Here is a 57,671-nt window from a genome sequence, read left to right as displayed (position 1 = left end):
CACGAGGATTAAGCCATGATCGCCCGTATCGTAACCTGGGCGGTCGAGAAGCGCTGGCTAGTCCTGCTCCTCACCGTCATCGTCGCCGCCATCGGCGCCTTTTCCCTCTACCGGCTACCGATCGACGCGGTGCCGGACATCACCAACAATCAGGTCCAGATCAACGTCCGCGCGCCTGCCCTCTCGCCCGAGCTGGTCGAGAAGCAGGTGTCGTTTCCAATCGAAACCGCGCTCGCCGGCACCCCCGGCCTGGAATATACGCGCTCGTTGAGCCGCAACGGCTTCGCGCAGATCACGGCGGTCTTTTCGGACGCGACGGACATCTATTTCGCCCGCCAGCAGGTGGGCGAGCGTCTGCGGGGCGTGCAAGAGAATCTGCCCGACGGCGTGAACCCTGAAATGGGTCCGATCGCGACAGGCCTGGGCGAGGTGTACATGTACACCGTTCGTCTCGATCATCGCGAGGACGACAAGCACAAGCCCGGTGAACCGGGCCAACAGCCCGATGGCAGCTACATCACGCCAGAGGGCGAGCGACTGACGACCGAAGAGGACAAGGCGACCTACCTGCGCACCGCGCAGGACTGGATCGTGACGCCGCTTCTGAAGACCACACCGGGCCTCGCCGGTGTCGACTCGATTGGCGGTTACGCCAAGCAGTTCCTCGTCGTGCCCGACGTGCAGAAGCTGGCCTCGCTCGGCATCACGCTGACGGACCTGGGAAATGCGCTGGAGCGCAATAACACCAGCGTCGGCGGTGGCTTCGTCAATCGCAATGGCGAAGGTCTGGCTGTTCGCTCGGATGCGCTCGTTCGTAATGCCAGCGAGTTGGCCAGGACCGTGATCGCGACACGTAACGGCGTGCCGATCACGGTCGAACAAGTTGCGACTGTGAAGACGGGTCAGGCGATCCGCATGGGTTCGGCATCGGAGAACGGTACCGAAGTCGTCGTCGGCACGGCGATCATGCGGATCGGCGAGAACAGCCGCATCGTGTCGACCGCGGTCGCTGAGAAACTGAAGACGATCAACGCTTCGCTGCCTCCTGACGTCGTAATTCAGCCGGTGCTGAACCGCACCGAGCTGGTCAATTCGACGATCAAGACGGTCGCGAAAAACCTGTCCGAAGGCGCGGTGCTGGTCATCGTCGTGCTCTTCCTGCTGCTCGGCAACTTCCGTGCGGCCCTGATCGCGGCGTTGGTCATCCCGATCACCATGATGCTGACAGGCTTTGGTATGCTGCGCGCTGGGGTCTCGGCCAATCTGATGAGCCTTGGGGCTTTGGACTTCGGTCTGATCGTCGACGGCGCCGTCATCATTGTCGAAAACGCGCTGCGCCGGCTTGCCGAGCAACAGCATCATGAAGGCCGATTGCTCAGCGTCAAGGAACGGCTCGCGACCGTGGCAGCCGCTGCGCGTGAGATGATCCGTCCCTCTGTGTACGGGCAGGCAATCATCATCCTCGTCTACGTACCGCTGCTCACGCTGACCGGCGTGGAGGGTAAAACGTTCGGACCGATGGCGCTGACCGTCATCATCGCGCTCGCCTTCGCCTTCATCCTCTCTCTCACCTTCGTGCCGGCGATGATTGCGATCTGGCTGTCGAAGAAGGTCGAGGAGAAGGACGGCCGCATCATCACGTGGCTGAAGAAGCGCTACGAACCCGGTCTCGACCGGGCCATGAAGCGCCCGACGCTGACGATCGGTGCGGGTGTGGGAAGCCTTGTGGTGGCGGCGCTTGCTTTCACTACGCTCGGCTCGGTGTTCCTGCCGCAGCTCGACGAAGGCGATTTGCTGATCCAGTCGCTCCGCATTCCGGCAACGTCGGTCCAGCAGAGCCAGGCGATGCAGGTGCCGATCGAGCGGATGATGTCGAAGCAGCCGGAGGTGCAATTCGTCTATTCCAAGACGGGCACCGCCGAGCTGGCGGCCGACCCGATGCCGCCGAACGCGACCGACATGTTCGTCATCCTGAAGCCGCGCAAGGATTGGCCGGATCCTGAGCTTCCCAAGGAGGAGCTGGTCAGCCGGATCGAGGGTAATCTCGCGAAGATTCCGGGAAATGCCTACGAGATCACCCAGCCCATCCAGATGCGCTTCAACGAGCTGATCGCCGGCGTGCGCGGCGACATCGCGGTGAAGGTGTTCGGGGACGACTTCAACCAGATGAACCGGACGGCCGAGCAAATCGCGGCGGTGCTGCGCAGAACGCAAGGCGCAGCGGACGTGAAGGTGGAGCAGACGACCGGTCTTCCCATGCTCGACATTCGCGTCAACCGCGACGCGATGGCGCGGTTGGGCGTTACGGCTCAGGATGTGCAGGACACCGTGACTGCGACGATCGGCGGGCGAACATCGGGCCAGATCTTCGAGGGCGACCGTCGCTTCCCCGTGGTGATCCGCCTGTCGGAGGCGCAGCGTGCCGACATCGGCCTGCTCCAACAGGTGCAGGTGCCGGTGGCAGGCGGCGGCTATGTACCGCTGTCCAGCGTCGCCGAGATCAAGGTGGTCGATGGTCCGAACCAGATCAGCCGCGAGAACGGCAAGCGGCGCGTGGTGGTGCAAGCCAACGTGCGTGGCCGCGACGTCGGATCCGTCGTGGCGGATGCGCAGGCGGCGATCGGCAGCCAACTCCGGCTGCCTGCCGGCACCTATCTCGAATGGGGCGGCCAGTTCGAGAACCTCCAATCGGCAAGCGAACGGCTGAAGCTGGTCATTCCGGCTTGCTTCATTTTGATCCTGCTGCTCCTCTACGGGGCGTTGGGATCGGTCCGCGACGCCGCGATCGTGTTCACCGGCGTGCCTTTCGCGCTGGTGGGCGGCGTCCTGTTGCTGTTCCTGCGGGGCATGGACTTCTCGATCTCGGCGGCAGTGGGCTTCATCGCCCTCTCGGGCATCGCGGTCCTCAACGGCCTCGTCATGGTCAGCTCGATCCAAGATCTGATCCGATCAGGGATGAGCCGCGAGGAAGCCGCGCATGTTGGCGCGATGCAGCGTCTGCGACCCGTCATCATGACCGCGCTAGTCGCCAGCCTCGGCTTCGTGCCGATGGCGCTGGGCGAAGGCGCCGGCGCAGAGGTTCAAAAGCCTTTGGCGACGGTCGTCATCGGCGGTCTGATCTCGGCGACGCTTCTTACGCTGTTCGTGCTGCCGACACTCTATGCCCGGTTCGGGCAGAAAGTGATCGAGAAACCCGAGCACTACAATGAGGAGCATGAAGGGGACGACCACGGTCAGACCTTCGTGAACAACTTGGCCTGATGGATGGGCGGGGCGATCCGCGATCGCCCCGCCCATCTCTGGGAGATGGGGATATGCCTCGCACCATAACCAGCTCGATGCTTCACGGCGGGCCACTGCGCATCTGGTCGGCACTCACCGATCCGGATCATCGCCGGGCGTGGAGTCCGCTCGTATTTCTCGATGATCCGTCCCGGCTCGGCGACACAGAATGCACCTTTGCGATCCAGGGCATCACCCGGCCAATTCGGACGCCAGCACGGATTGATCGATTCGATAAACCGCACGCCTTCGCTTGGTCCTGCGGCATCCCCTATCTGTTCACGCTCGAAGAGCGGTACGAGCTGGCGGGGGACGATGGCGGCACCAGGCTAACGCATAGCTGCACGCTGCGCGGGGCGCTCTCCCTGCCGTTCGCGGCGATGATGTTGCGCCGCCTGCGATCCCTGATGGTCGAATCTGACGATCGCCTCGCAACCTATCTCCGCTGGCGGGTAGGTCAGCCTGCCCGGGCTATCAATCGTCAGCGCGTCCCCTTCCGCTGCAGGAGGAAGGCGCGATGATGATGCACTGTAAGCGGGTGCTGCCCGCCGTCATCCTCGTTGTCGGGCTCGCGGCGTGCTCGGAAAGAAAGCCGCCAGCCCCGCCAACGGAGCAGCAGATCCATTCGTCCGACAGCGCCGTGGCGACCGGGGAAATGGGGCGGCATAGATATCGCTGTTCCGACGGGGAACCGCTGTTCGTCGATTACAAGGACAACGGCCTGCAGATCGATTTGCGGCGCTCCAACGGGGGACCGCCGATGATGCTGACCGCGCCAGCGCAGGGCCTGCAATATGTCGGCGAAACAGCCACCGCGACCTTCAAGGGGTCGCAGCTCACCATCGTGGAAGGCGACGGCCGTACCCGGATCTGCGAGCAGGAAGGCACGCGATGAACTGCCCTGCCTTCGAACGCCACAGGGCGCTTCGTCGGAAGAGACCGATGTCTGACACGTCGATTTCAAATGTGACAACCTTGTGCGGCCTGAATCGGGCCGGTCTGGCGATCGCGCGCCTCGGCGTCGTTCTCGTCTCCGGGGCGGTTATAGGGGCGTGTAATCCAGCGCCGACCCAGCCTACCGAGCCGGCGCATGAAAAGCATCTGACGTCGAAACTAATCGCGCAGCGCATCATGTACTGCGACGACGGCACACGCGCCGATGTCGACTTCATCGATGACGGCTTGAAAATGGCCGTCACCTGGCTGCCGAAGGGCAGGACCGAGATCCTGCGCGCGCAGCGAACCGGTGACGAGTTTCGCGGCGACCATTCGCGGGCTGTCGTGGCGGGCGGATCGATCGCGTTCACGCGACGCGGGAAGATCCGCGTCTGCCACCGAACCCCGGAGGAGTCCTAGGAAATGCAGGCACTGCTCTATACGCTTGCGCCTGTGCTGGCGGTCGTGCTCGGCGCGATTGTCGCGAGCCGCACCAAGTTGAAACCTGGCCTCGTGGCGGGCCTACAGCATCTCGCTGCCGGCGTCGTGTTCGCGGCGGCAGCGACCGAAATCCTGCCGCAGGTCAAGCATGAGGCATCGCCCAGCGCGACGTTGATCGGCGGGGCGGCGGGCGTCGCGACCATGCTGGGGCTCAAGGCTCTTGAGGCCCGCTTCAAGGGGCCGATGGCGCTACTCGCCGCGATCGGCATCGACATTCTGGTCGACGGCCTGGTGCTCGGCCTCGCTTTCGTGGCGGGCGAGAAGGCAGGTCTCCTGCTGACGATCGCGCTCACTCTGGAAGTGTTATTTCTGGGACTGACGCTGACCGACGAGCTGGCGGAAACCTATCGCTCGCGCTTGCGCATCATCGTGATCGTCTCGGCATTGGCCCTGCTGCTGCCGATCGGCGCGCTCGCTGCCGTGCCGGTCGCCGCGCTGTCGCCGGTGATGATCGCCGGCTTCCTCAGCTTCGGGCTGATGGCGCTGCTCTACCTCGTCACGGAGGAGTTGCTGGTCGAGGCGCACGAGAAACCCGACACCCCGCTCATCAGCTCGATGTTTTTCGTCGGCTTCCTGGCCCTGCTGACACTTGAGGAGATGATGGGATGATCCCGGGCAACGACAACAATGGCGGGCAGGAGCGCCGCACACTGTGGATCGTCCTGCTGCTGAACGCGGCGATCGCTGCGGGCTTCTTCGTTTCCGGCTTCTTCGCGGACTCGAGCGCGCTGATCGCCAACGGCGTCGACAACCTGTCCGATACGGCTGTGTATGCGCTGAGCCTTGTGGCGCTCACCCGGGGCCAGACATGGAAGACACGCGCCGCGGTCGCTTCGGGCGTCATGCTGCTGATCTTCGCGGGCGGCATCTTGATCGATGTCGGACGGCGCTACGTGCAGGGCAGCGAGCCCATCGGACCTACCATGATGGTCATGTCCGCGATCGCCGGCGTCGTGAATTACCTCTGCCTGCGGCTGCTCCAGCGCCTCAAGGATCCGGACGTCAATCTCCGGGCCGCAACCACCTTCAGCTTCAACGACTTCATTTCCAACGGCGGCATCCTGATCGCCGGCGTGCTGGTGCTGTGGTTGGGTACCAATTGGCCGGACCTGCTGGTCGGCTTCGCCACCGCCATCATCGCCATCAAGGGCGGTGTCGAAATCCTGCGCGACGCGCGCGCCGAAACCAAGAAAAGCGAAAGGAGGTCGTCATGAACGACAAGCTCGAACTCGACATTCCAGTGTTGTTGCCGGACCTTCCTGACGCGGCCGATGCCTGCCTGGACCGTCTCGTATCAACCCTGTCAAAGCGCGAAGGTGTCGAGCGGGCGCATGTGATCTGTCTCGACGGCAACACGCCAGCGGCGCTGTGCATCCATTTCGATGCCGCCAAGCTGCCGCTGCCACGGTTGCGCGAAATGGTGCGCGCCGCAGGTGCCGAAATCACCGAGCGCTACGGCCATGCGATCTGGCAGGTGACGGGGATCAACCACGAACGTCGGGCGCGCACGGTCAGCGATGCGCTGTGCGCCTTGCCCGGCGTGGTCCAGGCAAGCGCCAGCACCAGCGGGTCTGTCCGGGTCGAATATGATCGCCGCGAAACCACCGAAGAGGAGGTGCGCGCTGCGCTTCGCAAGCTGAAGGTGAGGGTGGGCAAGCGGGTCGCTGCCGATGAACATGCCGGCCACGACCACGGCCCCGGGGGCCACGGCGCGGGCGAAGAGAAGCACGGCCCCGGCGATGGCCACGACCATAGCCACGCCGAATTTCTCGGCCCCAATACCGAGCTGATCTTCGCGCTCGCCTGTGGCGCGCTGCTGGGGATCGGCTACGCGATCGAGAGGCTGGTCGCTGGCGCGCCCGAATGGCTGCCGACCGCCTGCTATATCGCAGCCTATTTCTTCGGCGGATTCTTCACGCTGCGCGAGGCGATCGACAACCTCCGGATGAAGAAGTTCGAGATCGACACGCTGATGTTGGTCGCTGCGGCCGGCGCCGCTGCGCTGGGCGCATGGGCCGAAGGTGCGCTGCTGCTGTTCCTGTTCAGCCTCGGCCATGCGCTTGAGCATTATGCAATGGGCCGCGCCAAGAAGGCGATCGAGGCGCTGGCGAAGCTCGCGCCCGAAACCGCGACCGTGCGACGCGGCGGGCAGACCAGCGAAATCCCGGTCGAGCAGATGGTCGTCGGGGACATTGCCATCGTCCGCCCGAACGAGCGCCTGCCTGCCGACGGCTTCGTCATCAAGGGCACCAGCGCGATCAACCAGGCCCCGGTCACGGGTGAAAGCATCCCGGTCGACAAGGTGCCGGTCGCAGATGCCGCAGCGGCACGCGCCAAGCCCGATGCAGTCGACGCGGAAAGCCGGGTTTTTGCTGGTACGATCAACGGCGGCGGCGCGATCGAGATCGAGGTGACACGCCGTTCCAATGAAAGCGCGCTTGCCAAGGTCGTGAAGATGGTGAGCGAAGCGGAGACGCAGAAGTCGCCGACGCAGCGCTTCACCGACCGGTTCGAACGGATCTTCGTGCCCGCCGTCCTGGTCCTGTCAGTGCTCCTGCTGTTCGCATGGGTGGTCGTCGACGAGCCGTTCCGCGACAGCTTCTATCGCGCGATGGCGGTGCTGGTGGCGGCAAGCCCGTGCGCGCTCGCGATCGCAACGCCGAGCGCGGTCCTGTCGGGCGTTGCCCGTGCAGCGCGGGGCGGCGTGCTCGTGAAGGGCGGTGCACCGCTCGAAAACCTCGGGTCGCTCAAAGCGATCGCTTTCGACAAGACGGGCACGCTGACCGAAGGTCGTCCGCGCATCACTGATGTCGTGCCCGTCGATGGCGCCGATGAAGGCGAGTTGCTGGCGCTGGCTGTCGCCGTCGAAGCGTTGAGCGACCATCCCCTGGCCCAAGCGATCGTCAAGGACGGCCGCGAACGTCTGAACGATCGTGCCGTGCCGACTGCCGGCGACCTCAAGAGCCTGACCGGTCGGGGCGTCACCGCGAGCGTGGATGGCGAGACGGTGTGGATCGGCAAGGCCGAGATGTTCGGAAGTGAGGGCATTCCGGCGCTGGGGCAGGGCGCGCAGGACGCAATCGCGAAGCTGCGCGAGAACGGCCGCACGACAATGGTGGTCCGCAAGGGGGACCGCGACCTGGGCGCGATCGGCCTGATGGACACGCCTCGCGAAGCTGCCAAGACCGCGTTGCGTCGGCTGCACGAGATGGGCGTGTCGCGGATGATAATGATCTCCGGCGATCACCAGAAAGTCGCCGAAGCGATCGCCGACGAAGTCGGGATCGACGAAGCGTGGGGCGACCTCATGCCCGAAGACAAGGTTGCCGCGATCAAGAAGCTCGCCGGCGAAGACAAGGTCGCGATGGTGGGCGACGGCGTGAACGATGCGCCGGCGATGGCAAGCGCCACGGTCGGCATCGCGATGGGCGCGGCGGGGTCGGACGTTGCGCTGGAGACAGCCGACGTGGCGCTGATGGCCGACGATCTGGCGCACCTGCCATTCGCAGTCGGTCTTAGCCGCCATACCCGTGGAATCATCCGGCAGAACGTCTTCGTCAGCCTGGGTGTCGTCGCCTTCCTGGTGCCTGCTACCATCCTCGGCCTCGGCATTGGGCCAGCGGTGGCGGTTCATGAGGGATCGACGCTGCTCGTCGTCATCAATGCGCTCAGGCTGCTCGCCTACCGCGATCCGGCAGGGAAGGCGGCATGAAGTGGCTGATCGCCTTCGACCTCGACGGCACGCTTGCCGAGAGCAAGCGGCCGTTATCGGAGGATATGGCCGCAATCCTCGCCCGATTGCTCGCCATCACGGATGTGGCGGTGATCTCGGGCGGGGACTGGCCGCAGTTCGAAAAGCAGATCGCCTCGCGCCTTCCTGCCGGCGTCGCGCTCGACCGTCTCTGGTTGATGCCGACCACAGGCACGAAACTCTATCGGTTCATCAATGGCGCTTGGCGCGCGGTCTATGCCGAACTGTTCGACGACGCGGAGAAGGCGAAGATCCGCACGGCCTTCGATCAGGCGCTGACCGATGCCGGTCTCGCCGACGAACGTATCTGGGGCGAACGGATCGAGGACCGGGGCAGCCAGATCACCTTTTCGGGCCTGGGGCAGGCAGCGCCGCTGAAGGAAAAGGAAGCGTGGGATCCTGACCGAAAGAAGAGGACCGCGTTGCAGGCCACGTTGCGCGCGAAGCTGCCGGAGCTCTCGATCAATCTCGGTGGCACGACATCGATCGACGTGACCAGAGCAGGGATCGACAAGGGCTATGGCCTGAAGCGCCTGAGTGCCGAGAGCGGTGTCCCGCTCGACGGGATGCTGTTCATTGGGGATGCGTTATTCCCCGGTGGGAATGACTATCCCGCTGCTGAAATCGGCCTCGACACAGTGAGGGTGCGCGACGTCGCGGAAACCACCGCCGTCGTGACCGCCATCATCGCGTGTCTGCACCGATAGGATCAAGATACATGGTCGGCTCCATCGCGGAATGCCGCATTGTCAAAGCTCTGGCTTCTGTCGCTTAGGGCAGCGCTTCCTAAAACGAAAAGAAGGCAATGTGCGCGTCTCCGCGAACAAAGCCTCCAGCGATCAATCTAAGAGATTCCGCCGCGCTTCTCAATCGTAGGGGGCGTTTGCGGGAGGGGGCGGAATCCTACGCTAAGGATTTGGGCCAGCGATATTCCCCGGTTAGATTGATGTGTTCCCATCCCAACGGCGAGACGTGGGCGAGTAGATCAGGCGCGATATGGGTACCGCTGGCGGCCCGGGTATTGACGACCTCGCCGAGCTTCATGGTGTTCCAGAATATGATGATGGCGGCGAGCAGGTTCATTCCGGCGATGCGATAGTGCTGGCCTTCGCCGGATCGATCCCGGATTTCACCTCGGCGGTGGAAGCTGATGGCGCGCTTTAGGGCGTGGTGGGCCTCACCCTTGTTGAGGCCGATCTGAGCCTGGCGCTGGAGGCCGGCATCAAGAATCCAGTCGATCATGAACAGGGTTCGCTCGATGCGGCCCACCTCTCGCAATGCGAGGGCCAGCTCATTCTGGCGCGGGTAAGAGGCGAGCTTGCGAAGAATCTGGCTGGGGGCGACGATCCCCGCTGCGATCGTCGCCATGATGCGCAGGATGTCGGGCCAGTTGCGCTCGATGAGCGGTTCATTGATCTTACCTCCGACCAGCGCTCGCACATTGGCCGGCGTCGCGTTGGGCGTGAAGGCATAGAGTCTTTTCTGAGGGAGATCGCGGATACGGGGGGCGAACCTGTAGCCGAGCAAGGCGCAGGCGGCGAACACATGATCGGTGAAGCCGCCCGTGTCGGCAAAATGCTGGCGAACGCGGCGGCCCGCGTCATTCATGAGCAGCCCGTCCAGGATATAGGGAGCCTCGCTGACCGTTGCCGGGATCACCTGGGTTGCGAACGGCGCATATTGATCGGACACATGGCTGTATCCCTTGAGGCCCGGGACGTTGCCATATTTCGCGTTGATCAGATTCATCGCCTCGCCCTGCTCGGTAGCAAGGAAGAACTGCCCGTCGCTGGATGCCGATTGCCCTTGTCCCCAGAAGGCGGCCATGGGCAGGGCGGCGTGGGCCTCCACGATCATGGCGAGCGCCCGATCATAGGCGCTGCCTTCGACATGCCAGCGCGCGATCCGCAGCAATTCCCAGAAGCTGTGCGTGTTGGTCGCCGCCGCCATCTTGCGCAAACCGAGATTGACGCCTTCCGCCAGCAACACGTTCATCAGGCCGATCCGGTCGCTGCAGGGCGCGCCGGTGCGCAGATGCGTGAACGCCTCGGAAAATCCGGTTCGCTCATCGACTTCCAGCAACAGATCGGTGATCCTCGCGGGCGGGAGCTGTTGATAGAGATCGAGCACGAGATCCTCGGCCCCTTCGGGCGTGTCGGCCCTCAGCTTGTCGATGTGCAGCTTGCCGTTCTCGATGATGCCGCCTGGGATCGTGCCGGTTCGCGCCGCGCGGCCAAACTCCTTCAGCCGTGTATCCAGTCGAGCCCTGCGCTCGGCCAGCCATTCGCCGGGTCGCAGCGGCACGGCGAGCCGCGCGGTCTGCTCTATCGCCTGTGGCGGGACCAGAAGCTGCTTGAGGTCGCCATAGCGGCGCGATCCCGCCAACCATATGTCACCGGACCGGAAGGCGTCGCGGATGTGGAACAGCACCGCGATTTCCCAAAGCCGGTGGTCGCCGCTGGGCTCAGCGCAAAGATGACGATGCCATTTCGAGTTGGGACGTAGAAAATCCACCGGCGGATCGACCTTGATCCCGTTACGCAGCATCGCAACGGCCGCCAGAAGAGGCGTGGCGATCGGCGCCGCCTGCATGTCGAGCAGGCGCAGCATCCTGGGCGCGTAGAGGCGGAAACGGTGATAGCCGTCCAGCACACGGCTGAGCGGGTCGGCCGCGAGCACGTTGGTCAGCGCGGAGGCCGTGGCGACAAGGGTTCTGAACCGTTCCCAGCCAGGCCCGGTGGCGATTATCCCGTCCAGGGCCGTGCCATCGTCCTGCGCTCCAAGCAAAGCACCACCGATTTCGGCAAAGGACTTCAGCGTGTCCCGAACGGCCGCCTTTTCGTCGGCGATCCTGGTGTTGCAAAGGCGTTCGGAGGCCCGATAGAGACGGCCTACGATGCGATCGTGGGTCTCCACGATGACATCGGCCAGCGATGACCGCCATTCCAGGGTGCAGACAGCGAGGATCGCAAGCCGCCTGTCTTCGGGCAGATCACGCATGCCGTCGGCGTAATAGCGCTCGCCCTGCCGGCGAAGCCGGGTCACACGATGCGCCGGCACGCCGTCCAGCAAATCCGCCGGAAGATCGAACCTTTGAAGATATTCCAGTCGATCCATCAGCCGGTTAGCGGCTGCTGAATTTGCGCCAACCTCGAACTGTCGCAGCCATACGAAGCGCGTGACGCGACCATCCACCGTATCCTCCAACAGGTGAGCCAAATTCTCGCTCAGGGTTGGCGTGATGCGATGGGCGATAAGATCCTCGATCCGGCGCTCGGCCTCAACCAGCGCATCGGCGCAAAGGCGCTCGATCGTCGAGGAGCCGGGAAGGATCGTGCGGGTGCGGCGACACTCCGCAACGAAGCGACGGGCAAGATCCTCATTCGATGTCGCCGCCTCGGCTTCCCGAGCGATCCATTCGCGCAAATCCCGTGCGCCCCGCCCCGAAAAGGAGCGATAGCCGTAGATTCGGCGAAGGTCCGCCAGATGCTCGTGCCGGGTCTCCTCGCGCGCGGCATAGAGGAGTAGATCGTCGCTGGTCAGGCCGAGCTGGGCCGCGATGAAATCCGATACCTGCGCCGGGATCAACTCGCCAGGAGCGAGCACCCGGCCCGGGTAGCGCAGGACGCACAGTTGCAGCGCGAAGCCAAAACGATTGTGGGCGCGCCGGCGCTGGCGGATATGCCCGAGATCCTCATCGCTGAGGGTATAGTGCCGCAGCAGCTCACCTTGATCGACCGGCAAGTGAAGCAGCGCCTCGCGCTGTCGATCGGTCAGGGTCACGCGACGCGGCATACATGCTCCTTATTCTTTCCGAGCTACGGTTTGAGATAGCTTGATTGAGATGCTGGTTAAGATACACAATAGCCCAATCTTATGTGCTCATGTTCGTCACCGCCTCAAACCTTCGTTTGTGATCCATGCTGATCGGCTACGCCCGCGTGTCCAAAGCCGACGGCTCGCAGTCGCTCGACCTGCAGCACGATGCCCTTCGCGCTGCCGGTGTCGAGCCAGGCAATATCTATGATGATCGTGCATCCGGTAGCCGTGATGATCGCCCCGGTCTTGCCGCCTGCCTGAAATCGTTGCGCGACGGCGATGTCCTCATCGTTTGGAAGCTCGACCGGCTCGGCCGAACGCTCACCCACCTGGTCAGCACGGTGCAGAATCTGTCGGATCGCGGTATCGGTCTGCGGGTGCTCACCGGCAAGGGCGCGCAGATCGACACCACGACGCCATCGGGCCGGATGGTGTTCGGCATTTTTGCCACACTGGCGGAGTTTGAGCGGGATATGATCCGCGAGCGCACCATGGCTGGCCTGGCCGCTGCCCGCGCGCGGGGACGCAAGGGTGGCCGCAAGTTCGCCCTCTCCAAGGCCCAGGTGCGGCTCGCTCAGGCTGCTATGGCCCAACGCGACACGTCCGTTTCCGACCTCTGCAAGGAACTCGGGATCGAGCGCGTCACTCTCTACCGCTATGTCGGTCCCAACGGGGAACTCCGGGATTACGGTCAGCGCGTGCTTGCTGCCAAAACGCGATGATGATGACGGGAGCCCCGATCAAACTTACCCAAGCGGACGCCGCAGACGTTGCAGACCTGTACAACCGTTGCAGCGACTATTTCCTGTTGCAGGACGGGGCCGCGCCCACGCTGGACGATGCTCGCGAGCTTTTCTCCGATGTGCCGCCCGAAAAGAGCGCCCACAATCAAGCTGTCCTGGGATGGAAGGGGCCTGGCGGCCTATATGCAATCGCGGCCATCCTCCGCGATTATCCGCGTGATGGCACATGGTATCTCGGCTTCATGATCGTAGATGCCGCACAGCGTGGTCGTGGCGTCGGACGCTCAATTTACTCGACGGTCGAAAGCTGGGCCGCTGCGAGAGGTGCCACAGAGATTCGGTTGGCCGTGCTGGAAGCGAATGAAGCGGCAGAGCGATTTTGGCGTTCTCTCGGCTTCATTGAGTATCGGCGCGTTGGGCCAGACACCTTCAAAATGCGTAGCCATCGCCGGATAGAACTGAGCCGTCGCCTTTCTGGCGCGACCGTAGAAGGCAGCAACAAGTAAGATCTCGCGCCGGCTATCTGGGCGAGCTTGGCGTAGGATTCCGCCCCCTCCCGCAAACGCCCCCTATTACGGCGCCAACGATATCCGCTTCGAGGAGCGTGACAAGCCCGCGCTCATCGAAACCACCGACGTCCTCGTCCGCATGGTGAAAACGACCATCTGCGGGACCGACCTCGGCATCTGGAAGGGCAAGAACCCCGAGATCGAGCAGACGCAGATCGAGCGAAGCGGCGCGTTCAACGGCCGCATCCTGGGCCATGAAGGCATCGGGGTGATCGAGGATGTCGGCTCGGCAGTGAAGAACTTCAGCAAGGGCGACAAGGTCATCCTTTCCTGCGTCAGCCGCTGCGGCACCTGCGAGAATTGCCAGAAGCAACTCTATGCCCATTGCCGCAACGGCGGCGGCTGGATCTTCGGCTATATGATCGACGGGACGCAGGCGGAATATGTCCGCGTCCCCTTCGCCGACAATTCGCTCTACCTGCTTCCGCCCGAACTCGACGAGGATGTCGCCGTGATGCTCTCGGACGCCCTGCCGACGGCGCATGAGATCGGCGTGCAGAATGGTGACATCAAGCCCGGCGACACGGTGGCCATCATCGGCTCCGGGCCGGTGGGCATGGGCTGCCTGCTGACCGCGCAGCTTTATTCGCCGTCGCGGATCATCCTGGTCGATCTCGACGATAATCGCCTCGCGCTGGCGCGCGATCTGGGTGCAACCGACACGATCAACTCGGGCGCGGAGGATGCCGCGAGCAAGATCCTCGAACTCACCGAAGGGCGGGGCGTGGACTGCGCGATCGAAGCGGTCGGCGCCGAGGCGACCTGGAACATTTGCCAGCAAGTGGTGAAAGAGGGCGGCCATCTCGCCAATGTCGGCGTCCACGGTCATCCGGTCACGTTCGCGCTCGACAAGCTGTGGATCAGGAACCTCACCATCACGACGGGCCTGGTCAACGCCAACACCACCGCGATGCTGCTCAAGACCTGCTGTGCGGGCAAGTTCCCGATGGAAAAGCTGGTGACGCACCACTTCGCCTTCTCCGAACTGCCGAAGGCTTATGATGTGTTCAAGAACTCGGCTGCCGAAAAGGCGATGAAGGTCGTCATCGACTTCTGAGCCTTGGCGTCCGGGCACTCCGCTGATGGAGGACCTTCATCGGCGGAGACCAGGGCAGTCGCCGAATTGCGAACCTGCGTCCAGCCTTTCAATATCGAAATCTATTGGAAACCGCTTCCGCTGCTGCCGTAACCCACTGCTGAGGCAAAGATCGAGAACAGCCGACCGGCAGCGCCCGTCGGCTACCGCTTCCGCCGGGTCCATATCTGTGAGCGGCAGCCGATCCGGCCAACGAGACATCCCGCGCCGCGCACATGGTCGTCGTCGATCACGCTGATTGTGCCGGAAAAGGTCTTGCCGATATCGGGCACGAACACACGGCCGCGCCACACACCGGGCCGTTCCTGAACGAACCCGCGGAACAGAGCGGAGCCGATCAGCGGATCGGTGCCGCCACGGCGCGCATCCGCCTTCGCCTTGTCATTGGCCCAGATAACAACCCCGCACATCTCGCTGCCGCACGGTTCCACCCGCACATGCACGGAGCCTTGCGGATTGGACCAGGTTCCGAACGAAGTGCCGGTTGCCGAGAGGCTGGCTGGCATGGTCGCAATGAAAAGCGCGGCGGCGATGCCGAGAGCGATCCTCAACCGGAACTGTTGGCCTGGAACCTTCGTCATGTGCTTCTCCTGTGGCGGAGACGGCGCTTTGCTATCGAACCAGTGCGACTCCGACCCGGACACGCCTTACCTTGCGATCATAATCGAGCAGATTCTCGCCATAGCCCGCAAAGCTCTGGGCGAACAGATAGAAGTCCGGTCCTCCCCCGAGGAGGCGTGGCAGCGGATAGGACAGGTCCGCCGCGACCGCCCCCTTGCCGCTATCGAGATTGAGGCGCCCATTGGCCGACAGCCGAAGGCCGGCGGGATCACCCAGTTCCACGAACAAGGCGCCATTGCCCCGATAGCGGGCAATGTCGGGGTTGTCCGACTTGTCCCCGATGAAGAGCGACAGGCGGGGCGCCACCGTCAGGCGATAATTCCCGCCGAGCGGAAAGGCCGCCATGGGTGCGATATAGAATGTGTTGAAACTGCGCGAATCCGGGCCGTCGCGACCGTTGGATTCGTGACGCAGGCCGGCCTGTGCGCTCAGCGCTACGCCGCTCGCCAGCGTGGCCGAAGGGGTGAGGTAGAAGAGCTCCGGCTGAAAATCGATATTCCGGAAGGGCGACGATTTCGCGCTGACGTCCCAGAACATGCGCTGCGTGTAGGCGAAGTGCAGCCCATCGCGCCAGCTGTGCGGCAGGCCGTCAGCCTGCCGGGATCCGAAGAGCTGATATTTGAAGCTGATCTGGATCCGTGCTTCGCTATCGGTGCCGGGACCATAGACCGCATAGATTGGTTCATAGGCCGAGAGATTGGAGAGGAAGCTGTTGCCGACACTACGGTCGGCGGGAGACGGCGCGGCCTGCGGCATCTGCGGCGCCTCGGCCATAGCCGCGGTTTCCATCGCGACAGGCCCGGTCGTTTCGGAAGAGGGACGAAGCGCGATCGCAACGCCGCGGCCGCTCCAGGCCGGAATCGAGAGGATCGCGTGATCGAAGTCGGCGCTTGGCGCAAGCCTCGCCCGGTAGCTCGCAGGCGCAAAACCAGCAGCCGGAACAGAAAGGCTTGCGCCTGTCCCGGGCGCGCGCTCGAGCCAGACAGAACGGGATTCGCCGTGCGTTTCGATGCGGGCCTCGATCCTGTCGGGCAACGTCACGATCTGCGCCTGCTCGTCGCCGTTCAATATGCGCAGTTCGACACACAATCTGCCATCGGCATCGATTTGTCCCACATCGCTGATGAGAATATCGGGCGCGGCCTCGGCCCGTGCAGGACAGAGCGCCAGCACAGCGAGAAGCGTGCTGAAAATATAGGCAGCGTTACGCCCTGGCCGCATGGAGCGCTGCCCGCTGGCGCTCCGGCGCAATGTTCTCGTCAGCTTCAACGCCGGTCCGCCTCTTGGCTGTTCGAGGTCGCCGTTCGCAACCGTCCTATCAAGACAATGAGTCATAATGCGTTAATCTGCCTGAACCGCATGACCCTACCGAAAAAGAGCCCTTGAACCGGCGTAAAACCCTCGCCGGTTGACAGACGCAGCCGGCTCACCTTCCTTGAGACCCGAATGTTTTCAGACGGTCAGCATCGACGGTTCTGAGGTCAAGGAAGCAGCGGACAGCGCGGACAAGCTCGACATCAAGGATATGGGTGTCTGGGGGAGCGTTCTTGCCGCTTGTCCGGGCGACGCTGTGCATTGCGAGGCTTCGTATCGCCTCGAGCCTGGGGTTGGCGAGCGGAGGCAAGGTATCGGGTTCGAAGACAAAGCGCACCAGCGCCGAGAAGCGGCCAGTCGGTTCGGATGGACGGATTCTCCGTCCGTTCACTCCGTCCATGATGCCAAGGAGGGCCGCGCTTTCTTCAAGCGGGGTCAGGTCGACCGGAAAACTTCCGCCCGGACTATCCCCGGGCCATAGGCCCAAGGCTTCGCCACAGCGCCGAGTGCCGCTGCCGGCCAGAGACGCTGATGACCCGGCCAGATCGAGAACAGCGAAATCCCTATCCTGTCTCAAGAAAGAAGGGCCTGCCAGCCCGGCCCGGCGAGGGGGGTAAGGGAGGGATCGCCGGGATCGGGGGCGTTGGGCTGGCAGGCAGGCAGCCGCAAGCGGCGCAGGGCCATATCGGTCCCCCACGGGCTTATGGCTGCCATGACGGGGCGCGGGCGAGGTCGAGAGGCTGCCGCGCAATCGGAGAGATTTTGGTGCAGGCTCGAACGCAGGGGCGTCGCGCCGGCCATGGTCAATGCGCTCCGCTCGTGTCGATCGGCCCCTTGGGTTTCGGCACGAACCAGATGAGCAGGGCCGCGATGACGAAGACAAAGGCTACCTGCGCGAAGACATCGAGGGTGGCGAGCATCACGCTTTGGGATTCGACGAGATGCGTGAGCGACGCGGTCGCGGCTTGCGGCGTTGCGCCGCTGGACACCATGCCGTCGATCACCGCCTGCCCCTGCGGCATCGCGCCAGCCAGTTCAGTCTGGTTTTCACGCGCCGCGTTGGCCCATTGCGTCTGCACCAGCGAAGTCGCAAAGGCACCGCCCAGCGTGCGCATGAAGTTGGATATGCCGGCAGCGTCAGCCTGTTCGTCAGGTGATACGCTGGCCATCGCAAGGCCGGTCACCGGAACGAAGAACATCACGATGAACGGCCCCGTGATGAGCGTCGGCCACGCCATCTGGAGGAAGGTCACGTCCTGGTTGAAGAAGACGCGCCACGCGGTGGTCAGGCCGAGCCCAAGCACGCCCAGGGACACGATCAGGCGCGGATCATAGGTCTCGACCGCCTTGCCGACCATCGGCGCGGAGAGGATGGCGAAGATGCCGACCACGCCGGTGGCGTACCCCGCCCATGTGGCGGTATAGCCCATATTCTGCTGTAACCAGAGCGGCAGGATGACGAGCGTCGCGAAATAGGCGCCGAACGCCACGGTGTAAGTGATCGATGACGCGACGAACCCGCGATGCCGGAATATCCGCAGATTGACGATCGGATGCTTCTCGGTGAGCTCCCAGATCAGGAAGGCGACAAATCCGACCGCGGCGACAGCCGCGAGGACACGGATTTCTGCGGAGGCGAACCAGTCGTGGTTGCGGCCCTCGTCGAGCATGATCTGCAGCGCCGCGACCCAGACGATAAGCAGCGCCAGCCCGACCTTGTCGATAAAGGCGCGTGCGGTCGGATCGGCCTGGCCACGCAGGAAATACAGGACCGCGAGCCCCCCGCCGGCGGCGATCGGCACCTTGATGAAGAAGATCCATTCCCAGCCGATGCTGTCGCAAATGATCCCGCCTAGAATGGGTCCCGCAACCGGGCCGACGAGCGTCGTCATCGCCCAGATCGTCGTAGCCAGCGTGGCCTTTTCCGGCGGGAACATACGCAGCAGCAGCATCTGCGAGAGCGGCATGATCGGGCCACCGACGAGGCCGAGCAGCACGCGGCCGCCGATCAGCATCCCCATCGAGGTGGCGAGCCCGCACAGCAGCGAGATCACGGCGAACGACAGATAGCAGGTGATGAAGACCCGCTGGGTCCCGAACCGCTTGGCGAGCCAGCCGGTGAGCGGCACGGTAATGGCTTCGGCCACCGCGTAGGACGTAATGACCCAGGTGCCCTGGCTCGAGGACACGCCGAGCGCGCCGGCGATGGTCGGGACCGAGACATTGGCGATGGTGGTGTCCAGCACCACCAGGAAGTTTCCGAGCCCCACGGCCAGCGCCGCCAGCAGCAGCCGGGTGCCGGTGAGCGGAGCGGCAGGCGCCGCCGGCGAGGATAAGGCGATGGCCATGGACCCGGTCCCCGTCGGATTAGTTCGAGATGTCGATGTCGGCGGTCATCGAGAGACCGACGCGCAGCGGGTGCTTGTTGAGCTCCTTGGGATCGAGGGCGATGCGCACCGGCAGCCGCTGGACCACCTTGATCCAGTTGCCGGTCGCGTTCTGCGCGGGAACGACGGCGAAGGCCGCGCCGGTCCCCCCCGAAAAGCCCACCACGCGTCCCGTATAGACGACGTCCTTGCCGTAGAGATCGGAATGCAATTTCACGGGCTGGCCCGGCTTGACCTTGGCAAGCTGCACTTCCTTGAAGTTCGCGTCGACGAAGGTGGCGTCGATCGGCACGATCACCATCAACATCGCGCCAGGCTGCACACGCTGGCCGATCTGCACCTGGCGGCGTGAGACGACGCCATCGACCGGCGCCCGCAGCACGGTGCGTTCGAGATCGATCCGCGCCTGGTCGCGCGCGGCGCGAGCGGCGAGCACCTCCGGGTTATCGCCGATCGCGGTGTCTGCGATCAGCACCCGGTTGGCGTCGCGGCTGCCGATGGCAGCGGTGCGATTGGAGGCCGCTTGCGCACGCAGCGCCTCGGCCGCGCGCAGATTGGCGGTCGCGGTCGCAAGCGCGTTGCGCGCAATCGTCAGTTCCTCCCCCGAGACCGAGCCGGACTGCGCGAGGGCCTCACGGCGCTGGAGGTCTATGCGGGCGCGATCGAGATCGGCGCGCGCAGAGGTCAGCTGCGCGTCGGCGCGCGCCTGGTCGGAGGCCCTCGCGGCGATCTGGGCATCGAGGCCGGTTCCGGTCGCGTGAAGACCGCGCACGCGGCGCTCGGTCAGCGCCAGTTCGGCCTCGGCCCGGGCGAGCGCGATCCGGGCATCGGTGTCGTCGATCTTCACGAGGATATCGCCGCGCTTCACCATCTGCGTGTCGTCGACGCGCACTTCGCGGACGGGGCCGCCGACCAGCGGCGTGATCTGCGCGACATTGGCGCCGACATAGGCGTTGTCGGTCTCGACATGCCGGGAGGCGATCAGCGCGTCATAGGCATAATAAGCGCCGCCAAGGACAACGACGCCCAGCGCCAGCAGCAGGAACAGCTTCTTGCGCTTGCTCTTCTGCGCCGCTTCGTCCTCGGGCGTGACGACTTCGGTGGTGGTATAGACGTCATGTTCGACGGTGTGGACAATGGTGGTCATGGCGGAAGATCCTTCAGGAACGGAAGCCGCCGCCGAGTGCGCGGATAAGCGCGACGTCGAGGGCGAAGGCACGGGTCTGGAGCGCGGCGACGCCGCGGCGGGCGCCGATCAGCGCGTCTTCGGCGCTCAGCACGTCGAGATAGGTGGCAAGGCCGCCGCGATAGCGATTGTTGGCGACCGTCCAGGCGGATGACGCCGCCCGTTGCGCGGCGCGTGCGCGGTCGAGCCGCTCGGCGAGCGCCCGCTCGCTCGCGGCCGCGTCAGCGACTTCGCGCAGCGCCTGCGTGAGGGCGCCGTCATATTGCGCCACGGCCAGCGCATAGTCCGCTTCGGCAGCACGATGCCGGCTGCGCAGCCTGCCGCCATCGAAGATCGGCAGGCTGATCGCCGGCCCGGCCGTCCCGAAATCCGATCCGGATTTGAAGACATCGCCGATGCCGAGCGCCTGGAGGCCGACCAGGCCTCTCAGATTGACATTGGGATAGAAGGCCGCGCGCGCCTCGCTGATGCGGCTGGCGGCCGCTTCACTGCGCAGCCGCGCCGCGACGATATCAGGGCGGCGCCCGATCAACTCTGCAGGGAGGTTGGCCGGCAGCCCGAAGTCGCCGCCGAGGTCGAGCGCGGGGCGCGCGATGGCAAGCCCGCGATCGGGGCCGGCGCCCATCAGCGCGGCGATCCGGTGGCGGGACAGCGCGAGAGCCTCGTCGAGGGCCGCCCGTTCTCCTTCGGCCGATGCGAGCGCCGACGCAGCCCGCTCGACCGCACCCTGGTTCTCGAGACCCTGGCCCGCCCGGCCGCGCATCAGCTCCAATGTGCGGCTGCGCACCGCAACCGCTTCTTGCGCTGCATCGAATTCGGCGTGGAGGCCTGCAAGGTCGGCATAGGCAGCCGCGATGGCGGTCGCCACCGTCAGCCGCGCCGCCTGCGCTTCGACACCCGCGGCTTCGCTCTCGGACCGGGCCGCTGCCAGCGCGGCGCGGTTGCGGCCCCAAAAGTCGATCTCCCAATCGAGGCTGAGCGTGGCCTGGCCATAGTCGGGCCACCCACGCGGTGCGAAATCGCCGGGGACGATGTAATTATAGCTCTGCTTGGTCACGCCCCCCTGGGCGTCGGCATTGAGGGAGGGCAGCAGCCTGGATCTGCTTTGCCGGACCAGCGCCTCGGCGCGGGCGAAGCGGGCCTGCGCGATGCGCAGATCGCTTGCCCCGGACAGGCCTTCCTCGATCAGCCGGCTGAGCTGCGGATCGCTGAACTGGTGCCACCAGCCATCAGCAGGCCACTCGGCCGCGGGTGCCGCAAGGCTTTGCGCGCTCGCATAGCTTTCAGACGACGAGATCGGCGCGATGGGCAACCTCTCGGGCAGAGTGGCGCACCCGGCGAGAAGCATGGTGCAGCAGACGGCGGGCATCGCAACGACGCGCCCACATGAGTGAAGGAAGGAGAGCCGAATCATAACCGCCCGCTTAAATGAACCGATCGGTCCACCTATAGCGAGCGATATTCGCCGTCAATAATAAACTGAACCGGCCAGTCCACTATAGTTCAGGCTCTTCGGCATATGGGGTTCAGGGGATGGCATACGCACGAAAGAACATGTTGATGGCAGCGTCGATATACGGGTCGGACTGGGCGTTCGGCGCATGCAGCGCGGGCGTAGCTGAAAATGGCGAGGGAGAGACCAGCGCCAACAGTTCGCGCGCGGCCTGTTCAGGATCGGCACGGCAAAGTTGAGCGGTAGCCATTGCCCTTACCATAAGCCGGGCAACGGCAGCACGTGCCGGGACTTGCAACTCGCGCTCGATACAGGTCGGAGCGTGCCTGGCGTCGCCGACTGCGAGGCGGAAAAGCGCAACGGCCTCAGGGTCTGTGCGGACGGCGTGCAGCCCGATGGCCAGCTTGCGCAGATCGCCTCCGCTTCGCTCGATCATATCCCGCTGACGTTCGCCCAGCGTGACGATGGCGCCCTCCAGCGTCGCGGCGAACAGCGCGGCCTTCGACGGGAAGTAGGACCATAGGGTGGTCTTCGAGCCACCAAGTTCACGCGCAATCCGCGACATCGAGGTCCCGGCATAGCCATGCTCCAGAAATTGGCGGCGCGCCAGCAAGAGGATGCGTCGACGGCGAAGCGCTCCGGCATTCGATCGGCTCACTGCGGATGAGCCTTGGTCCAGCGGATTCGGGTCCGGTCCGGCGGGGTGCATGCGGCTTCCCTCCTCGTGATCGCAATCGTGCCTGCCCGAGCCGGACGCGCGATCGACGGCAAAGGCGGCGGGTTGCATAAATGAACTAATTGGTTCAGGTATAGGCTTTGCTGGCCATCGTCAACGAAAGCAACGGCGACCGGCCCTTTGGGAAGGTGACCACATGCGTGTGAAAACCGACGAGCGGCGTCAGGCCATTCTCGACGCCGCCGCGCAGATATTTCGTGAGGTCGGCTATGAGCGGGCGAGCATGGCCGCGATCTCGACAAGGCTCGGCGGCTCCAAAACGACGCTCTATAATTATTTTGAATCGAAGGAAGAGTTGTTCGCCGCCGCCATGATCGGCGCGATGGAAGAGCAGAGCGACGAAATGCTCGAACTGCTCGAAACCGACGATCGGGACGTCGCAGCCGTGTTGAGGCGTTTTGGCCTTGCCTATGTGAGGTTCGTGACATCGCCCGGGGCCTTGTCGATCACGCGAACCGCCATCGCCGATGGCGCCAGCAGCGGCCTTGGCCCGGCGCTTTATGAGGCCGGGGCAAAGCAGGGATGGGAGGAGATCGGCATCTATCTCAGTCGCTTTGTTGCGAGCGGCGCGCTTCGAGATGCGGATCCCGCGATTCTGTCCGCGCATCTCAAGGCGCTGCTCGAGGCCGGCCTTGTCGAACCCCGTCTGTACGGCGCCGCTGCGCGGTTCGCCGATGAAGCTGCGGTGGATGCTGCGATCAACACGTTCATGCGTGCTTTCGGAGTGTAGCGGTGGACTGCGACAAAAGCTTCGTACCGGCTGCATGCTTCGCGCCCAAACCCTGAGAAAGACAAAACTTCTGTCGGGGCGGTCGTCCAAAGGCTTGATAGCCTCTCTCAGTGCCCGGCGGTTATCGCTTTTTCCCGGAACCATTCCGGGGGCAGCGCACGGCGAGCTCATTATTGCCGCTGAGGAGATACATCCTTGTCCATCAAATCACGTCGCTTCGGTCCGTGCTGGTCATGCCTCTCATGCGGGCCCCTCTCCAATTCGCATGGGCTGCCCTCCGACCATCCGACTTGAAACGCTCCGTTCCATCGCCGAGGGCGTGTCTGTCATCGACGATCCGCGAATCGATTACGTGCCCAATATCGGGATTGTGGAAGGCTCGCGTGCGATCCTCGTTGTCGATACCGGTATGGGGCCTGCGATTGGCAGGCTCCTGTTCTCATAGGCGAAGGAGATCGCCCGTGAACGGCACATCTATCTGACAACCAAGAATTTTTACCCTGAACATGGTTTCGGGGCCTCGGCGTTTCCCGCAGTCGATGTCATTTTGAACTGTCTTCAGGCGGAAGGACTGGCGGAAAAGGGACCATACTATCTGGAGATGTTCCGGACCTTCGGCGCCGATAAGCGTGCGGCGCTTGAAGGCGGCGAGTTTGTGCGCACCGGGATAACCTACCGCGGTCGCAAAACCATCGATCTTGGCGGGAGGAGGTGATGCTGGAAGAGGTTCCGGCTCATACGCATGGCGCTCCGATCATCCTCGCTGCGGACTTCGGCGTCCTGTTCACCGGCGACCTTGTCGAGGACCGGTTCTACCTGATCATGCCCGATACCGATTTCAAAGGGGCGCCCTGGATCACTTCGATCGGACTCACGGCATTCGGGGGCAGGCCTCGGAATGGCGGAACTCTCGATCAGGGTCTGACTAACTATGAGACCTTCGAAGGCCACGATCCGCGCTTTCTGCGCCTGTACCTCGAGATGTAGCCGACACACGCGGTTCTGGCTAATCGACGCCGATCTCCGCCTACCCACGATCGTTGCTACCCACGAATGACTCCATCTCGTGCTCGTCGACAAAGTCGCGGGTGAACGACTATGCCACCTGTTTCGAGGGCACCTATCATCTCCCGCCGATACGGTGTGGGGCTGGACGACAGCAGGTACCTCCAGCGCGCACCATCCCGAATTGGACAAAGTTAAAAAATCGATCTCCACTTCACTTTCTTGATCTATAGCGGCAACTTATTTCCTGCTCGATTTGCGTGGTCTTGAGGCATCGATCATATTATCATGCAGGGCGAAACAGAAGACCGCACTCGATCATTTCTCGTTCAGACCGAAAGCCTCTTGCGCATCGGACGGCAACCACAGAAGTGCAAGTCTTGGCGCCCATCGGTAGTAACGTGACCCTAGATGTTGTGGAGCGTGACCGCGAGGATTTGCGGTGGAGATCTGCGCACGCCCGGTTGGGCCTCTGGGATGTTATGGTGCTGACGTGGCTCGCGGACAGCCATGCTCCGGGGCGCGCCATGGCACATCTGAAAGGTGAGTTGACTGTCGGGCGGCGAGCAGGGCGAAGCCGCGACGCCATCGATTAGGCACTCGAAACATGGAGGTGCGCATATGGCGTGGCATTCTAGCTACTGGAACCACACGCTTATTGTTGCTCAGTAAGATGATGCGGTGTGTCCTGGGCACCTGCTGGCTGGCGTCTCCGGACCGTACCAGGTGTCACTTTGAACCACCGATGAAACGCTCGGGTAAACGAAGCCTCGGAACTGTAGCCCATCTCAGTCGCGATATGTGCGATGGGCGTTCCGCTTTTCTCCAGCAATTCCATTGCCTGCATCATCCGCATGGACGTGACAAATTCGTTCGGCTTCTGGCCTGTGACGCGCGTAAAGCGGTTGATGAACGCCGAGCGCGACATCTTTGCTCTTTCGGCGAGATTCAAAATGGTCCAGTCTCTGCCGGGATCTTCCTGGATGGCACGCAACATGCCCGACAGCAGAGGGTCGTTCAGCCCGCGACCGACGTCGACAATCTGAAAGGTCGCTTCAAGATGATCTTTGATGCAGGCCGTAAGAACGCCCTCGGCCAATCGAGTGGCTATCGCGAGTCCCATAAAACCCTGCTTGCCATGCTCACCAATCAAGGATGTCAGTTGCTCAACAAAGGGAGCTTTTCGCGTGACGAAACCGGGGAGGCGTACCAATTTCGGCAGGCTTTGAAGGATTGCCGTTGGGAATCTCCGATCGAGATACATCCGCAGGGTGTAGATGAGCGCGGGCGCACCACCGCCACCGAAGCGATAATCCTGCGTGAAGAGGTTCGACAGGTATTCGTCGGCCGACCCTGCGTTCTTCAGAGGTGAGGGAACCAAATCGACCAGCGGTACCGCAGGTGACCTGGGACCATCGCCGAGTGTGTGAACTACGGGCGGAGTAACGAGCAAGGCGTCGCCCCCAACCAACGCAATAGGATCGTCGCGCTTCGTAACATACGCGACGCATTTCCCGGCAGTGACCAGATGGAGAACAATCGCATCCTCCTCGGGCGGGAATGCACAGGCCCACGGTGCCGTCAGATGGGAAAATACCTGCATCATCCCGGTCAGGCGGATCATGCGAAGGAGATCATCTACCGGCAGCTCCGGCCGATACTCGGAAGGGTCTCCTACGATCTGATTCCGAGTAAATATATCTGCCATTTCGAATCTCCACGTGACCCTGCGCCGTCACGCCGATCCACAACGCCGCGTAAGCGGGCCTCGTGTAGCGCAATCGGAGCGCTCTCGCGGATAACGAACTTCCCCGACACATTATCGTCTTTCGACTGCCGGCAGCAACACTCATGGACAAAAAATCGGAACGATCGGTCAATGACGTGATGTTGCCGACCGGGGTATGGATTGTCGAAGAGTTACCAACACCAACGTGAAGGTGACCGACGTGAGAGCGATGTATTTCATCTGAAGCGAGCTTGGCGAAGGATTCCTTACGAAGGGACTCCCAATCGGAAGAGCGTGGTTTCTCACGTTGGCGAAACGTGGGAGAGTCTGATGCACGTACCTACAGGCCGCGTTGACACCATGGGTGTCGCTGAGAGGCTGAGAAAGCTTGTTCGCCCCGATGAAGGGGTGATCCACGCTTCCGTTTATTCCGACCCCGAGATTTATCAACTCGAACTTTCCCGTATCTTTGCGCGATCGTGGCTGTTGCTTTGTCCGGACAGTCAGATTCCCAACGCTGGCGATTATTTCGTCAGCTATATGGGAGAGGATCCGGTCATCGTCGTCCGCCAGCAAGACGGAACGATCGCGGCGTTCCTCAACCAGTGCCGACACCGTGGCGGCGCCCTGTGCCGGGGAGAGTCCGGCAACACCAAGAATTTCATCTGCACCTATCACGGGTGGACCTATGACACGAGCGGAACGCTGACGAGCGTTCCATTCGAAGAGGTCGTCTACAAGGCGCCGCTGAATCGCGCGAAATGGAGTGCCCGGCGTGTCCCGCGTCTGGAGGTGCATCACGGCCTCGTATTTGGTTGCTGGGACGAGGATGCGCCCGGTTTTCGTGAATCGCTGGGTGAAGCCGCCGTATATTTCGACCTTAATTTCGGTCGGACCGAGGGTGGGCTGGCGACCTACGGCGGCGTCTATAAATGGCGGGTGAAAGCCAATTGGAAGCTCGCGGCCGAGCAGTTCACGACCGATGATTTCCATTTCCTGACTTCGCATTCTTCCGCGCTGACCGCGCTGACTCCTGAGGATGCGCCGCCATTCTCGATTGTTCGCGGTCGGGTGTTCACGAGTTCGAAGGGGCACGGGGGCGGCTTCCTCATGGAACGCGACAGCTTTGCCACAGCGCTCGCCACGACAACGGGCCAGGCAGCCAGTAACTACATGATGGAGGTCGAGCTTCCGACGGTCGAGCAGCGGTATGGCGAAGCGATGGCCAATGCCACGCCGACCTTTGCGAACTTCTTTCCTTCGACCGGATATCTCCATGCCAACAGGACGCTGCGTTCGTGGATTCCACGCGGTCCCGACGAAATGGAGATCTGGGCTTGGACGCTTTTCGACCGCGGCTCACCGGACGAATTGATGGAAGAGAGGGCGAAGATAACGGCGATGACTTTCGGCCCGGCCGGGATCTTTGAACAGGACGATACCGCCAACTGGGTGGACGTTCAGCGCCCGCTTGGCGGCGCGATCGCACGGCGGACGAAACTCAACATGCAGATGGGCGAGCCGACTTCGTTCGAGGGTTGGCCGGGGATGACGGGTTTCGACAGTAGCGAATTCCCCGCCCGCAACTTCTACTCGCGATGGCTCCAGCTTCTGAGCACGCCAAACCACGCGCTTGAAGCTAGCCCGACCGACGACGAGGAGTGCAGCCATGTCCGTTGAACCCGTGGCTCTCGATATGCCAGCTATCGCTGAGGAGCCTGGTCCTCGACTGCAGTGGGAGATCGAGCAGTTCCTATATGCTGAAGCCGGCCTTCTCGATGACCGGCGTTTTGAGGACTGGCTCGCGTTGATGGCTGACGACGTCGTCTACCAGATGCCGCTTCGGACAGACCGGATTCGCCGGGACGAGCGGCGTCTCAAGGCCATTGCCGAAGAGGTCAAGATATTCGACGATAATCTCGAACGTCTTCGGACCCGGGTGAAGCGTCTCCGGTCTGGAACCGCCTGGTCAGACGATCCGCGCGCTCGGGTCCGGCACCTGATCTCGAATGTCCAGATCTCTAGGGGTCAACAGCCCGAGGAAATCGAAGTGATCTCCGTTTTCCTCGTCTACGTGTCGCGGATGGACGAAGAGCCTACGCTCTTCTCCGGCCAGCGCCACGACGTCTTGAGGAGCGATGCCAATGGCGGCTGGAAGATCGCCCGACGCGTCGTGATCGGCGATCAGTCCGTCATTCCCTCGAACAACCTGACGTTGTTCTTCTGATGCTGATTTCGGGGAAACTTGATGCGCTGGATTGACGCCGGCGGAGCCGCTGAGCTCGATGTCGACGAGGTCGCCAAATTCGACGCCGATGTCGGGCCCTTGGCCATCTACCATACCGACGGCGGCTATTTCGCGACCCAGGATACCTGCACGCATGCTGTCGCTTCTCTCTCCGACGGGTTCGTCGAAGACGGGATGATCGAATGCCCGTTGCACGCGGCGAAGTTCTGCATCCGTACTGGAAAGGCCAAGAGCCTGCCCGCTACGGAGCCGTTGGAGACTTATCCCGTACAGGTCGTGGATGGCCGAATTCTCGTTGGTCTCCCGCTTGAACTCGGAGCCGAGGCGTGATCGGAAGCGTCGCAATCGTTGGCGCCAGCGCTGCTGGTGTCGCTGCCGCCACGACGCTGCGGGACGAAGGTTATGAGGGCGAGATCACCCTCATCGGCGGCGAGACCGACCTGCCATATGAGCGACCGGCGGTATCCAAGGATATTCTCCTGACGGGCGCGGCGCCGCCGATCATTCCTGAACAGCGCTACGCCGAACTGAACATCAAGCTTCTCTTGGGAACCAGGGCGGAGCGCATCGACGCACGATACGGCCAGATCGAGCTGAGCGACGGGCGGACGATGGTCAGTGACAGGCTCCTGCTGGCAACCGGCGGTTGGCCGCGGCGTTTACCCGTGCCTGGCGCGGAATTGGGCGGACTGCATTATGTTCGGGATGCGCGGGATGGACAGGCCATACGGTCCGGTCTGCGGCCCGGCGCGCGTATCGCCGTTGTGGGCGGCGGCCTAATCGGTGCGGAAGTGGCGGCCAGCGCGGTTCAGGCGGGCTGCGAAGTGGACTGGATCGAAGCGGAAGGACTATGCTTGGCCCGGGCGCTCTCGCGTCCGCTGGCCGAGGCGATGATGGACGTTCATCGGCAGCGTGGGGTTCGCGTCCACGCCAATGCGCTTGTCGTCCGCCTGATCGGAGAGCGATCCGTCCAGGCGGTCGAGCTTGCGGATGGCCGCCGGATCGACGCCGATATGGTCGTTGTCGGAATAGGGATAACCCCCGCCGCCGAACTGGCTGAGGAAGCAGATCTGACGGTCAGCGACGGGATCGTGATCGACCCCTTTTGTCGCACCTCGGCCGAGAACGTCTATGCCGCCGGAGACGTCGCGCGGCATCAGACCCGATATATGGCTACGCCTTCGCGACTGGAACACTGGCGCAACGCGCAGGAACAGGGCGTCACGGCTGCAAGGGCCATGTTGGGACATCGGCAGCCCTATGACGAGCTGCCCTGGTTCTGGACGGATCAATATGACCTGCACATCGAAGGCTGTGGGGTGATGCGCGCCGATGATGAAACCATCCTGCGCGGCAATCTCGCCGATGGCAACGCCACCGTGTTTCATCTGCGCGCCGGAAGCCTCGTAGGGGCCTGCGCGCTGAACAGGCAGGGTGATGTGCGTGGAGCGATGCGTTTGATCACAAGGGGGCTGACCCCGTCGGCCGACATTCTCTCGGACCCGACGAAGGATTTGCGCAAAATCGAAAAGGAACTCTCCCGTGCCTCAGCTTGATCAGCAAAGCGTCCTTATCACTGGTGGCGCGTCCGGGCTGGGGCGGGCGATCGTCGCGCGTTTCCTCGCCGAGGGCGCTCACGTCACGATCCTTGATCGCAATGCGGATGCATTGGCGGAGATGGAGCGGGAGTATGAAGGCCGCGTGGCGGGACTTATCGGCGATGTCCGAAGCCTTGCCGCCAATGAAGCGGCCGTGAGCCTGGCCTGCGATCGGTTCGGCAAGCTCGATTGCCTGATCGCGAATGCGGGCATCTGGGACTATGACGTGTCCTTGGTCGATCTCCCCGCCAGCGCGATCGACGCCGCATTCGACGAGCTTTTTTCGATCAACACCAAGGGGTCCCTCTTGGCGATGAAAGCGGCCACCCCCGCGTTGGTGCGTGCGACGGGTAGCATCATATTGACGCTTTCCAATGCTGCCTTCTACCCTGGTGGCGGCGGAATGCTTTACACGGCATCGAAGCACGCCAACCTCGGGCTGATGCGGCAGGCCGCGTACGAGCTGGCGCCGAGCGTGCGGGTGAACGCGGTCGCGCCAGGGGCTATCGCGACGAACCTTCGGGGGCTGGCCACGCTGGGTCAGGATAAAAGGGCTATCGGCTCGGATCTTCCGCTTGAAGAGTATCTCAAGGTCGGCGTTCCGCTCGCCCGGCTTCCGGACGTGGCCGAGTTTACCGGCGCTTATGTGCTTCTGGCCTCCCGCAAGGATGGGGCCGTTGCAACAGGCGCCGTCATCCAGATCGACGGTGGGATCGGCGTCCGCGGACTCGCGGGCGTTTCTGGCGGAACGAGCCTTGCTGAACGCTTTGCCGAGTGAACGGCCCGTTCCGTCCAACAGCTATTGGGAGAATAACATGCCTCACATACGCGCTCTCGGCTACGTCGGCTTCGAGACTCTGCTGATAAATGAATGGAAGCATTTCGCGACCGAAATCCTCGGCCTGCAGATCGGAGAGGAGTTGGCGGACGGCACGCTGGTTCTACGGTCTGACTCCTACAAGGCCCGCATATTCCTTCATCCGGGGCCAAGCGAGGACATTCTCTATGCAGGCTGGGAGACGTTCAAAGCTGAGGAATTGCAGGCCCTTCGCGACAATCTCACGGCACGCGGAATACCCTTTACCGAAGGCAGCGAAAGTGAGGCCCGCGCGCGATGCGTCCTTGAGTTGATCCGTTTCAAGGATGCCGACGGCAACGTTGTGGAAGCATTTTTTGGAGCGACCGAATTTCAGCATGAGCCCTTCATCTCTCCCAAGGGCGTGACATTCATCACCGGCCAGCAGGGATTTGGCCATATCGTGCTTTCGACCGACGATTACGAAGGCCAGGTCAAATTCTATCACGAGACGCTCGGCTTTCTGATCAGCGACTATAACGACCTGCTTCTGCCGGGGCGGCCGCCCGCGCATATCACATTCTTCCATGTGAACGGGCGTCATCATTCGCTTGCGCTCGGCAATATGCCTTTGCCCAAGCGGTTCAACCATTTCATGCTCGAAGCGTCTTCACTCGACGATGTCGGCTTCGCGCTCGATCGGGCGAAGAATGCCGGCGCGCATATCCTGATGGATCTCGGGCGGCACAGCAATGACAAGGTCATTTCCTTCTACGTCATGACGCCGTCGGGATGGGCAGTCGAGTTCGGGTGGGGCAGCCTGATCGTCGATGACGAGATCTGGCACGTCACCCATCATCCGGAGCCCAGCATCTGGGGACATAAGTTCACCCCGCCAGCGCATATCTGACCTGCCGCGCGAACGAGAGAAAGAGCGAGTAAAGCACCATGAACGCACCAACCTACACGGCTGAGAATACGTCCCGCACCATTACGGTCCAGGACATCAAGATTCACTATCACGAAGCCGGAACCGGTTCCGAGGTCCTGGTGCTCCTTCACGGAACCGGACCTGGCGCTTCCTCCTGGGGGAATTTCAGGGGCAACCTTCCCGATCTGGCGGCGGACTTCCGCGTGCTCGCGATCGACATGCCGCACTATGGCGAGTCCGACAAGCCCGCGACGAACCTCATGAACGCGGCTTGGTACGCGACCGTCGTCGTCGACGTGCTCGACGCGCTCGGCATCAAGACCGCCCATTTCCTGGGTAATTCGGTCGGTGGAAGCGTCGCTCTGGAAATAGCGCTGGCGCGCCCTGAACTGATCGATCGGCTTATCCTGATGGGAACGGCGGGTTCGCTCCCTATGTTCGCTCCACTCCCGACCGAAGGGGCCAAGAACATCGTCGATTTCTATGAAAGTGGTGATCCGACGCCGGAGAAGATGGAGCGCTTCGTCCGCGGAATGCTGTTCGACCAAAGCCTCGTCACGCCCGAATTTGTCAAGGTTCGCTACGAGGCTGCGATCGTGCCCGAGCTCCTCGTCCATCGCGAGCTCAATATCGGGTGGATGCACACACTGTGGCGCAGGGTCGCGGACGTTCATCACAAGACCCTGCTGGTCTATGGGCGCGACGACCGCGTGGTGCCGTGGGACAGTTCCCTTATTCTCCTGCGATTGATGCCGAATGCGGATTTGCACGTCTTCTCGCGTAGCGGCCACTGGACGCAGCTCGAGCGTGCCGGTGAATTCAATCAGCTGGTGAGGACGTTCCTGCGTTCGCCCGCTTGAGCCGCTGCGGCACTGCGGCACTGCGAGGACAATCCAGATACAAGGAGAGGATCATAGATGAGCACGTTGACAATAGAAAACTTGACCCCGGTTATCGGATCGATCGTCCACGACATTGACCTCTCCGACCCCGGTGTGTTGGAAGCGCATGGAGACGAGTTACGCCGTCTCTTTCTCGATCGACAGGTCATCTTCTTTCGTAACCAAAAGATCGATGGGGCGAGTCAAGTCAATCTGGCTCGCTTGTTCGGTTCCGTTCGGCCCGTTTCGTCTACTTTCCCCAGTCATCCGGACAATGAGTATGTCGAGATCCTCAAGAGCAAAGGATCGCGAACGGGCACTGACATCTGGCACGCTGACCTGACCTGGCAGGAGAATCCGCCCGTCGGCGCTTGCCTTTACGCGGTAAACGTTCCGCAATCCGGCGGCGATACGATGTGGGCGAGCATGACCGACGCGTATGACTCTCTCGACGATCGAGTGCGCGAGCTTCTCGAGCAATTGAAGGCCGTACACGACTGGGAAGGTCCAGAGCTCATCGCATCGATCAAGGCCGGAAAGGATCCCGACGGGCGCTATGCCGACATGCGTCTGCGCTTTCCCCCCATCGAGCACCCCGTTGTCAAGGTGCATCCAGAAACCGGGCGCAAGCTGATCTTCGTCAACAGCCTATACTGCAAGCGCATCACTCCGCTGCCACACGGGGAAAGTGCGCGCCTGCTGGATTATCTCTCAAATTTGGCGAATGTGCCGGAGCGTCAGGTGCGTTTTCGGTGGCAGCCGGGGTCGATCGCGATCTGGGACAATCGCTCGGTCCAGCATTATGCCGTCAATGACTATCACCCCTTTCCGCGCGAAATGCATCGGGTGGCAATCTTCTGATTGGAGACAACCGCGACCTGATCAATATGGTTCTGATGTAACGGACGACGGAATTTTCATGCCTGCCTCAATCAGGACATCCGGCACGTTGCCGCCCTGTCTGTGCCTTCCCTAAGCAAGATCATGGCTGAAACATGGATGCGAGTAAGCGTGTCCTGCCGTGCTGAAGCCCCTGCTGAACCATGCAGAAATGGCGCAGCGTAGATTTGCATATGAAGCATGATGTTTGAGTGTGAATTACCCTGCTGAGCTCACTTTCGGGCGTGACCCGCGAACGTTCTAGGTATCGCAGCGTAGCGCTGACCGGCGCAGATGCCCCATGCTTATTCCAGATCATATAACGTGCGGCGACGGCGTCCGCCTCCAAACTGCGACGCCTCATCTGGACGGCACTATCGAACCCGCGCGTGCAGGAGTGGCTTGCAACGACATATCGCTTTGAATCCTGTTGACGTAGTTTAATTACGAACATAGTGTTGTGCTACAAAGCGCCCAACCAAGCGGGCGCTTGTCTGGAGCTAGGATTGAAGCGTTCGCCATCGTGTCAGACAATCGCAAAATCCATGGGAAGGCGCCATGCGCAGCTCAAGCGTAGCGTCACGATTCGCATGACCGCCAACCGCAATGAAAATAATCGAAGGGGAGAGAGAAAATGATTTCACGTCCGGGCCGAATTCTCTACATGATGGGCGCGTCCATTTGGGCGCTCACCGCCACTTCCGCTTTCGCGCAGTCTTCCTCCGCAGATGACGCCGCGCCGGAATCCGCTGCCCCGGCCCAAACCGAGTCCGCTCCCGCTGCAGCGTCGGTCGAATCGGCGGACGGAACCGAAATCATCGTCACCGCCGATAGGCGAGCCACCAGCATCCAGCGCGTTCCCATCGCCGTTACGGCTCTCACCGGACAAGATCTCTCCAACCGTGGCGTTCTTGAGATTTCGTCGTTGGCCCCGCAGGTTCCGAGCTTCAACTTCGGCCAGACGTTCGGCGTTTTGAAGCTGGCGATCAGGGGCATCGGCTTCAGCAACCAGTCGACAGGCGCCGAAGGCAGTGTCGCGTTCAATCTGAACGATGTGTATATTTCGCGCCCCGCGGCTCAAGTGGGACAGTTTTACGACATCGAGCGCGTCGAGGTTCTCCGCGGCCCCCAGGGCACCCTGTATGGGCGCAATGCGACCGGCGGCGCGGTCAACGTACACACCGCTCGACCCGGAAGCAGTTGGGAGGGCTTCGCAGAACTCACCGTCGGCAACTATAACCAGATCGTGACCGAAGCCGCTGTGGGAGGGCCTATCTCCGACACGCTGGGCGTCCGGCTCGCCTTCACGAGCGAAGACCGGGATGGCTACGGCAAGAATGTGGCGACGGGCAACGATATCGACGACGTGAAGTCACGTGCCGCACGATTGACCCTTCAGTTCGAGCCCAGTTCGACCTTTACCGTCGCGCTCATCGGCGACATTCAGCGCGATACGAACCATTCGGGTGGCAATCACCTGATCGCTCAGCGCGGGCTTTCTGGTGAACCAGGCACATCGGGCCTCCCGGTCGTGGGTGTTCAGGTAGGCGGCCAGGCGGTGATCGGGGGCTATGACATCCGTAGCGATATTGATCCCCAATATCGGAGGCGCGGCGGAGGTCTGACGCTCGACGCGCGCCTGGCGCTTGGGGACCTGACGCTGCGGTCGGTCAGCGGATGGCGCCGCAGCGTCTATGGCCTGATCAGCGACGTTGATGGCACCGATGCAGAAATCGCGTCCATCGTCTACAGGGAGAGTTCCGACACATACTCGCAGGAATTCAACGCGAACTATAGTTCCGGGCGTTTCTCGATCACAGCAGGCGTATATGGCTTCATCGAGAATCTCAACGGCTTCTTCGCTGATCCTGCCAATTCCTACTTCATCGACGGGGTCTATGATCCCGGCAACACCATCGCCTATTATGCTGCCGGCGGACACCTCGTCACTCATGCGTTCGGGGGTTACGCCCAGCTATCGTACCAGGCCACCGATCGTCTGACCCTGATAGTCGGCGCACGCTACAGCACCGAGAAGAAAAAGGACGACGATCTCTATACCGACTATTTCACTTCTACAGCGTGGATGGAGCCGGCCAGCATTACTGACCCCAATCCGCCCTTGGCGGGACCGAACACGCAGTCCAAGCGCTGGAACTCTTTCACGCCGAAATTTGGGATCAATTTCCAGGCCAACCCATCTACATTATTGTACGCTTCGGTCTCAAAGGGCTTCAAGGCAGGGCTGTTCAATTTGGGCGGTACGCGAGTCACGCCGAACGAAACCTTCACTGAGGTGAGCCTCTTCAATCAACCCGTCAATCCCGAGACGGTTTGGGCCTATGAGGCCGGCCTGAAAACGCGGCTGCTGGACAATCGCGTTCGCCTGAATCTCGCTGGCTTTTACTATGATTATTCGAACCTCCAACTCTCGAAGGTGGAAGGTCAGAACGTGACCCTGACCAATGCCGCGTCGGCGCGACTCTACGGTCTCGAAGGCGAGGCCGAATATGTGTCGCCTGATGACGGACTTCGCGTGAATTTGAGTGCGAGCTGGTTGCATACGCGTTTCACCGACTTCTTCAACACCGACCAAGGTCGGCCTGGTCTCGGCGAACTCGACCTGCGCGGCAATCGGCTACCCCAGTCACCCGAATTCACGGTCAGTGGGGGAATCGAATACAGAGTTCCGATCGGAGGGGGATTCGTCGTTCCACGTGCCCAGGCGAACTACGCTACGCGCACGTATTTCGACGAGTTCAACTCGAATGTCGTTTCGCAGCCTGCCTATGCAAAGGTGGACCTCTCGCTTGCTTATGAGAGCGATCGAGGCTTCAGGGTGACCGGCTTCGTTAACAACCTCACCAACAAGCGCACGATCGATACGGCTTTCCAATCATCCGGGTTGCTCGGGCACCCGGTCAATGGCTTCCTGGCGCCACCACGAACATATGGAGTGCGAGTGAGAGCACATTTCTAGCCTCAGAAAAGCCCATCAGCTGCTGGATCGCGCAGCGCGAGACTCGGCTGACTGCTTTGGAGCACGACAAGCGTCGCGAACGAAATCGAGGATGATGACATTTTCCCCGAAGCGACGGGCATCGACCGGATCAGGAAGGTCCGAGAACTACGTCAAAATGGCAGAATAATAGCGTTATGGAGAAAACCGTTATGAACGAGATCAGCGTAACACCGCTCGCTGGCAGCCTTGGCGCTCAGGTGAACGGGATAGATTTGAGAAATCCGATCGATGATGCGACCATGAGCCAGCTGAAGGCCTGGTTCCTTGAATATTGCGTGCTTGTGTACCCCAAGCAGGATATCACACCGGAACAACAGGCAGCGTTTGCGGCCCGCTGGGGCGAACTTCATTACATGCCCACTGTCGAAGCGCGCCTCGAAGGTCATCCAGCGGTGATCGAGATCGATTATTATGGTGATATCGTGCCGACGACTGACGTCTGGCACTCGGATATGACCATGGAAGAGCGGCCGCCGATGGCCTCGTTGCTGCTTGCCAAGCTCCTGCCGCCGGCTGGTGGCGACACCATTTTCGCAAATCAGTATCTGGCCTATGACAGGCTTTCCGCCGGGCTCAAAGCTGTGCTGGATGGCCTGAAGGCCGTTCACGATGGCGAACTCTTCGGACCACTCGTCGATATGGATCCCGCCGATTTACCGAGCAATGTGCATCCCGTCGTGCGGACGCATCCGGAGACGGGACGCAAGTCTCTGTATGTCAATGCGACCTTCACGCGTCACTTTGAGAATATGACGGTGGAGGAGAGCGCGCCCTTGTTAAACTGGCTCTACGCACATTGCTCGCAACCAAATTTCACGTTCCGGCATCGCTGGTCGGAAGGCGACCTGCTGATGTGGGACAATCGCTGCACCCAGCATTTCGCTATTGCCGACTATGGCACCGCCCGGCGCACGATGAATCGAGCGACCGTGCTTGGGGAACGGCCTTATTGATGCGTTCGACCCGTTGTTGAAAATATCGAGCTGACAGGAAGGCGATTCCCTGGCCGGATCGCCTCCACATTCGCGAGCGGAGTGCTACTCAGCCTCCCGTAGCCTTTGGGTGACCGCGTGCCAGTTTGCCGGCCCGATCTGTAAGCGCCTCTGCCGTCGTGCAGCGGATTCATTCCCTCGAAGGCGGTTGCCGCCTCCTTGTGCAGGTAGAGTCGATGATCAAGGCACAGCAAAATCGAGCCATCGTAGCGGGCGCCCTGCTATACTGTTCCGCAAGCCTCATCTTCTATATTGTTCCAGCGTTTCTCCGCAGCATCGCCCGGTTGTACGACGCGTCACCGGCCCAGCTAGGCATGCTCTCCGCAATGGAGTTCTGGGCGATAGCGGCCGCCTCGCTTACGGGTCCGCTCTGGATAAATCGCTTCAATTGGCGGACGATCGCGAGGGTGGGCGCCGCGATCGCGCTGATCGGGCAGGTCGCAAGCCTTTTTGTACGGGATTTCGATACATTGGTCATCGTCCGCCTTCTCACCGGCGCGTTCGGCGAAGGACTGGTCCTGGCGGTGAGCTATCCCGTACTCGCACAGAGCCGCCATGTGGAGCGCTCCTTTGGCCTCGCCTATGGCGCGACGCTCGTGCTAAGCACGGTTCTCATCTATGCCAGTCCGCTGCTCGACCGCCTGTCGGGCACCGTCAGCCTCCTTCTGATCATGGCGGTGCTATTTGCTGCGTCCTTCGTCGCCGCTTCATTCCTCCCGGCCGGGTCCGGAAATTCCGCGGAGGAAAGCCAACAGGAAATCACTGCCTCGCGTCCAGTATCACGCGGCCTAATCGCACTGACCCTTGCCGCTCCGACCTTGTGGTTTGCGGGCGCGGGAGGGTTTTGGGCGTTTACGGGGCAGATTGCCGCGGGCAACGGCCTTCCCGATGCACAGGTTGCAACGTCGATTGCCATTGGAACCGGACTTGCCATTCTCGGCACGCTCTTTGCCATGACTGTGGGAGATCGCTTCGGTCGAAGATGGCCTGTGGTCGTATCCGCACTGGCCATGTCGGCGCTCGTATTCGGCGTGGTTCAGTCCGGTGAATTTGCGACGCTCACGGTTGAGCTAGCACTGTTCAACATTTCGTGGGCGAGCGGGACGATCTTCTTGATCGCAGCGGTGTGTGCTGTCGATGCCAGCGGCAAAGTTACAGTTCTCCTGCCGGCGTTCCAGACGATCGGAATGGCTTTCGGCACATTCATCCTCGGGCACGTCATTGGCGACATGGGCATTGCCGCTGTCCCTTGGGCCGTAACAGGCTTCTTGGCGGCCGTTTTGCTCGCTCTATTTACCACAACCGCGATACAGAAGTTCCGGCTGAAACAGGAAGCCTGACGGCGCATCGTAGCAACGACAAGGCGCAAAGACGGTATAGGATAGGAATTCGCGTCGTCGCGCCAGCAATGGAGGGTACGATGGCTCGAGTTGCCCATCGGAGCAACATCAGTCTGGATGGTGTGGAAACGCTACAACCAGGTGCGAGCTGGCAGGTGTGTTAGACGCCGGTTGAATATGTTGCGCCGGATATCTGGCTACGCGCGAGCGGGTTGGCGTTGGGCATCGACGATGCCCGAAATCTCATATGCAGATTGGGAGCGGCCAATTCTTTCCGATCTGGGTAAAGGAGACCAGTCCGACCACGATTGCGCGCAACGCCGCGCGGTGCGCTTGTGGGCGCCCACGCGGCGCATTGCCGCCTTGAACTCGACCCGATCCGCCCGTACGATGGCGATCGGGCGCAACTTGGGTGGCATCAGCGCCGACCGTGCAAGCCAACGGAACTATGCTGCTCCAGACCTTAACAGGTTCGCAGGGCCGTTCTCCGATGGTTCCAGTATCGGATCATACAGGCCGGCATCAGGGTCCGTCACGGCCCGATAGACCAATCTCTCCCATGTCTGGGCCATGAACTCACTGTCGATAGCGGTCAGAAGGGTTCCCATGTCGGCAATACCGGAGTCATGTCCTCTTTGCACCCCTTCGCATACTTCACGGTCTTCCGACAGTATCTTCACGATCATCTGCAACCATTCGTCGGCCTGTTCTTCGGTTAGGTCGTTGACGGTGTAGACATCAAACTCGATCCGCGTTTGGCGAACACCCAGCGCATGGATCCGATATGCGACGAAGCCTGGCAGAAGGTCTTTACTGCTTGCGCCAGTGCCCGGTTCGTTTGCGATCACGGTTTCGGGAAGGGCGCCTTGACCGCCAGAGCTCATAAAGCAGATCGTTGGCCAAGCGAAAAATACGTAATCGGGCGGGGAGCCTTCCTGAAGATCCAGCGTGCCCTCGATCTGGAGCGGACCGACGGGATAGGTATACATGTGCTTGGGATCCAAACGCGAGCTGCGATACCACGCGGGATGCACCGTGGGGCAGTGATAGCATTCGCAATTATTGTCCCACACGATCTTCCAGTTCGCGTTGAATTCAATTGATCGGCGCGCCCGGAACCGGGCAGTCTCCATTGGAAACTTGCGAGTTTGGACCAACTGCTCGATTGGCCCCAAGGCCGTGCTGAGACTAGGCGCGTCCTCCATCGGATTGACGAAAACCATGTCCCCGAGAAACGCTACCGACGCCTGCTTCAGGCACTGCTGACTTTTATCGAACGAGGGGTTTTCCCTGCTTCTCGGTGCGGCCCTGAGCGAGCCGTCAAGCTCATACGTCCAGGCATGATAGTTACAGATCAGGAGCCCCTGATTGCCACTACCATTGGCCACGGGATGATGCCGATGCCGGCAAATATTATGGAAGGCCCGTACTTTATTATCATTACCGCAAACGATGACGAGTGGCACGCCGCCGACCTCACAGGTGAAATAGTCTCCTGCTCGACCGACCCGTCCTTTGTGACCCACATATTCCCAGGCACGACGGAATATCGTCCGTTGCTCGCGTTGGAAGATATCTTCATCGGAATACCAGCTCGAGGGAAGCGTCTTGCCACTTTCGACGGCGTTCTTGATCACACCGCGTGGATCGACTGCTTCTTGCGCTGACGAGAATGAAAATTGTGTAGATGCCATAATTAATTCCTTTAACTATCAGGCGAGTAACTAGAGTCTCATGGAAATTATAAAGTATTCACCCTCGGAGGCGTGGTGCTCCTCCCCACGACATGCGTCCCCGTGCGACGAGATATATTGCTATTGACACAATGAAGCATGCGCTTGTCATCCAAGGCCCTGCACCAATTCCAAAGTCATTGATCAAATAGCCGAGTGTCGCGGTACCGATAGCCATCCCGCCAACCTGAAATGCCGGAACGAGAGCGGCAATCCGTCCAGTGTCGTCAGATGCACAAATGGCGCCAGTGATGTAGATCGTACCGATCGCACAGCACATATTAAACATGACCAGGAAAAAGGATGACAGCATGAGCTGCTGCGACAACACAAATGCTAATATCGCAGCACCCATGATCGCGGTTGAAGCAACAATTATGACCGTGCTTCCAATTTTTTTACTCACAACCAACACTAGAAGTGACCCTAAGATCGCGCCCGCGGTGCCGACGCCAAGCGCGCGCGCGATCTGCGAACCGGTGAAGCCATTGGTTGCCGCGATCTGTTCGGAGAAGGACCAGAAGCCTCCAGCCCCGGCATACCAAATGCCCTGCGCGGCCAAGGCCAGTGCTCCCATACTTGGCCGCCGAGCAGACTCCGTCGCTGGAAGGTCCGGCGTATCTACAACCGTAGCGGTTTTCGGCCCGGATGGGACGATAAATCCAGCGGCAAAGGTCGCCAAAGACGCCACTGCGAGGATGGCGAGTACACTAATCGTTCCCAGGTAACGATCGAGTTCGGGGCTGGCGGACAGCCCGGCTATTCCAAGCAAGATTGCCACGCCATAAGTGATACTGAACGAGCGTTCGAAATTGCGGCTATGGCCAAGCGTTGCATAGCTGAGCGCCAGAAGCACGCCTTCGCCAAAGAAACCTGTTGCGACGCGTATCGCGAGAAGGAAGTCGAAGCTGCTTACAAATAGACTCGCTGTATGACCGGCCAGTGCTGATAAAGCTCCGAAGCATGCAAGAGCACGCCAGTCGAAGCGGCTGATCCACAGAGGGCCGATGGCCGATGCACAAGCAATCGCCCATAATTCCGCTGCCGACAGAAGGCCCAGGTCCGTGGGCGACACTCCGAACTTGCGCTCGATGCCTCCCAGATAGGCCGGAACAAAGTAGAAAATCGTTGTCCCCGCGCAATACATGAGTGCGCCGGCTACTGTAATTCTTATTTGTCCATAGCTACGCCGCTGCATAAACAGTCTCATTTCCGAAATCTCTATCCTGGAGACTGCCATTGTTCCCGCGCAGACGCCCGTCGTTGGTGGCAAGCGTCATCGCCTCTCCATCTGACGAAGCGCTGGCGCCAATGTCTTTGCCGCCGCGACTCCTAGTTTGTGACCAGATACTACCATAGCAGCACGTAGCTAGGCAACATACCTTCCGGTCGGTATGTTGCAAATTCAAGGAAGCGCCGCATATTGGCGCGAAGTGGCGGTCCCATCCGCCGCCGCATGGAGGTTTCTTTTGGATAAGAACGGAAGTGGCAGAGGGTCTGACGTTCGTCGCGGGAAAGATCCAGCGCGTGTTCGACAAGCTTTGCTTGAACAGACGGCGAAGATCGCGGCGGACGAAGGACTGGGTGCCGCGACGGTAGCTGCCGTCGCACGGGCTGCCGGGGTGACGAAGGGCGGCCTTTTCCATCATTTTCCGAACCGACAAGCGTTGGTCTTCGCGATGTTCGACGAACTCCTTGAGCGTTTGGATCGACGCATTGACGATGATATGGCGCGTGATCCGATGGAACATGGCCGCTTCACACGAAGCTACGTGAACCTGGCCCTCAGCATGGATGAACATGACCGTCTTATCTGGGCAGGTCTCATGGGTTCGCTCGTTCATGACAACGCTTTGAACGGCCGTTGGTACGGATGGTTGGACAAGAGGCTGAAGCGACACGCTTCGACAGATGCAGGCCCTGTTCTTCAGATCGTTCGATTGGCCGTCGACGGAGCATGGCTGGCGGAGCTCGGCCAAACGCGGTTCAAGAATATCAAAGACCTCATCCAGATTTTGACGGAGTTCACGGTTCCAAAAGAATAGCTGCACCCTGTCTTGGCCAGCCCTCGTACTACATCGTTCGATGACATCGAGGCGCGCGCCGGGGGCAGTTATCGATCCTGACACGGGCATCAAGACGTATCCGGTCATAAATCGAATAGGGTCGCCGCGCCGTGGATGTGGCGATGTAATCGTTCACGGTGCCGCGGCGTTCGAGCGTCGATTTCTTGTGCGGTGCACGCCCGCTCTGGCGGAGCCTCGCGCCGATACCGCCATCCGCGCAGGTGCAGCCTTCGTGGCCGAGATTGCTGCGACTGGGCCTCCAACCAGTCGAGCAAGCTGCAAATACGCCGTGAACTGGCCATGATCGCCCCTGTTCCTCCGGATGTCAGAATGAGTAACGGAGCCGTACGCCATAGGTCCGCGGCGGGGCAAGGAAGCCGCCGACCGGATGTCCCAGAATCTCCGACGACTGGTAAGCCGTATCGATCGTAAGCTTGTTGGTGAGATTGTTGACGAAGCCGGTGATTGAGAAGCCGCGCTCATCCTCATACGCGAGCGAGAGGTCTACCTTGGCATAGGGTGCCTGCGAAATCGGCCTTACGTTGAACTCGTCGAAATAAATTCTCGACGTGTAGTTGGCCTGGGCGCGTGGCACAATTCGTCCGCGCGCAGCCGGAATGCCGAATTCAATGCCGCCGCTGACCGTGAAGTCAGGTGCCTGTGGAAGCTTGTTCCCTTTCAGGTCCAGCTCGCCGAGCCCCAGGCGTCCCACATCGGTGTTCCGGAAGTCGGTAAAGCGCGCATGTAACCAACTCGCGCTCAAGTTGATGCGAAACAGATCATCGGGCGACGTATATTCGGTCTCGGCTTCTAGGCCGTAGATTCGGGCAGACGCTGCATTCGTCAGCGCAACAAGAGTGCCTTGAACCTTTGAAAGCTGAAGGTCTGAATAGTCATAGTAAAATCCGGCCAGGTTCAGGCGAAGCCGATTGTTCAGCAGCCGCGTTTTCAGGCCGGCCTCATAGGCCCAAACCGTTTCGGGCTGCACCGGGGGGTTGCTGAGCGTCACGCCCGTATCCGTGGGAATGACCTGTGTTCCGCCGAGGTTGAACAGGCCGGCCTTGAAGCCCTTCGAGATCGAGCCATAGAGCAAGGTTGACGGGTCGGCCTGGAAGTTGACGCCGATTTTCGGCGTGAAGGAGTTCCAGCGCCTGGATTGAGTGAACGGGCCGGAGAACGGCGGATTGGGATCCCAAATGCTTGCTGGCTCAAGCCATTTCACATCGGTCACGAAGTCGGTGTAGAGATCGTCATCCTTCTTCTTCTCGGTGCTGTAGCGTGCCCCAACTATCAGGGTCAGGCGGTCGGTAAGCTCGTAAGACCCCTGCACATAGCCTGCAAAGGCGTGGTTCACCAGATGGCCGCCGGCCGCGAAATAGGAGATGAACTCGCTGTTCGGATCATAGGGCGCCCCGACCAGGACAGGATTCGAAGGGTCAGCGAAGAGCCCATCCAGATTTTCTATGAAGCCATAGACGCCCGCCGTCACAGAGAGGCGGTCTCGGCTATAGTTTACGTTGAACTCCTGGGAGTATGTGTCCGACCTTTCCCGGTAAACGATCGACGAGACCGGTGCATCGGTGCCATCGACGTCGCTGATCAGTTTGTAGAGGCTGTGACGCCAGGCCGTGATCGATCGGAAGGTGAAATCGCCCGCCTCCAGCTTCGCGTCGAGCGTCAGTCCCCCGCCGCGCCTCGTATATTGGGGATCGATATCCGAAATAATATCGTAACTGACCTGGTCGCTTGTCCTGCCTCCGAGCTGGACACCGATGAGCGGCAGGCCCGAAGTCCCCGGCTCACCGGTGAGCCCGCGCTGCACGATATCGTGCTGGCCACCCGAGTGGTTCCGCACACGCTGGATGTCGCCGATCAAGGCCATGCTGAAGTTCGAGGTCGGTTTCCACTCGAGCGTCAACCGGGCCGCGCGCGATTTCTCATCGTCGATATCGTTGCCCGTTACAACATTCTTGCCGTAGCCATCCCGATCTTCGCTCGTGAAGGCGAGCCGGACGCCCAGCGTATCGGTGACAGGGCCACCCGCCGCGGCTTCTGTCACGATCTGGTTATAGTTGCCGACGGTGAGTTGCGCGAAGCCGCCCCACTCGGCTCCTGGCCGTGCGGAGTAGATGTTGATCGCGCCCCCGGTCGCATTGCGTCCGTAGAGTGTGCCTTGTGGGCCGCGAAGCACTTCGACCTGCGCGATATCATACATCTGGCCAACCTGAGCGGCGGGACGCGATACATAGACGTCATTCAAGTTGAAGGCGACGCTGCTCTCGGCGCCTGTCGCCTGGTTGCTGAAGCCGATGCCCCTGACTGCCAGCTTCAAGACGCCGAAAGACGCGCCGAAGTTGAAGCTCGGAATCTGCGGCGCCAAGGACGAGACGTCCATAACGCCGCGCTGGGCGAGGTCTTCGCCGGTGAGAGCCGTAACGGCGATGGGAACGCGCTGGATGCTGGTGGCTCGCTTGTCGGCGGTGACGATGATTTCGGTTCCGTCCGCCGTTTCCGCCGGGGCGTCGGCAACCGGCGATGCCTGCTCGACCGACGCTGCAGCGGGAGCGGCCTCGGTTTGGGCCGGGGCAGCGGCTTCCGGCGCGGCGTCATCCGTGGAGGAAGACTGGGCGAAAGCGGAAGTGGCGGTGAGCGCCCAAATGGACGCGCCCATCATGTAGAGAATCCGGCCCGGACGTGAAATCATTTACTCTCTCCCCTTCAAATTATCTTCATTGCGGTTGGCAGACACTCAAGGGTCTGGCCGGCGCCTCGCGACATCCGTCGGCTCCATGGCTGTGGCGGTCTCCCTCAGATCAGAACCGCTTTGGTGAGCAACACTAAGTTCACATATAAACCGCGTCAACAAGAATCGAAGCCACGGGCGGGCTCGCTAAAAGGGGTTCGCTACTCTACGCGCCCGGCTCGAGGCCGGCGGGGCAGACAGGCCACGGTTCCGGTCGCAATGCCAACATCGTTTGAGCTCGCATAGGGACGGTCCAATAGCGCTTGCCAGTTTCGCTAAGCGGCCGCGCCTACGGATAGTGGAGGCAATGCGGGTATATAGAGGGTATAATGCTCAGCGGGGCGCAGCTCTCGCTCATGCCCAAGACGCGACAGCTGATAGAAACTCATACACAAACTACTTGCTTCATAGGCAAAGCAATCATACATCAATCACGACTGACGCGGTTAGGAGCCGGGCTCCACGCGATGGTTGATGTCGGCTTTGCAGGCCGGCCGCAGCTGGTAACTCGAAATCTCCTAGAAAGTACGGGGCATTGAATGACGAACGTTTTGGCAGAAGTTGTTGACCAGCCCGCAGAAAGTGCGTCGCACGAAGCGACTGTCGGTGAAGTAATCGTGCGCTTGCTCGAGCATTGGGGAGTCGCGCATGCATTCGGGGTAATCAGCATTCACAACATGCCAATCCTCGATCCGCTGGGCGTGCGCGGGAACATACGCTTCATTCCCGCCCGCGGTGAGGCGGGCGGACTCAACATGGCCGACGCTTACGCGCGCGTTTCCGGATCCCTGGGTGTCGCCTTCACCAGCACGGGCACGGCAGCCGGCAATGCAGCCGGCGCCCTGGTCGAGGCGCTGACCGCCGGTTCGCCGGTGCTGCACATCACCGGTCAGGTCGAGGCCGAGCATCTCGATCGCAACCGTGCCTATATTCATGAAGCACCGCGCCAGATGGACATGCTGAAGGCCGTTTCCAAGGCGGCTTTCCGAGTCTCCACGCCAGATGAACTGGTGGCGACGATGGTAGAGGCGGCGACTGTCGCCCTCTCCGCGCCAACCGGACCCGTCAGCATTGAGATTCCTGTCGACGTGCAGGCGGCGCCGTTGTCCGTGCCGCGGACTTTACCTGCTATCGAGCCTCGCGTTCCGCCCACCTCGCCGACTGAAATCGCTTCGCTTGCGGCGTTGCTGCGTCAGGCAAGGCGACCTGTCCTGTTGCTCGGCGGCGGCGCCAGAGGCGCCGAGACTGAAGCGACGGCCCTTGCAGACAGGGGTGTGGCAATCATCACGTCCACGAATGGCCGCGGCATCGTCCCTGAAGATCATGCCATGTCGCTCGGCGCTTTCAATTGCACACCGCAGGTCCAGGCCCTTTATGACGAGGCTGACCTGTTGATAGTTGCCGGTTCGCGGCTTCGCGGTAACGAGACCTGGACCTACAAACTTCGCTTGCCAAAGCAGGTGGCCGTCATCGACTGCGACGCGTCCGCAAACGGGCGCACCTACCAGAACGAGCTTTTCGTCCATGGCGATGTCCGCACGACGCTGGCCGGTCTGCTCGCCGCGCAAGACGCGCTGGCCATTGACGAAGGATTCTCGGCACATATTGGAGAGCTCCGCGAGTCGATGCGCGAGGGTTTGCGTACCGGGCTTGGTGAATATGCCAATCTCGTCGACGCAGCCCAGTCCGCGATCCCGAAAAACGCCGCATGGGTCCGCGATGTCACGATCTCGAACAGCACATGGGGTAACCGCTACCTTCGCATCGGGCACTCGCGCGCGGGTGTGCACGCAGTCGGCGGCGGGATCGGCCAGGGCCTCCCCATGGCAATCGGCGCAGCGCTTGCTTCGCCGGGCGGGGCCTTCGCCCTGACTGGCGACGGTGGCCTCAGCCTCTGCCTTGGTGAACTGGCAACCCTTGCGGAGGAGCAGCCGGACGTCACGCTGATCCTCATGAACGACCTTGGCTATGGCGTAATCCGCAACATCCAGGATGTCGAATATGGCGAGCGCAAACTGTTCTCGAATATTCTGATACCCGACTTTTCCGCCATCGCCGCGGCAATGGGGCTGCGGCACGAGAAGATATCGTCGGTGGGAGATTTTCCCGCGGCGCTTGCGCGCGCGCGTTCCCTGCCGGGGGCTGCGATCGTGGAAGTCGATATGGTCGCGATCGGGCCCTATCCGCAGCGGTTCGCCGGTCCTCCGAGGCTGGAGAAGTAAACATGGCAACGCGCGCGCCTTTGCGGATCGGCTTCATAGGCGATGGCGGTATCGCGCATTCGGTGCGCGAAACCTTGGGGGAATGCGCCGATCTGGATTATGAAACCGTCGCGGTGCTAGGCCGGGCGCCGGCTTACCCGGACAGTGGACCAGGCATCACCACCGCAGAAGAAATGATCGCCGCTTCGCCGCAGATCGTCGTCGAATGTGCCGGTCATGCCGCCGTATCCGAATTCGGAGAGCCCATCCTGCGCGCGGGTATTCCATTGCTCGTGGTCTCGATCGGGTCACTCGCCGATGAAAGTCTGCTGGCACGCCTGAGGCGTGCTGCCGAGGATGGCGGCACGCATGTCATTCTGGCGGCGGGCGCGATGGCAGGAATCGATGCGCTTGCTGCCGCCCGGCTGGGGGGACTTACCAAGGTTCGCTATATCGGCCGCAAGCCGCCTCTTGCCTGGGCGGGAACGCCGGCTGAACAGTTGCTGGACCTTCCCTCGCTGCGCGAGCCGACCACCTTCTATGTCGGATCGGCCCGCGATGCTGCGCTGCAGTATCCGAAAAACTCGAATGTGGCGGCGACGATTGCGCTCGCGGGCATCGGATTTGATCGCACCGAGGTGGAACTTGTCGCCGACCCGACAGCGGCGAAAAATGTTCATGAACTGCTGTTCGAAGGGGCGGACGGCCGCTTCGAGATCAATATCTGCGGCGAGCCTTCCCGCGCCAATCCCAAGACGTCTGCGCTCACTGCACACAGCATCGTGCGGATCTTGTCGGGCCTGGCCTCGCCAGTCGTCATTTGAATGGGACTCGAATGGATTTCACAAAGATCTTCGTCGGCGGCGAGTGGCGCGAGGGCAGGGGCGGCCTCACCGATAGCATAGACCCGGCCGATGGCAGCCTCGTGGCTCGCCGCGGTGTGGCGAGCGTTGACGATGTCGATGACGCAGTTGCCGCCGGCCTCCAGGCTTCAGCGGATCCGGAGTGGCGTAACATGCTGCCGCATCAGCGCGCGCGCATTCTCGCCCGCATCGGCGACGCCATCGAGGCCGATGTCGAAGCGATTTCCGCGCTTCAGACCGCGGATACCGGGAAGACCCGCGCTGAAACCAGGGCACTTGCTCTGTCCGCAGCCGGAACCTTCCGCTATTTCGCGGCCGCGCTCGAAACCATGGACGAGACGCTGACGTCCCCCCGGGGATCGTATCTGACGATGTCCGTCCATGAACCGATCGGGGTCGTCGGAGCAATCACGCCATGGAACTCGCCGATCGCCAGCGACGCGCAGAAGATTGCGCCCGCGCTCGCTGCCGGCAACGCGGTCGTTCTGAAGCCAGCCGAATGGACGTCGCTGGTATCCCTGCATCTTGCGCGTCTCGTCGAGCAGCAGGGCTTGCCGAGGGGGCTGTTGTCCGTACTTCCGGGACCCGGATCCGTGATCGGTGACGCGATCGTGCGGCATCGCGGCGTCGGCAAGATCCTCTTCACGGGCGGCACAACGACCGGCCGCCGCATCGCGGCAGTAGCGGCGGAGAAGCTGATGCCGGTCTCTCTCGAGCTCGGAGGCAAATCGCCGACCATCGTGCTTGAAGATGCCGACATGGATCAGGCCATTGCCGGTATCCTTTTCGGGATATTCAGCTCGTCCGGCCAATCCTGCATCGCCGGTTCGCGTCTCTTCGTGGATCGGTCGATCTACGATGCCTTCGTCCCTCGCTTGGTCGAGCGGGCGGCGGCGTTGCGGATCGGGCCCGGGACATCGACCGAGACACAAGTCGCGCCACTTGTCTCGACGATCCACCGCGACCAGGTCGCGGCCCATGTCGAGCGGGCGTTGGCTGCGGGGGCAACCCTCCTTTGCGGCGGCGAGGCACCTTCAGGCCCGGAATTCGACCAAGGCGCCTATTATCGCCCCACGATTTTGGCAGGCGTCCCGAACGACGCCGTGATCTGTCAGGAGGAGATCTTCGGACCCGTCCTGGTCGTACTTCCGTTCGACGGCGAAGAGGATCTCGTCGCCCAGGCGAACGACACGGTCTTTGGCCTCGCGGCCGGCATTTGGTCGCGAGATTTTCCGCGCGCCTATCGGCTCGCGCGGCGCCTCGAAGCGGGAACGGTCTGGGTTAACACCTACAAGCAGTTCAGCATATCGACGCCGTTTGGCGGATGGAAGGAGAGCGGTCTGGGCGTTGAGAAGGGGCGCGACGGAATTCGCGCCCATATGCGCCAGAAAAGCATCTATCTAGGGCTGGACTCCCATCCGCTGCCTTGGGCATGAACTATATTCGCTTTACAGGCAAAGCGTGATAGTCGGAGCCGAACGGAAAGAGGTATCGGATGGCCGACGAGACGAATCAGGAAACAATTGACGAGCGCTATATCGTTCCGGGGCTCGCGCGAGGCCTGCAAATGCTACAGTCCTTCACCCGCGACCGGCAGGAGCAAACCGTTGGCGAGATGGCCAAGCGTGTGGGGGTATCGCGTTCGAGCGCCTTCCGTATAGTGTACACTCTCGAGGCGTGCGGATTTCTTCGCCGTATCGAGGATTCACGGCGCTACCAGCTCGGATCGCGCGTTCTGGAACTTGGGTATAGCTTCCTGGCCGGCAAGGACCTCATCGAGGTCGCGACGCCTATCCTCAGAAAGCTTCGCGATGACACTCAGGCATCGACCCATCTCGCGGTCCGTGAAGGTCGCGAGGTCGTTTACGTGGCCCGCTTTCAGGGAAGCACGTCTTTGATCAGCGCGATGACGGTCGGCACCCGGCTTCCCGCCCATGCGACCGCGCCGGGGCGGGTGCTCCTTACCGGCTTGCCGCTTTCCGAGGTCGTCCGGCTGTATGAGGATTACAGCTTCGAGACCTACACGCCGGATACGCCGGACAGCATGGGCGCACTGATCAGCCTGGTGGAAAATGACCGGCGCGAGGCCTGCGTTGTAAGCTGGGGATTTTACGACAGCAACGTCGCCAGCATCGCGGCGCCGATCTTCAACGCGACGGGCAAGCTCGAAGCGGCGGTGTCCGTCAGTTGCCCGATCAACACCTATGACCAGGCGACGTTCAGCACGCAGGTCCGGGCGACCGTCTTGGCGGCGGCTGCAGAAATATCGCGCGGCCTGGGCTACCGTACGGCAAAGGCGGCCTGACGTGGTTTCATGATACTTTTGCGCCCGACAACCATATTTCTTCGTCGAGGGCATTGGCGCAGGCGGTGTATTACCTTCAAACGACTGGGCGGAAATGACTGAAACTCCTGAGACGATACTGCTCACGATCTTGTTGCGGCACGATCAGACCAATGACCTCGACGCCATTCAGTCGAAGCTTAAGGCCGCTGACTGGTGGGAGCGCTTTCCTCCAGAAGGATGCGAGATCGTATCCTGGGTGGTGGCGATGGGCCTGGGCCAGATCGTCACGCTCCGTCTGCCTTCCTCCATGCTTGCGACTGTCAACGTCGAGCTCGAGCGGTCGGCCTGGGGCGTCTTCCGGACCGAATGCTATCCGGCCTACGATTTCGTGCCCGTGCGCGAGAAAATTCGGGAGCGTGTCCGGGCGGGCGGGCAATGACGGGAAAAATGCCCCGGTCGGCGGATCGCAAATGATCAAGGTCAGGCCTGTGATCGCGCCCTCCGACCCGCTTCCGGCTGCGGCAAGCTGGTCGCCGGCTCTCCGGATCGGCGAAGAGCTGATCGTGTCGGGTGTGCATGCCAGGCAGGCGAACGGAATGATGCCGGCAGATGCGGCGGCTCAATTCGACGCGGCGCTCGACAAGCTCGAAGCGCTGATCTTCGCGGAAGGCGGCACGCGGGACAATGTTGTGAAGCTGACCGTCTATCTTTCGGATATAGCGGACAAGGATGCCGTGAATGCTGTCCGGGCCCGCCGGTTTGGCCCGATTTACCCCTGTTCGACGCTCCTCGCGGTGAGCGGTTTCGCATTTCCGGAGCTCAAGGTCGAGGTTGACGCGATCGTCAGGCTGGATGCCACGTTGAACGGCGGATAGTCGATTCACCTGCCCATTTCAGCCGGCTGCAACCGCGTCCCGCAGCCGGGAGAGGAAGGCGAGCATCGACTCGGCCGGATGATCGGCTTTCTCGTGCAGGACCGTGATGCCCCACTGTTCGAGCACGGCGTCCTGGACCGGATCCTCCTTGGCGGTGAAGACGAACGAAGCGGGACGGTCACGCTCGCGGCCGGAGTCGCGCCAGGTCTGCCACATCCGGTACAGCGTCAGCCGGATATTGAGGTCCGACATGCTATAGCCGACGAACAGCAACGTGCGACCGAGCGCATCGGCCTTGAACTTCGTATCCAGCGGCGTCTCAAATGCCAGGCGCTTGAAATAGTCGGTCTCCGCGATAACGAGCGATTCATCGTCATCGAAATCGCCGTGAAACTTCACGATTTGCGGCAAGCCGATATCCGCGTTCACGATATCACTCGTATTGGCGACCTTGACGAAGCGCTTGTCATGGAGCTGGTAGGCTTGCTCCAGATTATTGTCATAGTTGGTCGTGTAGATGATCGGAAAATCGAGTTCGACGATGATATCGTGGATTCGCGATTCCTTGACGCGTTCAAGGGACACGCTCCACGTGCGGTCCATCCAGCTACGCAATGGGCCGATGCTGCCATGCTGGAGGCGGTAATATTCTGCGAGGGTTTGATAGGTCCAGGTGCCGTCGAGGTTTTCCAGGCCGAGTTCGCCGCGCATGTGATCGATCAGCTCAGTCCAGGATGGCAAGCCGACACTCATCGACACGCCGGCGCCCGCGAAAAGTATCGCGCGGCGTTCGCGGACGGCAGCGGCGAGTTTGGCGAGGGAACTCATGCCGCAGCTCCGACGATCGACCGATCGATTGCGTCGAATGGCGGCCGTCGCGACAGTCCAGCGAGAGCCAGCGCCGACACGCTCATTACGATGGCTGCGATCAGCATCGGTGCCTCATAACTGCCGAACTGCTCACGCCCGAAGCTGAACAGGACCGGACCCAGCGACGCCCCGATGACAAAGCTTGCCAACATATAGCCATAAATCCTTCCGAAACTCCGTTGACCGAAATAGCGGGCAATGAAAAGCGCGATCACGTCGCTTTCCGCGCCGAATCCCAGCCCGATTGTCAAGGCGATCAATAGCAGCATCGGAAAACTCGCCGTACCGGCGAATAGAGCCGCCAGCGCGAAACCGAAGGCCGAAAGTGAGAAAAACGCTATCGCGACGCGAGATACGAGTATGCGGTCAGCAAGCCACCCGACCAGGACCCGGCCAAGGATCGTCGAAATCCCATAGGTCGAGGTCACAAGTGCCGCCTCAGACGCGGTGAAGCCCCGATCCGTAACAAAGAGCGCAATGTTCGGGATAACGCCGGTGAGAGCGGTTGAGGCAAGCAGTATCGCGAACATGATCTGCCAGAACGTCGCCGTCCGGCGCACCTCAGAAAGCGTCATTCCTGGCAGCGTTTCCCCATTCCCGGAAAAGCTGGCCGGTCGCGGACGGGCGAGAACCAGATTCGCCAGCAGCGGCAGGATGAGGACGATTCCTCCAAGCATCGCCAGGGCCGCGCGCCATCCGGCAAATTTGATAAGGCCGACGGCGACGACCGGTACGATCGCATAACCTATTCCGAGGCCAGCTGCGGCGAGTCCAACCGCCAGACCGCGCCGCTGCACGAACCATCCGGCGATCAGCTTCGTATAGCTGATGCTTTGTGTTCCGACGGTTAATATGCCCCACAGAAAGCAAACGAAATAAAGCTCCGTTAGGTTCTGCACCGCAAAGGCGATCGTAACGAATCCTGCCGCGAGCAGAAGCATGGACGGGAAGAGAACGCGACGCACGCCCAATCGGTCAATAAGGTGGCCCGTAAACGGCGAAGCGAGAGCGCTTGCCACATTGAGGAAGGTGAGGGCCAACATGATCTGTCCCACCGTCCATCCGAAAGCCTCGTGCATATGAGGCGCGAACAGGCCGATCGACCCGAAAATCAGCGGACCAGGACTGAAGGCCAGGCCGATTGCGGCCCCGAGTACGACCCCCCAGCCGCGATACGACAGCGTGTTCTCGGATTTCTGCATCGCTTTCGTGATCACGCTATCGCTGTCAAAACATGATCTCCATATGGATACCGGTCTCATATGCAAAGCGATGCTCCGGGAAAAGTCAACCCATAACGCCAGGATCACAGGAAACACAGCGATATATATTGACAACGGTCACGGCGAGAGACAGTGTGTGTTCATTCCGCTAGATTATGTTTTGATAGTGAACCGATCCGATGCATCATACCAATCCCTTTCTACACGTTGCGGCGCGTTCAGAAGCTAAGGGTGGCCCGACCACCATCGAGGAGCCGAAAGCGGTCGAGAACATCGTCTTCCAGACCCGGGGCGGACCGCTCGATCCGTTCGAGGATCGTCTCGCCGACGAGTTGATGACGGTATTCGATGGAGGCGCGGTCGAGCTTGAAGACGTGGTCGCCGGCCTCAACGCTGCCGGAAGCCGGGACCGCGCCGGAGCGCCGTGGACGGGGCAGAGTTTTTCCGGGCAAATGGCGGCATCGGCTGACGGCCTCTTTGCGGCTTCGGAAGGATGATCGCGATGACGAATTTGGCTCACAGTGCATTCGAAGCGCGGCTCAACACCGGCGTGCTAAACCTCTGGTATCCGGTCGCACCAAGCTGGATGGTGGCGAATGCGCCGGTCGGCCTCACACGCTTGGGCGAGCGCATTGCGCTATGGCGCGATGCGGACGGCGCTGTGCATGCGATCGAGGATCGCTGCCCGCACCGAGGCGCGCGCTTGTCGATGGGCTGGAACGTCGGCAGCCGTCTCGCCTGCTGGTATCATGGTGTAGAAGTCGATGCCGAAGGCCGCATGGCGGCAGTTCCGGCCATCGGGCGTTGCGAAGCCGAAAAGCGTGCCCGCAACAAGTCCTATCCGGTCATCGAACGCGCGGGCGCGATTTTCTTGTGGTTCGGCACGCCCGGGATCGAACCGGAACCGCTTCTGCTGCCCGACGAACTCAATGGGGGTGATTGGGAAGCAATCCTCTGCACCGCCCACTGGAACTGCAACTATCGCTATGCCGCCGAGAACGTCATGGACCCCATGCACGGCGCTTACCTTCACGCCATATCCCATTCGATGGCAGAGGGGGACAAGAAGGCGGTCATGCGGGCCCGGGCAACCCAGAACGGCTTCATCTTCGAAAAGACGGATCAAGCCGGCATCAATTTCGACTGGACGGAGTTCGGCGCGACCGGGACGTGGTGGCAGCGTCTGGCCATCCCTTATCGCAAGAACGCCGGGCCGGGCGGCTCCTTCTACATTGTCGGTATCGTGACGCCGGTTGATGAGACCAGTTGCCGCGTGTTTTTCTGGCGCTGCCGCAAGGTACAGGGCTGGCAGCGCGACGCGTGGAAGTTCCTTTACCGCGCCCGGCTCGAAGGCCTGCATTGGGATGTGCTGGAGCAGGACCGGATGATTCTCGAAGGCATGCTCGATGACGCGCGCGACAATGAAGCGCTCTACGCGCATGACGCGGGCCTGGTCCGGCTGCGCCGCCTGATGGAAGCGGAAGCGAGAAAGCAGGTCGAGGTCGAAGCTCAGGCACCTGTCGCAGAGCCGGCGTGACATGAGCGTTCCTGCCCTTGAACGAGGGGTATCGATACTCCGGATGTTCCGCCGCGATCGCGCGTCGATCGCGGCACCGGAGATTGCTACCGAACTCGGGCTGGCTCGATCGAGCGTGCATTCCCTGCTCAACGCGCTCGTCGATCTGGGATTGCTCCGTCGACTGCCGAATGGGCGCTTCGCGCTCGACGCGGGCGTTCTGACGCTCGGTTTCGAGTATCTCGGTTCGCTCGCCATAACGGATCTGGCCTCATCGATCCTCGAGCGCCTGCGCGACCAGACGGACTGGTCCAGTCACCTGGCGGTGCGTCAAGGACGGTCGATCGTCTATCTCAGCCGCTTCGCGAGCCGGCAGGCGATCACGCGCAATGTCGCTGTCGGGACCAGCTTGCCGGCGCACTCGACCGTCATGGGACGAATTCTGTTGTCGGATCTCGAACCGACCGCGCTCCGCGCCTTGTATGCCGAGGAATGGGACAATCTGATTGAATCCCGCCGCGCGACATCCTTCGCCGATTTCATGGCGATGCTTCGCGCGGATCGTGAGCGGGGCTACGCGGCGAGCAACGGCTTTCACGAGCCGGGCGTGGGCGTCGTCGCCGCGCCCGTCCGTGACGCGTCATTGCAGATCGTCGCCGCCATCAATGCCGTGGCGGTCGGCGATCATGGCTCTGGCATGGAGCAGGCCACATCGCATGTGCTCGCGGCGGCGCGGGAGCTCTCCCGCCTTCTCGGCGCGCCGGCGACTATGCCGGAAGCCGGCGACACCCTTCTGGAAAGGCAGATATGACTATTTGCGGTATCGACTGCGTCACGTTCGGCGCCGCGGACATGGAAGCGGCCCGCCGCTTTCTCTCGGACTGGGGTCTGGAGGACGCTGGAAGCACGACGGACTGCCTGCGTTTCCTGACCCGCGACAGAACCGAGGTCGTGGTCCGCGCCATTGACGATCCCGACCTTCCGTCAGCGATGCAGGATGGTCCCACCCTCCGCGAAGTAGTGTGGGGTGTCGCGGACGAGGATGAGTTGACCGCGCTCTCCATCCGGCTCGGCGGCCTCGCCTCGATTGTCGATCCCAACGGGCTGGTCCACGGTTTCCGTGTCACGAGGCGCGTCCCGGTCCAGGCGGATCCGCAGGACGTCAACGGGCCGGGCGTCGTCCGCCGCGTCGATGCCCGGTCTCCGATATATGACCGCGCACGACCGATCTCGATCGGGCACATCGTGTTGTTCGTCGACGATCTCGAAGCAATGCTGGCCTTTTTCACCGACCGTCTCGGCTTCACCGTCAGCGACAGCTATCCCGGGCACGCCGCCTTCTTGCGGGCGCGCACGCCAGGTCCTCATCATGATGCGTTCATCCTGCGTCGGCCCGGTAATCCCGGGCTCAACCACGTCGCCTTCACGGTCAGCAACATCCACGAGGTGTTCGGCGGCGGTCTGGCGATGAGTCGGCGGGGCTGGGAAACGGATATCGGGCCCGGACGCCATCCGATCTCGTCCGCTTATTTCTGGTACTTCAAGAGCCCGTTCGGTGGCAGCCTCGAATATTATGCCGACGACGACTGGTGCACGAACGCGTGGGAGCCTCGCGAATTCGAGCGCAAACCCGAACTCTTCGCTGAGTGGGCGATCGCTGGCGGCATCGACGGCAACACGCGCCGTCAGGCCCGCGCGGCCTGACCTTCATCCTAGACACACAGGAGCGACAGATGACCGATACGCTCGCAGCAGCAGCACCGAAAAACAGCATCGTGCCGGAAGGCAAGACGCTGGCCGATTGGGTGGAAAGCCGCACGGCCCGCTACGAAACCCGCAAGCTCGACTGGAATGCGCTTAAATTCCAGGCCGACTATGATCCTAAGTACAAGCGCGCGCAGATGCGCTATGTCGGCACCGGCGCGACCGGCGTCTCGGCAGACAGCAACACCGTGCCGGCCGAGCATTTCACCTTCTCCACCATGGTGCTTCCGGCCGGTTGCGAGGGGCCCCTGCATCTCCATGACGACGTCGAGGAGGTCTTCTTCATTCTGAAGGGGAACAAGGTGAAGCTAATGTTCGAGTGCGACGGCGAATATTGCGAGACCTATGTTCGCGAGCGGGACCTCGTATCGGTTCCGGCCGGGATCTATCGGGGGCTGGTCAACGAGGGAATTGAGGAGGCGCTCATGATCGTCTGTCTTGGCACAAACGTTCCCGAGACGCCGACCTATCCGCCGGATCATCCTCTTTCGAAGATCAAGCGCGCAAAGAACTGATCGGGTGGAGAGAAGCCGATACGTCGAACCCGACCCGGAGATCATCGAGGTCGGCAAACGGAAGGTCACTATCAGACAGGCTGGTGCCGGTCCCGGCTTGCCGCTTGTTCTGCTGCATGGGATCGGTTCGAACTCAAGCGCGTGGGCTGGGCAGTTCGCGGAGCTTGCGAGCGAGCGTCGCGTGGTCGCGTGGAACGCGCCCGGCTATGTCGGTAGCACGCCGCTTCCCATGGCTGCGCCGACCGCGGCTGACTATGGCGCCGCGTTACACGGGCTTCTCGACGTGCTGGCAATCGAACGGGCCTTGCTCGTGGGGCAGTCGCTGGGCGCGATCATGGCGACGGCGGCAGCCCTGCAGGGGCCGGACCGCTTTGCAGGCCTGGTCCTGGCCAGCCCGGCGAGCGGCTACGCGGTTCGGCCCGATGACGTGCTTCCGCCGCGGGTCGCCGAGCGCATCGCCGAAGTCGAGC

General features: G+C 61.8%; 51 protein-coding genes (2 of these 51 only partly in view). 38 read left to right on the top strand and 13 right to left on the bottom strand.

Annotated elements, in window-relative coordinates:
* The 9 genes in view from DM450_RS23760 to DM450_RS23720 are tightly spaced (at most 53 nt apart) and all read left to right on the top strand, a layout consistent with a single transcriptional unit that may run on beyond the window.
* A protein-coding gene (locus DM450_RS23760) for an efflux RND transporter periplasmic adaptor subunit (RefSeq protein ID WP_004212877.1) crosses the window boundary here: on the top strand, nt 1-12 show its 3' portion. It extends 1,167 nt beyond the left edge of the window; only the last 12 of its 1,179 coding nucleotides appear in the window; its start codon lies beyond the left edge, outside the window; it ends in the stop codon at nt 10-12.
* Nucleotides 13-15: 3 nt separating this feature from the next.
* The gene (locus DM450_RS23755; protein WP_004212878.1) at nt 16-3,261 is read left to right on the top strand and encodes an efflux RND transporter permease subunit; all 3,246 of its coding nucleotides are present in this window, start codon (nt 16-18) and stop codon (nt 3,259-3,261) included.
* A 53-nt stretch (nt 3,262-3,314) separates the two neighbouring features.
* The gene (locus DM450_RS23750) at nt 3,315-3,803 is read left to right on the top strand and encodes an SRPBCC domain-containing protein (RefSeq protein ID WP_013849881.1); all 489 of its coding nucleotides are present in this window, start codon (nt 3,315-3,317) and stop codon (nt 3,801-3,803) included.
* Nucleotides 3,800-4,177 carry a hypothetical protein gene (locus DM450_RS23745; protein ID WP_009824022.1) on the top strand — a complete coding sequence of 126 codons (378 nt, stop codon included), beginning with the start codon at nt 3,800-3,802 and terminating at the stop codon, nt 4,175-4,177. The genes DM450_RS23750 and DM450_RS23745 overlap by 4 nt, the downstream gene beginning before the upstream one ends.
* A 47-nt stretch (nt 4,178-4,224) precedes the next feature.
* Entirely contained in the window at nt 4,225-4,638 is a 414-nt protein-coding gene (locus DM450_RS23740) for a hypothetical protein (protein WP_004212881.1), read from the top strand.
* Nucleotides 4,639-4,641: 3 nt separating this feature from the next.
* Nucleotides 4,642-5,328, top strand: coding sequence for a ZIP family metal transporter (locus DM450_RS23735; RefSeq protein ID WP_004212882.1), 687 nt, complete (start codon nt 4,642-4,644; stop codon nt 5,326-5,328).
* Nucleotides 5,325-5,933 carry a cation transporter gene (locus DM450_RS23730; protein ID WP_004212885.1) on the top strand — a complete coding sequence of 203 codons (609 nt, stop codon included), beginning with the start codon at nt 5,325-5,327 and terminating at the stop codon, nt 5,931-5,933. The genes DM450_RS23735 and DM450_RS23730 overlap by 4 nt, the downstream gene beginning before the upstream one ends.
* Nucleotides 5,930-8,431: a heavy metal translocating P-type ATPase gene (locus tag DM450_RS23725; protein WP_004212886.1), complete on the top strand. Its 2,502-nt coding sequence runs from the start codon at nt 5,930-5,932 to the stop codon at nt 8,429-8,431. Before DM450_RS23730 ends, DM450_RS23725 begins: the two co-directional genes overlap by 4 nt.
* Entirely contained in the window at nt 8,428-9,177 is a 750-nt protein-coding gene (locus DM450_RS23720; RefSeq protein ID WP_142639806.1) for an HAD-IIB family hydrolase, read from the top strand. Before DM450_RS23725 ends, DM450_RS23720 begins: the two co-directional genes overlap by 4 nt.
* Before the next feature lie 196 nt (nt 9,178-9,373).
* Here DM450_RS23720 and DM450_RS23715 read toward each other — a convergent pair whose 3' ends face one another.
* Nucleotides 9,374-12,265, bottom strand: coding sequence for a Tn3 family transposase (locus DM450_RS23715; protein WP_013849879.1), 2,892 nt, complete (start codon nt 12,263-12,265; stop codon nt 9,374-9,376).
* Between the two features lie 125 nt (nt 12,266-12,390).
* Between DM450_RS23715 and DM450_RS23710 the strand changes: the two genes are divergently transcribed.
* The 3 genes from DM450_RS23710 to DM450_RS23700 are packed head-to-tail and all read left to right on the top strand — an operon-like array spanning nt 12,391 to nt 14,658.
* Nucleotides 12,391-13,011 (top strand): recombinase family protein, encoded by a 621-nt coding sequence (locus DM450_RS23710; RefSeq protein WP_008832583.1) that lies wholly within the window; start codon nt 12,391-12,393, stop codon nt 13,009-13,011.
* A complete protein-coding gene (locus tag DM450_RS23705; protein ID WP_007686150.1) occupies nt 13,008-13,538 on the top strand; it encodes a GNAT family N-acetyltransferase in 531 nt (176 codons plus the stop codon). The genes DM450_RS23710 and DM450_RS23705 overlap by 4 nt, the downstream gene beginning before the upstream one ends.
* Before the next feature lie 37 nt (nt 13,539-13,575).
* Nucleotides 13,576-14,658 (top strand): zinc-dependent alcohol dehydrogenase family protein, encoded by a 1,083-nt coding sequence (locus DM450_RS23700; RefSeq protein WP_238828900.1) that lies wholly within the window; start codon nt 13,576-13,578, stop codon nt 14,656-14,658.
* A 182-nt stretch (nt 14,659-14,840) separates the two neighbouring features.
* Here DM450_RS23700 and DM450_RS23695 read toward each other — a convergent pair whose 3' ends face one another.
* The 6 genes from DM450_RS23695 to DM450_RS23670 form a co-directional block, all read right to left on the bottom strand.
* Nucleotides 14,841-15,278: a DUF2147 domain-containing protein gene (locus tag DM450_RS23695; protein ID WP_176705049.1), complete on the bottom strand. Its 438-nt coding sequence runs from the start codon at nt 15,276-15,278 to the stop codon at nt 14,841-14,843.
* Nucleotides 15,279-15,309: 31 nt separating this feature from the next.
* Complete coding sequence (locus DM450_RS23690; RefSeq protein ID WP_260610682.1) at nt 15,310-16,587, bottom strand: phospholipase A; 1,278 nt, start codon at nt 16,585-16,587, stop codon at nt 15,310-15,312.
* An 848-nt stretch (nt 16,588-17,435) separates the two neighbouring features.
* Nucleotides 17,436-18,980: a DHA2 family efflux MFS transporter permease subunit gene (locus DM450_RS23685; RefSeq protein WP_011607970.1), complete on the bottom strand. Its 1,545-nt coding sequence runs from the start codon at nt 18,978-18,980 to the stop codon at nt 17,436-17,438.
* 19 nt (nt 18,981-18,999) lie between these two features.
* Complete coding sequence (locus DM450_RS23680; protein ID WP_011607971.1) at nt 19,000-20,166, bottom strand: HlyD family efflux transporter periplasmic adaptor subunit; 1,167 nt, start codon at nt 20,164-20,166, stop codon at nt 19,000-19,002.
* A gap of 13 nt (nt 20,167-20,179) precedes the next feature.
* Complete coding sequence (locus DM450_RS23675) at nt 20,180-21,574, bottom strand: efflux transporter outer membrane subunit (protein WP_142639804.1); 1,395 nt, start codon at nt 21,572-21,574, stop codon at nt 20,180-20,182.
* A gap of 157 nt (nt 21,575-21,731) precedes the next feature.
* Nucleotides 21,732-22,445, bottom strand: a complete 714-nt coding sequence (locus DM450_RS23670; RefSeq protein WP_142639803.1) for a TetR/AcrR family transcriptional regulator — start codon at nt 22,443-22,445, stop codon at nt 21,732-21,734.
* Between the two features lie 85 nt (nt 22,446-22,530).
* On the opposite strand from DM450_RS23670, the gene DM450_RS23665 reads away from it, so the two are divergent.
* Nucleotides 22,531-23,124 carry a TetR/AcrR family transcriptional regulator gene (locus tag DM450_RS23665; protein ID WP_011607974.1) on the top strand — a complete coding sequence of 198 codons (594 nt, stop codon included), beginning with the start codon at nt 22,531-22,533 and terminating at the stop codon, nt 23,122-23,124.
* A 714-nt stretch (nt 23,125-23,838) separates the two neighbouring features.
* Entirely contained in the window at nt 23,839-24,111 is a 273-nt protein-coding gene (locus tag DM450_RS23660; protein WP_142639801.1) for a hypothetical protein, read from the top strand.
* 673 nt (nt 24,112-24,784) lie between these two features.
* Here the strand turns inward: DM450_RS23660 and DM450_RS23655 are convergent.
* On the bottom strand, nt 24,785-25,837 hold the full coding sequence (locus DM450_RS23655) for an AraC family transcriptional regulator (RefSeq protein ID WP_011607975.1): 1,053 nt from the start codon (nt 25,835-25,837) through the stop codon (nt 24,785-24,787).
* Nucleotides 25,838-26,188: 351 nt separating this feature from the next.
* Here DM450_RS23655 and DM450_RS23650 point away from each other — a divergent pair, with 351 nt between their 5' ends.
* From DM450_RS23650 to DM450_RS23600, 11 genes are all read left to right on the top strand, one after another.
* Nucleotides 26,189-27,538 (top strand): aromatic ring-hydroxylating oxygenase subunit alpha, encoded by a 1,350-nt coding sequence (locus DM450_RS23650; protein ID WP_142639799.1) that lies wholly within the window; start codon nt 26,189-26,191, stop codon nt 27,536-27,538.
* A complete protein-coding gene (locus tag DM450_RS23645; RefSeq protein ID WP_142639797.1) occupies nt 27,528-28,085 on the top strand; it encodes an aromatic-ring-hydroxylating dioxygenase subunit beta in 558 nt (185 codons plus the stop codon). Before DM450_RS23650 ends, DM450_RS23645 begins: the two co-directional genes overlap by 11 nt.
* Nucleotides 28,086-28,106: 21 nt before the next feature.
* Nucleotides 28,107-28,436 (top strand): bifunctional 3-phenylpropionate/cinnamic acid dioxygenase ferredoxin subunit, encoded by a 330-nt coding sequence (locus DM450_RS23640; protein ID WP_142639795.1) that lies wholly within the window; start codon nt 28,107-28,109, stop codon nt 28,434-28,436.
* Nucleotides 28,433-29,662 carry an NAD(P)/FAD-dependent oxidoreductase gene (locus DM450_RS23635; RefSeq protein WP_142639793.1) on the top strand — a complete coding sequence of 410 codons (1,230 nt, stop codon included), beginning with the start codon at nt 28,433-28,435 and terminating at the stop codon, nt 29,660-29,662. Before DM450_RS23640 ends, DM450_RS23635 begins: the two co-directional genes overlap by 4 nt.
* The gene (gene hcaB, locus DM450_RS23630; RefSeq protein ID WP_142639788.1) at nt 29,649-30,482 is read left to right on the top strand and encodes a 3-(cis-5,6-dihydroxycyclohexa-1,3-dien-1-yl)propanoate dehydrogenase; all 834 of its coding nucleotides are present in this window, start codon (nt 29,649-29,651) and stop codon (nt 30,480-30,482) included. Before DM450_RS23635 ends, hcaB begins: the two co-directional genes overlap by 14 nt.
* 37 nt (nt 30,483-30,519) lie before the next feature.
* Entirely contained in the window at nt 30,520-31,410 is an 891-nt protein-coding gene (locus DM450_RS23625; RefSeq protein WP_185928862.1) for a VOC family protein, read from the top strand.
* A gap of 38 nt (nt 31,411-31,448) precedes the next feature.
* Nucleotides 31,449-32,291: an alpha/beta fold hydrolase gene (locus DM450_RS23620; protein WP_142639783.1), complete on the top strand. Its 843-nt coding sequence runs from the start codon at nt 31,449-31,451 to the stop codon at nt 32,289-32,291.
* A 57-nt stretch (nt 32,292-32,348) separates the two neighbouring features.
* Complete coding sequence (locus DM450_RS23615) at nt 32,349-33,173, top strand: TauD/TfdA dioxygenase family protein (RefSeq protein ID WP_260610679.1); 825 nt, start codon at nt 32,349-32,351, stop codon at nt 33,171-33,173.
* Nucleotides 33,174-33,825: 652 nt separating this feature from the next.
* Nucleotides 33,826-36,171, top strand: coding sequence for a TonB-dependent receptor (locus tag DM450_RS23610; RefSeq protein ID WP_142639781.1), 2,346 nt, complete (start codon nt 33,826-33,828; stop codon nt 36,169-36,171).
* Nucleotides 36,172-36,362: 191 nt separating this feature from the next.
* Nucleotides 36,363-37,166 carry a TauD/TfdA dioxygenase family protein gene (locus tag DM450_RS23605; protein ID WP_185928861.1) on the top strand — a complete coding sequence of 268 codons (804 nt, stop codon included), beginning with the start codon at nt 36,363-36,365 and terminating at the stop codon, nt 37,164-37,166.
* Nucleotides 37,167-37,381: 215 nt separating this feature from the next.
* Entirely contained in the window at nt 37,382-38,545 is a 1,164-nt protein-coding gene (locus tag DM450_RS23600) for an MFS transporter (protein WP_142639777.1), read from the top strand.
* Nucleotides 38,546-38,991: 446 nt separating this feature from the next.
* Here the strand turns inward: DM450_RS23600 and DM450_RS23595 are convergent, their stop codons facing one another.
* Nucleotides 38,992-40,239 (bottom strand): aromatic ring-hydroxylating oxygenase subunit alpha, encoded by a 1,248-nt coding sequence (locus tag DM450_RS23595; RefSeq protein WP_142639775.1) that lies wholly within the window; start codon nt 40,237-40,239, stop codon nt 38,992-38,994.
* A gap of 58 nt (nt 40,240-40,297) precedes the next feature.
* Nucleotides 40,298-41,476: an MFS transporter gene (locus DM450_RS23590; RefSeq protein ID WP_142639773.1), complete on the bottom strand. Its 1,179-nt coding sequence runs from the start codon at nt 41,474-41,476 to the stop codon at nt 40,298-40,300.
* A gap of 271 nt (nt 41,477-41,747) precedes the next feature.
* On the opposite strand from DM450_RS23590, the gene DM450_RS23585 reads away from it, so the two are divergent.
* A complete protein-coding gene (locus DM450_RS23585) occupies nt 41,748-42,323 on the top strand; it encodes a TetR/AcrR family transcriptional regulator (protein WP_260610677.1) in 576 nt (191 codons plus the stop codon).
* A gap of 346 nt (nt 42,324-42,669) precedes the next feature.
* On the opposite strand, the gene DM450_RS23580 is transcribed toward DM450_RS23585, so the two are convergent.
* Entirely contained in the window at nt 42,670-45,048 is a 2,379-nt protein-coding gene (locus DM450_RS23580) for a TonB-dependent receptor (protein WP_142639769.1), read from the bottom strand.
* A 578-nt stretch (nt 45,049-45,626) separates the two neighbouring features.
* Between DM450_RS23580 and DM450_RS23575 the strand changes: the two genes are divergently transcribed.
* From DM450_RS23575 to DM450_RS26395, 6 genes are all read left to right on the top strand, one after another.
* On the top strand, nt 45,627-47,309 hold the full coding sequence (locus tag DM450_RS23575) for a thiamine pyrophosphate-binding protein (protein WP_142639767.1): 1,683 nt from the start codon (nt 45,627-45,629) through the stop codon (nt 47,307-47,309).
* Nucleotides 47,310-47,311: 2 nt separating this feature from the next.
* A complete protein-coding gene (locus DM450_RS23570; protein WP_142639765.1) occupies nt 47,312-48,112 on the top strand; it encodes an aspartate dehydrogenase in 801 nt (266 codons plus the stop codon).
* Nucleotides 48,113-48,123: 11 nt separating this feature from the next.
* The gene (locus DM450_RS23565; RefSeq protein WP_142639764.1) at nt 48,124-49,587 is read left to right on the top strand and encodes an aldehyde dehydrogenase; all 1,464 of its coding nucleotides are present in this window, start codon (nt 48,124-48,126) and stop codon (nt 49,585-49,587) included.
* Nucleotides 49,588-49,646: 59 nt separating this feature from the next.
* On the top strand, nt 49,647-50,456 hold the full coding sequence (locus DM450_RS23560) for an IclR family transcriptional regulator (RefSeq protein ID WP_142639762.1): 810 nt from the start codon (nt 49,647-49,649) through the stop codon (nt 50,454-50,456).
* A gap of 94 nt (nt 50,457-50,550) precedes the next feature.
* A complete protein-coding gene (locus DM450_RS26400; RefSeq protein WP_260610676.1) occupies nt 50,551-50,877 on the top strand; it encodes a hypothetical protein in 327 nt (108 codons plus the stop codon).
* A 31-nt stretch (nt 50,878-50,908) separates the two neighbouring features.
* Nucleotides 50,909-51,313: a RidA family protein gene (locus tag DM450_RS26395; RefSeq protein ID WP_260610675.1), complete on the top strand. Its 405-nt coding sequence runs from the start codon at nt 50,909-50,911 to the stop codon at nt 51,311-51,313.
* 18 nt (nt 51,314-51,331) lie between these two features.
* Here DM450_RS26395 and DM450_RS23550 read toward each other — a convergent pair whose 3' ends face one another.
* Complete coding sequence (locus DM450_RS23550; protein WP_142639760.1) at nt 51,332-52,141, bottom strand: SIR2 family NAD-dependent protein deacylase; 810 nt, start codon at nt 52,139-52,141, stop codon at nt 51,332-51,334.
* Entirely contained in the window at nt 52,138-53,400 is a 1,263-nt protein-coding gene (locus DM450_RS23545) for an MFS transporter (RefSeq protein WP_185928860.1), read from the bottom strand. Before DM450_RS23545 ends, DM450_RS23550 begins: the two co-directional genes overlap by 4 nt.
* Before the next feature lie 185 nt (nt 53,401-53,585).
* Here DM450_RS23545 and DM450_RS23540 point away from each other — a divergent pair, with 185 nt between their 5' ends.
* The 6 genes in view from DM450_RS23540 to DM450_RS23515 are tightly spaced (at most 29 nt apart) and all read left to right on the top strand, a layout consistent with a single transcriptional unit that may run on beyond the window.
* Nucleotides 53,586-53,903, top strand: coding sequence for a recombinase-like helix-turn-helix domain-containing protein (locus DM450_RS23540; RefSeq protein WP_142639756.1), 318 nt, complete (start codon nt 53,586-53,588; stop codon nt 53,901-53,903).
* A 5-nt stretch (nt 53,904-53,908) separates the two neighbouring features.
* Entirely contained in the window at nt 53,909-54,943 is a 1,035-nt protein-coding gene (locus tag DM450_RS23535; protein WP_409529379.1) for a Rieske 2Fe-2S domain-containing protein, read from the top strand.
* 1 nt (nt 54,944) lies between these two features.
* Entirely contained in the window at nt 54,945-55,733 is a 789-nt protein-coding gene (locus DM450_RS23530; protein ID WP_142639752.1) for an IclR family transcriptional regulator, read from the top strand.
* Nucleotides 55,730-56,626, top strand: a complete 897-nt coding sequence (locus tag DM450_RS23525) for a VOC family protein (RefSeq protein WP_142639750.1) — start codon at nt 55,730-55,732, stop codon at nt 56,624-56,626. The genes DM450_RS23530 and DM450_RS23525 overlap by 4 nt, the downstream gene beginning before the upstream one ends.
* A gap of 29 nt (nt 56,627-56,655) precedes the next feature.
* Nucleotides 56,656-57,201, top strand: a complete 546-nt coding sequence (locus DM450_RS23520; protein ID WP_142639748.1) for a cupin domain-containing protein — start codon at nt 56,656-56,658, stop codon at nt 57,199-57,201.
* A 4-nt stretch (nt 57,202-57,205) separates the two neighbouring features.
* Nucleotides 57,206-57,671, top strand: the 5' portion of a protein-coding gene (locus tag DM450_RS23515; RefSeq protein WP_011607989.1) for an alpha/beta fold hydrolase. 374 nt of this gene lie beyond the right edge of the window; 466 of the gene's 840 nt are visible here — the first part of the coding sequence; its start codon is at nt 57,206-57,208; its stop codon lies beyond the right edge, outside the window.

This window comes from Sphingomonas sp. IC081, from assembly GCF_006874585.1.
GTDB lineage: Bacteria > Pseudomonadota > Alphaproteobacteria > Sphingomonadales > Sphingomonadaceae > Novosphingobium.
Note: the sequence above shows the minus strand (reverse complement) of the source record. Positions and strands in the feature narration are given on the sequence as shown.

Bases quoted from the DNA above. Each gene is read 5' to 3' on its own strand.
- DM450_RS23675 (WP_142639804.1), bottom strand. From the start codon at position 21,574: ATGCCCGCCGTCTGCTGCACCATGCTTCTCGCCGGGTGCGCCACTCTG.
- DM450_RS23665 (WP_011607974.1), top strand. From the start codon at position 22,531: ATGCGTGTGAAAACCGACGAGCGGCGTCAGGCCATTCTCGACGCCGCC.
- DM450_RS23730 (WP_004212885.1), top strand. From the start codon at position 5,325: ATGATCCCGGGCAACGACAACAATGGCGGGCAGGAGCGCCGCACACTG.
- DM450_RS23695 (WP_176705049.1), bottom strand. From the start codon at position 15,278: ATGACGAAGGTTCCAGGCCAACAGTTCCGGTTGAGGATCGCTCTCGGC.
- DM450_RS26400 (WP_260610676.1), top strand. From the start codon at position 50,551: ATGACTGAAACTCCTGAGACGATACTGCTCACGATCTTGTTGCGGCAC.
- DM450_RS23735 (WP_004212882.1), top strand. From the start codon at position 4,642: ATGCAGGCACTGCTCTATACGCTTGCGCCTGTGCTGGCGGTCGTGCTC.
- DM450_RS23680 (WP_011607971.1), bottom strand. From the start codon at position 20,166: ATGACCACCATTGTCCACACCGTCGAACATGACGTCTATACCACCACC.
- DM450_RS23650 (WP_142639799.1), top strand. From the start codon at position 26,189: ATGCACGTACCTACAGGCCGCGTTGACACCATGGGTGTCGCTGAGAGG.
- DM450_RS23720 (WP_142639806.1), top strand. From the start codon at position 8,428: ATGAAGTGGCTGATCGCCTTCGACCTCGACGGCACGCTTGCCGAGAGC.
- DM450_RS23740 (WP_004212881.1), top strand. From the start codon at position 4,225: ATGTCTGACACGTCGATTTCAAATGTGACAACCTTGTGCGGCCTGAAT.
- DM450_RS23655 (WP_011607975.1), bottom strand. From the start codon at position 25,837: ATGGCAGATATATTTACTCGGAATCAGATCGTAGGAGACCCTTCCGAG.
- DM450_RS23535 (WP_409529379.1), top strand. From the start codon at position 53,909: ATGACGAATTTGGCTCACAGTGCATTCGAAGCGCGGCTCAACACCGGC.
- DM450_RS23715 (WP_013849879.1), bottom strand. From the start codon at position 12,265: ATGCCGCGTCGCGTGACCCTGACCGATCGACAGCGCGAGGCGCTGCTT.
- DM450_RS23525 (WP_142639750.1), top strand. From the start codon at position 55,730: ATGACTATTTGCGGTATCGACTGCGTCACGTTCGGCGCCGCGGACATG.
- DM450_RS23645 (WP_142639797.1), top strand. From the start codon at position 27,528: ATGTCCGTTGAACCCGTGGCTCTCGATATGCCAGCTATCGCTGAGGAG.
- DM450_RS23710 (WP_008832583.1), top strand. From the start codon at position 12,391: ATGCTGATCGGCTACGCCCGCGTGTCCAAAGCCGACGGCTCGCAGTCG.
- DM450_RS23580 (WP_142639769.1), bottom strand. From the start codon at position 45,048: ATGATTTCACGTCCGGGCCGGATTCTCTACATGATGGGCGCGTCCATT.
- DM450_RS26395 (WP_260610675.1), top strand. From the start codon at position 50,909: ATGATCAAGGTCAGGCCTGTGATCGCGCCCTCCGACCCGCTTCCGGCT.
- DM450_RS23595 (WP_142639775.1), bottom strand. From the start codon at position 40,239: ATGGCATCTACACAATTTTCATTCTCGTCAGCGCAAGAAGCAGTCGAT.
- DM450_RS23540 (WP_142639756.1), top strand. From the start codon at position 53,586: ATGCATCATACCAATCCCTTTCTACACGTTGCGGCGCGTTCAGAAGCT.
- DM450_RS23560 (WP_142639762.1), top strand. From the start codon at position 49,647: ATGGCCGACGAGACGAATCAGGAAACAATTGACGAGCGCTATATCGTT.
- DM450_RS23745 (WP_009824022.1), top strand. From the start codon at position 3,800: ATGATGATGCACTGTAAGCGGGTGCTGCCCGCCGTCATCCTCGTTGTC.
- DM450_RS23520 (WP_142639748.1), top strand. From the start codon at position 56,656: ATGACCGATACGCTCGCAGCAGCAGCACCGAAAAACAGCATCGTGCCG.
- DM450_RS23725 (WP_004212886.1), top strand. From the start codon at position 5,930: ATGAACGACAAGCTCGAACTCGACATTCCAGTGTTGTTGCCGGACCTT.
- DM450_RS23570 (WP_142639765.1), top strand. From the start codon at position 47,312: ATGGCAACGCGCGCGCCTTTGCGGATCGGCTTCATAGGCGATGGCGGT.
- DM450_RS23575 (WP_142639767.1), top strand. From the start codon at position 45,627: ATGACGAACGTTTTGGCAGAAGTTGTTGACCAGCCCGCAGAAAGTGCG.
- DM450_RS23625 (WP_185928862.1), top strand. From the start codon at position 30,520: ATGCCTCACATACGCGCTCTCGGCTACGTCGGCTTCGAGACTCTGCTG.
- DM450_RS23550 (WP_142639760.1), bottom strand. From the start codon at position 52,141: ATGAGTTCCCTCGCCAAACTCGCCGCTGCCGTCCGCGAACGCCGCGCG.
- DM450_RS23620 (WP_142639783.1), top strand. From the start codon at position 31,449: ATGAACGCACCAACCTACACGGCTGAGAATACGTCCCGCACCATTACG.
- DM450_RS23755 (WP_004212878.1), top strand. From the start codon at position 16: ATGATCGCCCGTATCGTAACCTGGGCGGTCGAGAAGCGCTGGCTAGTC.
- DM450_RS23640 (WP_142639795.1), top strand. From the start codon at position 28,107: ATGCGCTGGATTGACGCCGGCGGAGCCGCTGAGCTCGATGTCGACGAG.
- DM450_RS23615 (WP_260610679.1), top strand. From the start codon at position 32,349: ATGAGCACGTTGACAATAGAAAACTTGACCCCGGTTATCGGATCGATC.
- DM450_RS23600 (WP_142639777.1), top strand. From the start codon at position 37,382: ATGATCAAGGCACAGCAAAATCGAGCCATCGTAGCGGGCGCCCTGCTA.
- DM450_RS23660 (WP_142639801.1), top strand. From the start codon at position 23,839: ATGCTGGAAGAGGTTCCGGCTCATACGCATGGCGCTCCGATCATCCTC.
- DM450_RS23705 (WP_007686150.1), top strand. From the start codon at position 13,008: ATGATGATGACGGGAGCCCCGATCAAACTTACCCAAGCGGACGCCGCA.
- DM450_RS23590 (WP_142639773.1), bottom strand. From the start codon at position 41,476: ATGCAGCGGCGTAGCTATGGACAAATAAGAATTACAGTAGCCGGCGCA.
- DM450_RS23750 (WP_013849881.1), top strand. From the start codon at position 3,315: ATGCCTCGCACCATAACCAGCTCGATGCTTCACGGCGGGCCACTGCGC.
- DM450_RS23530 (WP_142639752.1), top strand. From the start codon at position 54,945: ATGAGCGTTCCTGCCCTTGAACGAGGGGTATCGATACTCCGGATGTTC.
- DM450_RS23685 (WP_011607970.1), bottom strand. From the start codon at position 18,980: ATGGCCATCGCCTTATCCTCGCCGGCGGCGCCTGCCGCTCCGCTCACC.
- DM450_RS23610 (WP_142639781.1), top strand. From the start codon at position 33,826: ATGATTTCACGTCCGGGCCGAATTCTCTACATGATGGGCGCGTCCATT.
- DM450_RS23605 (WP_185928861.1), top strand. From the start codon at position 36,363: ATGAACGAGATCAGCGTAACACCGCTCGCTGGCAGCCTTGGCGCTCAG.
- DM450_RS23565 (WP_142639764.1), top strand. From the start codon at position 48,124: ATGGATTTCACAAAGATCTTCGTCGGCGGCGAGTGGCGCGAGGGCAGG.
- DM450_RS23670 (WP_142639803.1), bottom strand. From the start codon at position 22,445: ATGCAACCCGCCGCCTTTGCCGTCGATCGCGCGTCCGGCTCGGGCAGG.